Source organism: Actinomadura scrupuli, from assembly GCF_050971785.1.
In the GTDB taxonomy this organism is placed as follows: Bacteria; Actinomycetota; Actinomycetes; order Streptosporangiales; family Streptosporangiaceae; genus Actinomadura_E; species Actinomadura_E scrupuli.
Genome location: NZ_JBPCCU010000002.1, coordinates 907510 through 965180 on the forward strand (window position 1 = coordinate 907510; position 57671 = coordinate 965180).

Consider the following 57671-nt stretch of genomic DNA (forward strand, 5'->3'; position numbering starts at 1 on the left):
GTTGCCGATGACCTGGGCGGCGACCTGGCAGACCGCCTCGGGGATCACCGGGTTGACCTTGCCGGGCATGATCGAGGACCCCGGCTGCAGGTCGGGTAGCCGGATCTCGGCCAGTCCCGCCCGCGGGCCAGACCCCATCCACCGGAGATCATTGGCGATCTTGGTAAGGCTCACCGCGATCGTCCGGAGCGCGCCGCTGGCCTCCACGAGCGCATCCCGGGCGCCCTGGGCCTCGAAGTGGTCGCGCGCCTCCCTGAGCGGCAGCCCGGTGGCGCGGGAGAGCTCCTCGACCACTCGGCCCGCGAAGCCCGGCGGCGTGTTGATACCGGTGCCGACGGCGGTGCCGCCGAGGGGCAGCTCCCCGAGCCGGGGCAGCACGCCCTCCAGCCGCTCGACTCCGAGCCGTACCTGAGCGGCGTAGCCGCCGAACTCCTGGCCCAGGGTGACCGGGGTGGCGTCCATCAGATGGGTGCGCCCGGACTTCACGACCGTCGCGAACTCCGCGGCCTTGCGGCCCAGGGAGTCCGCCAGGTGCCGCAGCGCGGGGATGAGCTCCCGCAGGACGAGCCCGGTGGCCGCGACGTGGATGGAGGAGGGGAAGACGTCGTTGGAGGACTGGGAGGCGTTCACATGGTCGTTGGGGTGCACGTCGCGGCCCAGCCGCTCCTGGGCGAGCGAGGCGATGACCTCGTTGGCGTTCATGTTGGAGGACGTGCCGGAGCCGGTCTGGAAGACGTCGATCGGGAAGTGGTCGTCCCACGCCCCGCCGGCCACCTCCAGGGCCGCCGCCGCGATCGCGTCGCCCAGCTCACCGTCGATCACGTCGAGGTCGGCGTTGACCCGGGCGGCAGCCGCCTTGATGTGGGCCAGCGCCGCGATGTGCGCCCGCTCCAGGCGGCCTCCCGAGATCGGGAAGTTCTGCACGGCACGCTGGGTCTGCGCCCGCCATCTCGCGTCGGCCGGGACCCGGACCTCGCCCATGGAGTCGTGCTCGATCCGGAATTCCTGCTCGCCCATGGACGGTCCCTCTGAGTTCCTCGTGCCTGCGTAGAGGGGCCTGCGCTCCGCCCCTCCCTCACCTTACGAGGGGTTCAGCCGCTCTTGTGGACGGTGTATTCCTGGCGCACGCTGGGCCGGCCGGGGGCCTGCTCCTTGCCGTTGATCCAGACCCGGCAGGACGAGGGATCCTCGAAGACCGCCGTGAGGGTGTCCAGGTCGTACTGCAGTCCCTGCCCCTTGGGCAGCACCCCGTTGTAGAGCACCTGGGCGTTGCCGGGGATGCCGAGGTAGACCTTGCAGTTGTCGCCGGTGGCCTGGACGACCAGCGCGTTGCCGGCCGCGCCGGCGGGCACGGGCCGGGCCGGGGACGACGACGCGGAGGGGGAGCCGCCGGCCTTCTCCTTGGGGGAGTCCTGGGTCATGCCCACGGCCATCGCGCCGGCACCGATGCCGCAGGTCGCGCAGGTGGCGGCGATGAGGGAGAGCGCGACCACCAGCCGCCGGCGCGGGTTGTTCTCCCGCTGGACCCGGCGCTGGGTCCGGGGCCCGGCCACCGCGCGGTCCAGCCGGTCGAGCACCCGGGCGTGGGTCATCCGGCGGAGCGGGTTCTTCTGCAGCAGCCCGTTGATCACCGGTGTCAGCTCCCCGGCCCGCTGCAGCGGCGCCGGGTCCTGGGTGAGCACCGCGGAGAGCGTCGCCATCACGTTGGGGTGGTCGTACGGTGGCCGGCCCTCCACCGCGGTGTAGAGGGTGGCGCCGAGCGACCACAGGTCGGACTGCGGGGTGGCCTTCTCGCCGCGGGCGACCTCGGGGGCGACGTAGGCGGGCGAGCCCATGAAGCTGTCCGACCTCGTGATGCGGGCCGACCGGTCGGTGATGGCCAGGCCGAAGTCGGTGAGCACCACGCGGCCGTTGTCGGACAGGAGCACGTTGCTGGGCTTGATGTCGCGGTGCAGAATGCCGGCGTTGTGCGCGGTGGAGAGCGCGTCGAGCAGCTGACGGGCGATATCGGCGACCTTGGCCGGGGGCAGCGGCCCCTCTTTCGCGATCAGCTGGTCGAGATTGGGAGCCTCGACGAGCTCCATGACGATCCAGGGGCAGCCGTGTTCGACGACGACGTCGTACACGTCGATGATCGAGGGATGACTCAGCTGCGCGGGGGTCCGTGCCTCGCGCAGGGTCCGCCGGTAGAAGACCGCGCGTTCTTCGTCATTGAGGTCCGGCGGCGGCCGCAGTTCTTTGATCGCGACAGTGCGGTCCAGCCGCTCGTCGTGCGCCCGCCAGACCGTGCCCATGGCACCACTGCCCAGCTCTGTAACCAGCCGATAGCGACCTGCTATCAAGACGTCACTCTGCTGGGTCATGGCGCAAAACATACCGGAACGAAGCGGGTCGTTGCCGGGCAGATGCCGCGAACACCGGGGAATTCACTTTAGATCGTTAAGGGGTATCTGATAATCAGCATTAGCCCACGAAAACGGGCTGGTGGTTTCGTGTTTACGTTACTGGCGAGTCACCGCCGGCCGATGCTCAGCAGCGGCCCGGTGGTCTCCGCGAAGAAGTCGTTTCCCTTGTCGTCGACGACGACGAAGGCGGGAAAGTCCTCCACCTCGATCTTCCAGACGGCCTCCATGCCGAGTTCGGCGTACTCCAGCACCTCGACCTTCTTGATGCAGTCCTGGGCGAGCCGGGCCGCGGGGCCGCCGATCGAGCCGAGGTAGAAGCCGCCGTGCCGCCGGCAGGCCGTGGTCACCTGCTGGGAGCGGTTGCCCTTGGCCAGCATGACGTGCGAGCCGCCCGCCGCCTGGAACTGCTCGACGTAGGAGTCCATGCGGCCGGCGGTCGTCGGGCCGAACGAGCCGCTCGCGTACCCCTCCGGCGTCTTGGCCGGACCCGCGTAGTACACGGCGTGGTCGCGCAGGTAACGCGGCATCGGCTCGCCCGCGTCCAGCCGCTCCTTGATCTTCGCGTGGGCGATGTCGCGGGCCACGACCAGCGGCCCGGTCAGGGCCAGCCGGGTCTTCACCGGATACTTCGACAGCTCCGCCCGGATCTCGTCCATCGGCCGGTTCAGGTCGATCCGCACCACGTTGTCGTCCAGGTGCTCGTCGGTGGTCTCCGGCAGGTACTGCGCCGGGTCGGTCTCCAGCCGCTCCAGGAACACGCCCTCGGCCGTGATCTTGGCCAGGGCCTGCCGGTCGGCGCTGCACGAGACCGCGAGCGCCACCGGGCAGGACGCGCCGTGCCGGGGAAGCCGGATCACGCGCACGTCGTGGCAGAAGTACTTCCCGCCGAACTGGGCCCCGATGCCCAGCCGCTGGGTGAGCTCGAAGACCTGCCGCTCCAGCTCGAGGTCGCGGAACCCGTTGCCGAGCGGGCCGCCCTCGGTGGGCAGGGTGTCCAGGTAGTGCGCGGAGGCGTACTTGGCGGTCTTCAGCGCGTACTCGGCGCTGGTCCCGCCGACCACGATCGCCAGATGGTACGGCGGGCAGGCCGCGGTGCCCAGCGAGCGGATCTTCTCCTCCAGGAAGGTCAGCATGCGCTTGGGGTTCAGGACCGCCTTGGTCTCCTGGTAGAGGAACGACTTGTTGGCGCTGCCGCCGCCCTTGGCCATGAACAGGAACTTGTACGCGCCGCCGGGGGTGGCGTACAGCTCGATCTGGGCAGGCAGGTTGGTGCCGGTGTTGCGCTCGTCCCACATGGTGACCGGCGCCATCTGGGAGTAGCGCAGGTTCAGCCGGGTGTAGGCGTCGTACACCCCGCGGGACAGGTGCTCCTCGTCGTGCCCGTCGGTCAGGACGTGCTGGCCGCGCTTGCCCATCACGATCGCGGTGCCGGTGTCCTGGCACATCGGCAGCACGCCGCCCGAGGCGATGCTCGCGTTCTTGAGCAGGTCGAGCGCCACGAACCGGTCGTTGGGGCTGGCCTCGGGGTCGTCGAGGATCCGGCGCAGCTGGGCCAGGTGGGCCGGGCGCAGCAGATGCGAGATGTCGTGGATCGCCGTCTCGGTGAGCAACCGGAGCGCCTCCGGCTCGACCTGCAGGAACGTGCGTCCGCCGGCCTCCAGGGTGCTGACCCCCTCAGAGGTGAGCAGACGGTACTCGGTGTCGTCCTGGCCGAGCGGCAGCAGATCGGTGTAGGCGAACTCGGGCATCACGTTTCCTGTTTCCTCGGCGGCTCTGACCGCCCACCAGGGTACGGCCCTCGCTCGGCCGGCCTCGCGCCGAGCCGGGCCCGGCGCTCCGCCGTCCGGGCTCCGCGGGCCGGGCGGAGCCCGATCACGACTCCGGCCGCCACGAGCACCGCGCCGGCCAGCTCGGCGGGTGCCGGGGCGCCGAGCCCGAGGACGACGGTCGTGACGATGGCGCTGATCGGGATGACGCCCGCGAACAGCCCTGCCCGGTCCGCGCCCAGCCGGCCCAGCGCGTCGTACCAGAGGAAGAACGCGACCACGGTGATGACCACCGCGATGTAGGCCAGCGCCATGGCCTCGGCGGCGGTCGGCAGCCGTACGACTCCGCGCCCGTCGGCGACCAGGCCCGCGACCAGCAGCATCGGCACGGCGAACGCGGCGGCGTGGGCGGAGACGCGGACCGGGCCCAGCCGGGGCAGCAGGGGCACCGCCAGCAGCGAGAAGCCCGCCTCCCCGGCGAGCGCGCCCAGGGCGAGCAGCGACCCGGTGAGACCGCCGCCGCCGAGACCGGTGGCGAGCACGGCGCCGCAGGTCACCACCAGCGCCGCCGCCACGATCCGGGGCGAGGGGCGGCGGCGTTGCTGCAGCGGCCCGGCCAGGGCCAGCACCACCGGGACGGTGGCGATCACCGTGCCGACCGTCGCCGGGCCGGAATGGCGTACCGCCTCGACCAGGAACACGTTGAAACCCGCCAGGCCGGTCGCCGCCAGTGCGACGAGCAGCCCGGCCTCCCGCCGGCTCAGCCCCCGTCCTCCCGGCGGGATCCGCTCGCGGGAACCCGCCCGCCTCCGGCCGATGGCGAACAGGATGGCCGCGGCCACCGCGTAGCGCAGCGCCTGGCCGCCGAAGACCGGATAGGCGCCGATCGTCGCCGACACCGCGGTGAGGCTGCCGACGAGGGACATCGCGGTGCCCGCGCCCACGGCCCCGCGCACGGTCGCGTACGGCGCCCCGCGGCCGGCGTGTGCGCGACGGGCCGGGAGGGCGGGCGGTGCCGGGACGCCGATTCCGGCGGAGGCGTTCATGACATCGAACGCTAGGCAGCCGCCGCTCCGGAACCCAGGGCCAAAGCGGCCCCGGTGACCGGGCCAATGCGCGGCGCGAGGGGCCGGGCGGCCGCCGCACGAGGTGTCACCGTCCGCCACAGCCGCCCCCTGAGACACCGGGAACGGGGATTACCCGAGGTGACAGTGGGTAGTACTCGCGTCCCCGACACTAGGAGGCGACTCGTCCATGAGTCTCGATGAAGCCGCCCGGCAACTACGCTCCACCGTGCACGACGCCCAGGTGGCCTTCGACTGCGTGGGACTGGGGGACCTCGAACGCGCCCACATCCACGTGATCACCGCTCGGGCCGCGGCCGACGCGGCGGAGGCCGCACTGCAGGAGGCGATCAACCGGATGTCCCCGGAAGAGGCCGCCAGCGCGGGCGAAGCGGCCATCGTCGCCACCGAAGGCTCCTGAACCCCGCAACGCTCCCGCGAGACGCCGGCCCGGCGTGATCGTGCCACCGATCGGCGATCGGCGGCACGATCACGCCGTGGTCAGACGACGGGGCGCTCCGCGACCGGGGTGAAGCCGGTCTCCGGCGCACCGGTGACCCGGTCGGGCTGGAAACTGCGGGCCAGCGCGATGATCACCAGGGTCAGCAGCGCCGGCACGACGTAGGAGGTCTGGTAGCTCGACAGCGGCTGCACCAGCAGGACGATGATCGCCCCGAACACGAAGCCGACGTAGTTGAAGATGTTCACCCGTGCCACCGCGATGCCCAGGCCGGAGGGATCGACCTTTCCCGCCGCGGAGAAGGAGACGGGTGCGACCACGCACAGCCCCAGGCCGGTGAGCGCGAAACCGGCGATCGCCGTCCCCGCGTTCGGCGCGATCACCACGAGCACCAGGCCGAGCGCGCCGATCAGCGTGCTGGCCCGGACCACCAGGGTCGCGCCGAACCGCCGTACCGCGAAGTCGGCCCCGACCCGGCTGGCGACCATCGTGACCTGGTAGGCGGCCAGACCCAGCGGGGCCACGTTCTTGCTGTGCAGGTCCTTGTCGAAGAAGAGCGTGCCGAAGTTCGACAGCATGGAGTCGGCGACGTAGAAGCAGGCCATCGCGACGCCGATGAGCAGCACCGGCCGCCAGGGCACGGTCTTGGCGGCCGCCTTCAGCTCGGCGCCGGTGGGCGCGGTGCCCTCGTCCCGCTTGCGGTACAACCTCGGGCCGGTGAGGAGGGAGATCGTGATGCCGATCGCGGCCGGTATCGCGAAGCCCACCAGGACCGACCGCACGAGGTCGTCCGGGAAGAGGTAGGTGTTGGCGACCCAGGCCCAGACCGCCCCGAGCCCGGCGGCCGCGCTCCACACGGCGTGGAATCCGGTCATGATGCTGTGCCCGTACGCGCGCTCGGTCGCGACCGCCTGGGCGTTCATCGTGGCGTCCACCGCCCCGACGAGCAGGCCGAACAGCATCACCAGGACGTACAGCGGCGGATTGCTGTGGCCGGTGAGCCCCACCCCGGCGATCGTCAGGCAGCAGGCGGGCTGGGAGACGCGCAGGACCAGGCCGCTGCCCAGGCGTGACATCAGGGGGGCCGCGATCGCGCTGCCGACCCCGGCGACGATCGGCACGCACAGCACGAGGAGGTTGATCTGGTCGTCGCTCATGTGGTGGACGTCGCGGACCTGGTTGATCCGACTGACCAGGGCGGCGAAGCACAGGCCCTGGACGACGAAGGCGGCGTAGGCCGAGACCCGGGCCTGGCGATCCCGTGTGGTGATGCCGGAGGTCATGGGCATCCCTTCTTGCGCGCCTGCGACGCTCGGCAGGTTCGGATGGGGGGTGACACTAACGTGAAGAATGTTCGCGTCACGGTAGGCATCGGCGCAGGCCGGGTCAAGAGTAGAGCTTCGCCGCTATCGTCTGAATCGTGGAAGAGTCCCGGCGCCCGGCCCACGGTGAGCGGTATGTCCCGACCCGAGATCTACGCGCTTCCGACGCCGACCGGGAACGTGTCATCACGCTACTGGGCGACGCGCTGGGAGACGGCAGGCTCACCCTGACCGAGCACTCCGAACGGATGGAACGCGCGTGCGCCGCCCGCACCCTGGGCGAGCTGACCGGGCTGACCGTCGACCTCACTCCGCCCGAGGCGCAGCCGATCCGGGTCGACTCGGGCTCGCTGCACGCCCTGTTCGGCTCGGTCCGGCGGACCGGCCGGTGGGTGGTGCCGGTCCGGCTGCCGGTGCTGGCGCTGTTCGGCTCGGTCGAGCTGGACCTGCGGGAGGCGATCCTGCAGCGCAAGCACATCGTGATCGAGGCCTCGCTGCTCGCCGGGAGCATCACCCTGCTGGTCCCGGACGGCGTGCACGTCAACGTCACCGGCCGCACGATGCTCGCCACCCGCGACCTGAGGCTCCGGCCCGCACCGGACGGCCCCGTCATCGAGATCAGCGGCAACCTGATCCTCGGCACCATCAAGGCCGCCGCGCCCAAACGCACCTGGCGCCAGCGCGTCAAGGGCCGGATCCGCCGCGGCGAGAACGGCCCCGCCTGAGCAGGCCGCCGGGACCGCCGCCGTGGAGCGGCGGCCCGGTCCGTACGGGTGCGCGGCAGGGTCAGGTGGCCCGGTCGAAGTCGATGGCGCTGTAGGCCCGCAGCTTGCCGAGCTGGTGCTCGCTCTCCACCCGGCGGATCGTGCCGCTGCGGGCGCGCATGACGAGCGAGTGCGTGGAGGCCGTCCCCTTGCGGTAACGCACGCCGTTCACGAGCTCGCCGTCGGTGATGCCGGTCGCGGCGAAGAACACGTCGTCGGAGGTGACCAGGTCGTCGGTGGTCAGCACCCGGGAGAGGTCGTGCCCGGCGTCGATGGCCTTGCGCCGTTCCGCGTCGTCCAGCGGCCACAGCTTCCCCTGGATCACGCCGCCGAGCGCCTTGATCGCACAGGCGGTGATGATGCCCTCGGGCGTACCGCCGATGCCCAGCAGCAGGTCGACGCCGGTGCCCTCCCGGGCGGCCATGATCGCACCGGCCACGTCACCGTCGGTGATGAACTTGATGCGGGCGCCGGCCTCGCGGATCTCCTTGACGATGCCCTCGTGCCGGGGGCGGTCCAGGATGACCACGGTCACGTCCTCGACGGAGGAGCCCTTGGCCCGGGCCACCGCCCGGATGTTGTCGCCGACCGGGCGCTCGATGTCGACGGCGTCGGCGGCCTCCGGCCCGGTGACCAGCTTCTCCATGTAGAACACCGCGGACGGGTCGTACATCGAGCCGCGGGCGCCGACCGCGATGACCGCGATGGCGTTGGGCATGCCCAGGGCGGCCAGCCGGGTGCCGTCGATCGGGTCGACCGCCACGTCGCACTCCGGGCCGCTGCCGTCGCCGACCTGCTCCCCGTTGTAGAGCATCGGCGCCTTGTCCTTCTCGCCCTCCCCGATGACGACCATTCCCGTCATCGAGACGGTGTTGATCAGCTGGCGCATCGCGTTGACCGCGGCTCCGTCGGCGCCGTTCTTGTCACCCCGGCCCACCCAGCGGGCGGCGGCCATGGCGGCGGCCTCGGTGACCCGGACGAGTTCCATGGCGAGGTTGCGATCCGGAGCGTCCTGAGCCGTCGCCAGTGGCGAGGACACGGTGGGTTCGTCAGACATGGCGAGGCGCCCCTTCGTTCGTCAGGTTGGTCGAATTGTCCGTGTGACGCGCCCCGTCTCACAAATTGGACCAGACCATGTGGGCTTGGTGTGGTCCTACCCGGGCACGCAGCCGGAAACCCCGGGCCGGGGCGGCACTGCGGGAAGGGATCGTGATTCTCCGCCATGAGGGCGTAACCTTTGCGTTCATGAGCAGCGACATCGACGAGCCGGTGCGGATCTCCGACCGTGGGGCGGCCACTCGCGGCGCCCTGCTGGCCGCGGCGCGGGATGTTTTCGTGGAGGCGGGCTTCGCGCAGGCCGCGGTGACCGACATCGTCGCCAAGGCCGGTGCCAGCGTCGGCAGCCTGTATCACCATTTCAACGGCAAAGCCGATCTTTACCTCACGCTGTTCGAGGAATTCCAGGTCCGGCAGCAGGAACGCACACGTGACGCGATTCACGCCATCCGCGACGCCGGCCCGGCGGACCCGATGCGGCTCTTCGTCGCCGGGGCCCGCGCCTACCTCGACGGGTGCCTGGCCGAGCGCGACGTGGCCCGGCTGTTCATCTCCGGCGACGGGCCGCCCGGCTTCGACCGCGTCATGCGGCAGCGGCTGAACCGCTGGGCCCGCCGCAACGCCGGGCTGTTCCACACCGCCGACGGCGGCGTGGACGAGGCACTGGTGATCGTGCTCACCGGCGCCATGGCGGGTGCGGTCTCCGAGGTGTCCCTGCGCGACGACGAGGCGGTCTCCCGGCGCCTGGCCGATGAGATCATGGCCATCGTGGGGACGATCAACAATCCGCGCTCCCCGAGCGTGCCGAGCACGGAGCACGTGTGAGCGGCGATCCGCCGGACGTTCCGCAGGACCCGCAGACCTCGCCGCAGCCGCAGCCGCAGCCGCAGCCGGAGCCGCAGCCGCAGCCGGAGCCGCAGCCGCAGGACGCGCAGGACGCCGGTGGGTCCGGTGCGCGGCGATCCGGCCCGGTCGCGCAGGCCTCCCCGGCACCGCAGACCGTGCAGCGGGTCAGCGAAGGGACCTACAAGCGGCTCACCAGCGGCGTCGGCCAGTTCGCGCTGGCCATCGGGGCGTGCCTCCTGCTGGTCGGCGTGATCATGCTGCTGACGCCGCGGGCCGGCAAGGAGACGCTGCCGCAGGTGGACGCGCGGTCGGCGGCGGAGGCCATGCGGCTCACCGCGCCGTACATCTCGTACGCTCCGCAGGGGCTGCCCGCGGGCTGGCGGGCGACCAGTTCCCGGCTGAGCGGCGACAGGGGCGCGGTGGCCTGGCACCTGGGCTTCCTGACCTCCAGCGACGAGTACGCCGCGCTGGAGGAGAGCAACGAGCGGCCGACCGCCACGTTCGTGAAGCGGATGACCAACGTCGACCCGGCCAATCCGAAGAGCCTGGTCGGCACCCGCCAGGTCGCCGGTGCGTCCTGGAACGAGTACCACCGCGCGGACAAGCGGCAGAACTCGCTGGTCCGAGAGCTGCCGACCGTCACGCTCGTGGTGACCGGTACGGCGTCGTACGACGAACTGGCCGTGCTCGCCGCCTCCCTCACGCCGCAGCCCCGGCCGTCCGCCACTCCCTGAGGACCGGGCCCGGGGTCAGAAGGGCGCGTCGGCCTCGGCGGGCTGGTCGGTGCGCTCGGCCATGGCCGCCGCGAGCCGGGCGCGGGCGCCCTCCAGCCACTGCTCGCAGACCTTGGCCAGCTGCTCGCCGCGCTCCCACAGAGCGAGCGACTCCTCCAGGGTCAGCCCGCCCGCCTCGAGCCGCCGCACGACGTCCGCGAGCTCGTCCCTGGCCTGCTCATACGACTGCTGCTGCTCCGCCACGCCTCCACTTTAGGGGCTGCGGCACGCCCGCCGGCCCGGTCCGGCGAGGACCCGTGGCGCGCCCCGCGCGGAGCTCAGGACTCGGGGCGGTCGCCCACGACGGCGGTCAGCCTGCCGTCGGCGAGCCGGATCAGCAGCTCGTCGCCCTTGCCGGCCTCCGCCGCCGACCGCAGGACCGACTCGTCCGGGCGCTGCACGATCGCGTAGCCGCGCTGCAGGGTCGCCGCGGGGGACAGCGCGACCAGCCTGGCGCGGGTGTGCGAGAGCTCGTCGGCGGCGCGGTCCAGCGCCCCGGCCAGGCAGCGGCGGGCACGGTCCCGTAGCGCGAGGACCTGCTCGTCCTTGCGCTCCACCTCCCGCACCGGGTCGGCCAGCGCCGGGCGCGACAGCACCCCGGCCAGCCAGGCCCGCTCCCGCTCGACCCTGCCGGTGACGCACCGCCGGCCGCGGTCGCGCAGCTGCCGCACCAGCTGCAGTTGCTCACGTACGTCCGGTACGACCTTCTTGGCGGCATCGGTGGGGGTCGACGCGCGCAGATCCGCGACCAGATCGAGGAGGGGGGAGTCCTGCTCGTGGCCGATGGCCGACACGACCGGGGTCCGGGCCGCCGCGACCGACCGGACCAGCGTCTCGTCGGAGAACGGCAGCAGGTCCTCCAGCGAACCGCCGCCCCGGGTGATGATGATCACGTCGATGTCGGGGTCGGCGTCGAGCTTGCGCAACGCCTCGACCACCTCGCCGACGGCGTACGAGCCCTGCACGGCGGTGTTCTCCACCTGGAAGGCCACGGCGGGCCAGCGCCGGCGGGCGTTCTCCAGCACGTCGCGCTCGGCGGCCGAGTCGCGCCCGCAGATCAGCCCGATCCGGTGCGGCAGGAACGGCAGGGGGCGCTTGCGCTCGGGCCGGAAGAGCCCTTCGGCGTGCAGCAGCTGCTTGAGGAGCTCCAGCCTGGCCAGCAGCTCGCCGACCCCGACCGGCCTGACCTCGAGCGCGGACAGCGAGAACGAGCCCCGGTTCGCCCAGAAGTCGGGTTTGGCGTGGATGACCACCCGCGCGCCGTCGACCACCGCGGGGCCGTCGAAGACCGCCCGCGGGCCGACGACCCGGACGGACATGTTGGCGACCGGGTCGCGCAGCGTGAGATAGGCGGTGCCGCCGCGCCGGTTGAGCTCGGTGATCTGGCCCTCGACCCAGATCCGGCCCAGCTTGCCGATCCATCCGCCGACCGCCTGCAGCACGGTGCGGACCGGGACGGGTGACTCGGCTGAGGTCTCCATGGCCATTCCGGAAGCGTACGGGCCGGCGGCACCGGACGCGCCGACCGCCCGCCCGGTGCCGCGTGATCAGGTGGATGGACGCCGTGCCCCCGCCCGATCACGCAGGGCTCAGGCGCGTTCCTCCAGTTTGGTGATGCGGTTGGCGAACATGCGGAGGAAGTCGGCGCGGGCGGCGTTGGCCCGCTCGTAGTCGCGCAGGAGGCTCACCTGCTCGATGTTCAGGCTGCGCAGCCTGGCCCGCACCGAGGCGAGGGTGAGCTCGTCGTAGTTCGGCATCGGAAGCGCGTCCGCGGCCACCGGCTCGGACTTGGGCGCCTTGGCGGCCGCCTTGGCCCTGGGCTTGGCCTTGGGCTTCGCGGCGGTGGCCGGCTTCGCCGCGGGCTCGGCGGCCACCGGCTTCGCCGCGGGCTTGGCTGCGGGCTTGGACGCGGGTTTGGCTGCGGGCTTGGCCTCGGGCTTGGCGGTCACCGGCTCCGGCGCGGGCTTCGGGACGGTCTTCGGCGCGGGCCTGGGCGCCGGCTCGGGTACGGCCTCGGGCTCGAGCACGGGCTCCAGCGCGGGCTCGACGACGGCGATCACCACCGGCTCGGACTCCGGCTCCACGACCGGCTCAGGAGCGAGCTCCGTCACCTTGCCTGGGCGCGGCGCGGGCTTGCCCAGGGCGAGCTCCGGCTCGGCGGCGAGGGAGTTGTTGACCTTGCGCGGCGGCCTGGCCACCGGCGTCTCGGCCTCGGGCTCCTCGGCGCCGGTCACCCGCTCGACGACCCGGTCGATGACCTTGACCGCGGCCTGCTCGGCGTCGTTCCGCCAGCGCCCCAGCACCGGGGCCATGCCGGATTCCTTGATCTCCTTGTAGTCCTTGGTGAGACGATCGCTCAGCAGCAGTGCCCGCCCGACCCCGAACATCGCCAGCCGGACCGCGTTGATCGGCAGATCGCGTACTTGCTCGGTCACTGCTTCCTTGACGTCTTTCCGCACCTGGCGTGGCGATCTCGGCATCGTCTGTCAGCTCCCTGTTGTCCTCACAAACGGACGGATGGATGGTCTACCGGGTGTTATGTCTACTGTGCCGCACGGTGCGGCGATGGTCACCTCGGGTTAGCGTAATTCGCCTTCTGAGTGGGGTGGATTGGATCACACGTAGCATTGAGGCATGACCTCCTCCACGACCGGCTCCGCGCACCTCCCAGGAGTGGACGCCCCCCAGGATCCGTCGCGCCCCGCGGTTGAGCGCCGCGTTCTGCTGGCCAAGCCGCGTGGTTACTGCGCGGGCGTCGACCGGGCGGTCCAGGCCGTCGAGATCGCGCTCGACAGGTACGGCGCCCCGATCTACGTCCGCAAGCAGATCGTGCACAACGTCCACGTGGTCAAGACGCTGGAGGAACGCGGGGCGATCTTCGTCGAGGAGACCGAGGAGGTGCCGGAGGGCTCCATCGTGGTGTTCTCCGCGCACGGCGTCGCCCCCGAGGTCCATCAGGAGGCGGCCGGGCGGCGGCTGCGGACGATCGACGCCACCTGCCCGCTGGTGACCAAGGTCCACAAGGAGGCGGTCCGGTTCGCCGCCGACGACTACGACATCCTGCTCATCGGGCACGAGGGCCACGAGGAGGTCGTCGGCACCACCGGTGAGGCGCCCGAGAACATCCACCTGGTCGACGGGCCGGACGACGTGGCGAAGATCAAGGTCCGGGACGAGAGCAAGATCGCGTGGCTGTCCCAGACCACGCTGTCGGTGGACGAGACCATCGCCACCGTCGACAAGCTGCGGGAGCGCTTCCCGCTGCTGATGGACCCGCCGTCGGACGACATCTGCTACGCCACGCAGAACCGGCAGGTGGCGGTCAAGGAGATCGCGGCGGAGGCCGAGCTGGTCATCGTGGTCGGCTCGACGAACTCCTCCAACTCCGTCCGGCTGGTTGAGGTCGCCAAGGAGCACGGCGCTGCGGCCGCGTACCTCGTCGACTACGCCGAGCACATCGACCCGGCCTGGCTGGAGGGCGTCACCACGGTCGGCCTCACCAGCGGCGCCTCGGTGCCCGACGAGCTGGTGCAGGACGTCGTGGCCTTCCTGCGCGACCGGGGCTTCGGCCGGGTCGAGGAGGTCGTGTCGGTGGAGGAGCGGGTGCGCTTCTCCCTTCCGCACGAGCTCCGCAAGGATCTCCGGGCGGGCTGACCGCGCGGGCGGGCGGCACCGGGCCTCGCGCACCCCGCGGCGGCCGGGGTCACGGCCGGGCCGGCGCGGCGGGGGCCGGACGCCGGTGGCGGGCGGCACGCTCACGTGTCCCAGCGGACGGGGTCTTCGTCGGCGTCGCCGTCGGCGGGGGCGGGAGCGCCGGCGGCCAGCCGGGCTCGCAGGTCCCGCAGGTCGCCCATCAGGCCGCGCCAGAACGCGATCGCCAGGACCAGCGCGGTGCCCAGGAAGAGCCAGGGGGCGCCGGAGGCGAGCGTCAGCACCAGGCCCGTGGCGGCGCTCCGCAGGAACGACGCGTCGTCCAGGGCGTACCCGCACTGCGCGACCACGACGGCCGCCAGGAAGACCATCGGCGGGCAGACCGCGAGGGTGAGCAGATCGGCGCGCCGGGTGGCGACGGCCGCCAGCAGGCAGCCGACCACGAACAGCGCACCGGCCAGCAGCCCGGCCCCGACCTTGGGGGCGAGCAGCGCGCCCAGCAGCCCGAAGGTGAAGATCACGACGATGGCGCCGCGTCCGGTGAGACTGATCGGCGACGGGGACCGGCTGGGCTGACGTGGCACTCGGCCCCCCAGGGTCGGCGCAGCGCCCTTCGGCACTGCGCGTGCTCTCGTGGTAGTGCTCACCAGACCCCCTCGGTGTGCTTCTGATCGGGGCCGGCTCGCTGGACGAAACCTACCGGTTCCTGAAGGCCCGGTTCAGCGTCCTCGAGCAGCTCCGCCGCGGACAGCGCCCGAGCGGTCTCCTCGACCGGCCGCGGCCCCTCCAGCGAGGCCTCGACCACACCGAGCTCGTTGAGCTTGCGGGCACTCACCAGCACCCGGCTCTCCAGCGACCCGACCGTGCGGTTGTAGGACCTGATCGCGGCGGACAGGGACTTGCCGAGTTCGTCCACGTGCTGGCCCATCGTGCCGAGTCTGTCGTACAGCTCCCTGCCCAGTTCGAAGACGGCCCGCGCGTTCCGGGACAGCGCCGCCTGCTGCCAGGCGTACGACGCCGTACGGAGCATCGTGATCAGTGTGGTGGGGGTGGCGATGTGCACCCGGCGGCTCATCGCGTACTCCAGCAGCTCCGGGGCGCGCTCCAGCGCGGGCGCCAGGAACGCCTCCCCGGGGATGAAGAGCACGACGAACTCCGGCGACGGGTTGAAGGACTGCCAGTAGGCCTTCGCCGCCAGCCGGTCGACGTGCTCGCGCAGATGACGGGCGTGCGCGTCCATCCGGGCGGGGTTGCCGGTCTCGGCGGCCTCCAGATAGGCCGCCAGCGAGACCTTCGAATCGACGACGATCTGCTTGTCGCCGGCCAGCCGCACCAGCATGTCCGGCCGTACGGTGCCGTTCTCGGTGCTCGCGGAGGCCTGCTCGTCGAAGTCGCAGTGGTGCGACATGCCCGCCAGCTCGACCACCCGGCGCAGTTGCAGCTCGCCCCAGCGCCCGCGGGCCTCGGGCCGCTGCAGGGCCCGTACCAGCGTCTGGGTCTCCCGGCGCAGCTCGTCGGAGCTCTGCCGGACGAACTCGACCTGCCGGGCCAGCATCGCGTGCGACTCGCGGCGTCCGGTCTCGACCTCGCGCAGCTGTTCCTCGACCCTGCCGAGGGTGGCCTGCAGCGGCCCGACGAGGTGCTCGACCGCCTGCTTGCGCCGCTCCAGCTCGCCCGCGGCCTCCGTGCCGGCCGCCTTCAGCCGGGTGTCGGCCAGCTCCAGGAACCGCTGGTTGCTGGCGTCGAGTGCCTTGGCCGACAGCGACTCGAAGTGCTCGGCCATGCGCCCCTCGGCGTAGGCCAGCTTCTCCTCGGCGGCCCTGGCGCGCACGATGAGCCCGGCCTGACGGGTGGTGGCGAGTGCGAACCCGAGCACCAGCCCGACCACGACGCCGACCGCGAGACCGAGCAGCAGCGCGACATCCATGATCCGCATCGTGACACCGTGATCTCGGCGTGTCGGCTCGACGCGCCGGGCGGTGACCAACTCATGTGCGCGCCGGGCGGTGACCAACTCATGTGACTGCGGTCACCGCCGCCGGAACGTTGTCACCGGCCCGGCGAACCCCCACAATCAGGGCACTCCATCGAGCCTTCGAATCCTCTCCGCACCCCACCGCGGAGCCCCCCGAGGAGAGCAGATGACGCCCACCACCCCGGCCGGCCGGCGCGTCGCCGAGGCCATCGCCCTGGAGCCCGGCGGCCCGCCGACGCTGCGCGCCCGCGCCGCCGGCCAGGTCATCCGCGCACTGATCAAGTCCATCTGGGCCTACGGGCCGCCGGGCCGGGCCGGCCTGCTCTTCGTGCGCAGGATGACCGCCGCGGTGCCCGCCTCGCCGGTGCCCCGCGGAGTCGAGATCACCCCGGAGGACTTCGGCGGCTTCACCGGCGAGTGGGTCCGGGCCGGGCGGCCGGACGAGAAGAAGGTCCTGCTCTACCTGCACGGCGGCGGCTACTTCTTCGGCAACCCGGTGATGTACCGCGGGCTGACCTGGCGGATGTCGGCCGCGACCGCACGGCCCGTACTGGCGATCGACTACCGGCTGGCACCCGAGCACACCCCGGCGGACGCGCTCGAGGACGCGGTGACGGCCTACGACGCGCTGCTGGCCAAGGGGTACGACGGCCGGGACATCGTGGTCGCCGGTGACTCGGCGGGCGGCCACCTCGCCCTGGCCCTCCTGCTGGCCCTCAAGGAGACCGGCCGTGCCCTGCCCGGGGCGGCCATCGCGCTGTCGCCGTGGGCGGACCTCACCTGCGGGGCGGACTCGCACACGCTCAACGCGCGGACGGACCACCTGATCCCGGCGGCCCGGCTGGCCTGGGCCGGCTCGTACTACTGCGAGGGGCTGGAGGAGACCGATCCGCTGTTCTCCCCCGTGCGCGGGGACTACTCCGGCCTGCCGCCGCTGCTGCTGATCTCCAGTGGCTCGGAGATCCTCCGCGACGACGCCCGGCGGGTGGCCGACCGGGCCCGGGCGGCCGGGGTACGGGTCGTCCACCAGGAGTGGGAGGGGCTGGTGCACGTCTTCCCGATGTTCGCCGATTTCATCCCGGAGGGTAAGGCGGCCTTCCGGCACATGGCCGGCTTCCTGGCCTCGGCGGGCGTCTGAGACCGCCCGCCGCCCTGAGTACGGGCCCGGGCCGGGATTGGCCGTAGACTCGCCCGACGTGAGCCTGTCCATCGGAATCGTCGGACTGCCCAACGTCGGCAAGTCCACGCTCTTCAACGCCCTGACCAAGAACGACGCGCTTGCCGCGAACTACCCGTTCGCCACCATCGAGCCCAATGTCGGCGTGGTCGGTGTGCCCGATCCGCGCCTGGCGGCCCTGGCGAAGATCTTCGGCTCGGCCAAGATCCTTCCCGCGACGATGGAGTTCGTCGACATCGCCGGGATCGTCAAGGGCGCCTCCGAGGGGCAGGGGCTCGGTAACAAGTTCCTGGCCAACATCCGGGAGACGCAGGCGATCTGCCAGGTCATCCGCGCCTTCGAAGACCCGGACGTGACCCATGTCGACGGCGACGTGGCGCCCTCGCGCGACATCGAGACCATCAACACCGAGCTGATCCTGGCCGACCTCCAGACCATCGAGAAGGCGCTGCCCCGGCTGGACAAGGAGGCGCGCACCAAGAAGGACAAGGACGGGCTGGCGGTCGTCGAGGCCGTCAAGGCGGCCGAGAAGGTGCTCAACGGGGGCACCACGCTCTTCGGCGGCGCCGCCGCGGCGGGCATCGACCTCGACCTGCTGCGCGAGCTGCACCTGCTCACCGCCAAACCGTTCCTGTACGTGTTCAACCTGGACGAGACCGAGCTCGGGGACGAGGCGCTGCGGACCCGGCTGCGCGAACTGGTGGCACCGGCCGAGGCGATCTTCCTGGACGCCAAGATCGAAGCCGAGCTGATCGAGCTGCCGGACGACGAGGCCCTGGAGCTGCTCCAGGGCATGGGGCAGGAGGAGTCGGGCCTGTCGCAGCTCGTCCGTATCGGGTTCGACACCCTCGGCCTGCAGACCTACCTGACGGCGGGCCCCAAGGAGACGCGGGCCTGGACCATCCCCAAGGGCGCGACCGCGCCGGAGGCCGCCGGGGTCATCCACACCGACTTCCAGCGCGGTTTCATCAAGGCCGAGATCGTGTCCTTCGAGGATCTCGTGGCCGAGGGCTCGGTGGCCGCCGCACGCGCGGCGGGCAAGGCGCGCATGGAGGGCAAGGACTACCTGATGCGAGATGGTGACGTCGTCGAGTTCCGATTCAACGTCTGATTCGTACGGTCCACCAGCGAAACGTCACCGTCTGTCGACCATCTCCGTTCCGACGTGAGGTGGATTGCATTGTGGGCAACCGCGTGCCGCAGGTGGGCATCCACCGAAGTCGCTGGAACAATTGACGCGCGTGGTTAGGCTGGGCCTGTAGCAAGGTTGACAAGCCGACACCACAAACGACATGACCGATACGAACAGGCAGAACGCGCCGACCGGGGGCTAGGCGCGAGCGGAGGCGCAATGGCTCGCAGGCCGGCCGTGGAACACGGCCCTCAGACGGCTGCCAGGGATGCGCTCGGTCATGCCCCGGCGGATCCGTGGGATCCGCCGGACAAGGGCGCGCTGGGCCCTCTCGACGGCAAGCGCGGCCGCGGCCGCGGGGGCGGCGGCGGGGGCGGCCGCTGGGGCGGTTCCGGCGGGCGCTGGTGGATCTGGGTCGGCAGGATCGTGCTGTGGGCCTTCATCCTGGTCGTCATCGTGAACGGCATCCGGGCGCCCTTCGAGCGTTTCACCGCCGAGCCCGCGGCCACTCCGGCCGCGGGGCAGAACTCCCCGAAGACGCAGTTCCCCCAGGGCCCCGCCTCGGCGTACGCCCTGCAGTTCGCCGGTATCTATCTCAGCTATGACCAGAAGAATCCGGCCGCTCGCGAGACCCAGCTGAGCTACTTCCTGCCCGACGGCGCCGACCAGCAATTCGGCTGGGACGGCAATGGCCAAATGGCGGTCCAGCAGTTGCAGGTCGCCGGGGTCGATGCCCGCGACGACAACAACGCGATCGTCACCCTGCTCGTCAAGGCCAATGACAGGTGGCTGCAGCTCGCGGTGCCGGTCTACGCCAAGGACGGCGCGATGGTGATCTCCGGGCGGCCCGCCCTGCTGCCCGCGCCGCCCCGCGCGGCCCTCCCGCAGCCCGCCGTCAAGGAGCGCGACACCGACCTCGAGAGCCAGCTGAAGCCCCGGCTCGAAACTTTCTTCAAGGCCTACGCCAGCAGCGACCAGTCGATCCTGGGCCTGCTGTTCTCCGGCGGCCCGATCACCGGGCTCAACGGAGCGGTCAACTTTGCGCAGCTCGGAGACGTTGTCGCGCCGCACGGCGCCGCCGGGGAGCGGACGGTCACCGCGACCGTCAGCTGGCAGATCCCCACGGCCCAGAACAAGGCGGCGGAGGCCAAACTCGAGCAGACCTACCAGCTCACCGTGGTGAAGAAGGATGATGGCAACTGGTACGTGAAGGACATCAGGGGGGCAACCGCATGATCAACCCACTGTTCCAGGAAGGCAGTTAGGCCGATGCTGCACCAAGTCATCGCCTCGATTCCGCACGCGTTGGACACCGGCCCCCTGGCGGAGGGCCATTCCCATTTCGTGCTCGCGGATCAGACTGACCTCAAGACCGGTGATCTCGCCAAGTGGCTGCGTGAGGTCTTCGGTCCGCTGTTTCTGGTCATCGTGTCCATTGTCGCGATCTTCTTTCTGTTCACCAGGGAGATCACGCGCTTCGTCCAGTTCATCGTCTTGGCCATCGGAATCGGAATCGTCTTCTACGTTCCCAATGTGATCGAGACAACGGCCAAGGCGATCGCCAAGGCCCTCGGGGTGAGCATGACCTGACCCGGCGGCTGAGCTGTTCTAAGCCGGAAACGGTAAGGGGAGTGGGGCGTGGATCTACCCACGTATACGAACATATGGCGCATCGAGAAGCGGCTGTACAAGCTGTACGACCTACGGCTGCCGATGCCGTTGCCGCTCGTTCAGATCGGCGTGTTCCTCGGGGTGTTCGTACCGTGGATCGTTCTGCTCAAGGTGATCGGCATTCCGTTCCGGGGCGGCTGGATCCTGCCCCTGTACATCGTGCCGCCGTTCGTCCTGACCTGGATGGCGACCCGTCCGGTCATCGAGGGCAAGCGGCTGACCGAGCTGTTGCTGTCCCAGTCGCGCTACCTGGTCGAGCCCCGCACCTGGTGCCGGCTGACGCCGATCCGCGAGCCGCGCGAGGTCGTGGTGGTCGTCAAGGTCTGGCGGCGGCCCGGCGACGCGGCCTCGTCGGTCGCGGCCGCCGTCCGCTCCGACCGGAAGGCACGGAAGGCGCAGCAGAAGGCGCAGAAGGTCCGGAAGGCCGAGCGCGGTCGTCGTCCCGCGCCGGTCCGGGTCAGCCCGCGGCCCGCGGTCATGCCCGGTGCCGGACAGGGCCCCGCCTACACACCCGCCCCGCAGCCGCTGTCGGCGCAGCTGGCGGCGCTCGACGCGACCACGACCTCGGTGCACCCCGAGCCGCAGGCGCCCGCCGCCCGCTCCGCCGAGCGCGAGCCCGCCCCCGTGCAGGTACGCGCCCAGACGCACCGGTGGCCGCCGCCCGACCCGCGCGACCGTGCTTCCGGACAGCGCGCCGCGGCACCCGGATGGGCCGGGCGGGCCCCGGCGCAGCCGGAGCGCCCGCCCGTCACGCCCAGGCTGGAGCAGCCTGCGGCGTTCGAAGACCGGCCCCCCCGGCCCGGGCCACCGGATCCGCGAGCGCGCGACCTCGTCCGGTGCCCCGGCCGAGCCGATCACCACCCGGGTCACCCCACCGGTGACCCCGCCGCAACCGTCCACGCCGACGAAACGGGAGGAGCCGGTGGAGAACGCCGAGGCGCCGGGCTCGGGCAAGCGGGCCCTCGCCTCGGGAGTACGCCGTCCTGGCGCCCCTGAGGAGTTCTGGAAGGCGATCGCCCCGCCGGAGGGCGGTGCGGCACCGGATCCGGCCTCGCCGGAGCCAGCCCCCTCGGCTCCCGCGCAGCAGAAGCAGCCGCAGTCACAGCCGGTGCAGCCTGTCGCAGAGGGGCAGGAGCCCGCCCGCCGCGCGCCGCGACCGGCTCTTCCGGGGGCCACCGGGCCCGCGGCCGTCACACCCGGCGCCGGTGAGCCGTCCGGGGAAGGTTCCGTGCCCAAGGCGCCGACGACCCGTCCGGACATTCCCCAGGTCCCCGCCTCGACCAGGCCCGACATCCCCATGGTGCCGGGAGCCTTCGGCGCGGGCGGCCGCGGCCCGGCGGCGTCCCCCGGCACCGGGCGGCCCGCCGAACGACCCGTCGCCGGGCGGTCGCCGGCCGGGCAGCCGGCCGGAACGCCTCCCGTGTCCGAGCAGCCCACGCCCGTACCGGAGCCGCGGCGGCCGGCCGCTCAGGCCCCGGCACCTCAGGCCCCGGCTCCCACGGACCGGGCACCCCGGGAGGTCGCGGCCCGCGAAGCAGCGGCCCAGGACCCTGCGGTTCAGGAGGCAGCGGCCCAGCAGGCGGCGGAGGACCCCGCGGTTCGGGAGGCAGCGCCCCGGCCGGCAGCGGCGGGTGCGGATCCCGAGCCTCGGCCGGTGGTGGGCGCCGGGAGCGCGCCGCAGGCCCCCGGGGACGGGCCGCCGCACTGGTCGAAGAGCCTCGCCCGGCCGATGCAGGAGGGGCAGAGCGACGCACTGGTGTGGCCCCCGCCCGGCCACAAGCGCAGGACCAGGCCGGCCAAGCACCGCAAGGTCACCCCGGACACTCCGGCTCCGCGGGCCGTCCCGCCCGAGGTTCCCGCCGCGACCGCCACACCCGCCGGTACGACTCCGGCGACCTCCCCTCAGGCACCGCCTGCCCAGGAGCCCGCGGCTCAGACGCCGCCCGCTCAGGTGCCCGGTCAGGCACCGCCTGCTCAGGTGCCCGCGGCTCAGGTGACTCCCGCAGAGGCGACCCCGGCAGAGGCGACCCCGGCGGACGTGACCCCCGCGGAGACGGCCCCGGCCGAGGCGCAGCCGCCGCAGGGGTCGCCTCCGGCGGTGCCGCCCAGGCCGGTCGGCCGGCCGCTGCCGCCCGTACGGCCCGCCGCCGCATCCGAGCAGGCGCCGGGCGGGAGCAAGGCGCCTCCGGCGAAGGACCGCCGGACCTGGCCGGCGCAGCCGCCCGTACGCGGCATCCCGCCGCGCCCGCAGGGCACCCCGGTCAAGCCACCGCCGCCCCGCGTCGTACCGGAGGCGCCCCGGCCGGAGGTCCGGCCGCAGCAGGCGTCGGCGCCGCGTGCGGTGCCGGCGGCCGAGACGCAGCCGGCAGGCTGGGAGCCGGAGACCCGGTCCGGCCCGGCGTCACCGGTGCGCCCGCGCCCCCGGCCGCTCGTGCCGCCCACCCCGCCGCCTCCGCCGGCCGCGACCATCACGCCCCCGGACCTCGAGCAGGAGGGCACGGTCGGGGGGCTGCGCCGGCTCATCCAGGCCGTCGGCGGCGGGCACAACGAACTGGACGCCGAGTACCAGGAGCGGCTGCAGCGGCCGTTCCAGGGCACCCGGCACATCGTCGTGCTCGGCTGCACGGGCGGGGCGGGCCAGACCGTCACGGCGCTCATGCTGGGCCACACCTTCGCCCAGTACTGCGGTGAGCCGATCGTGGCGATCGACGTCAATCCCGGAGCGGGCGCGCTGGCGCGCCGTACCCGCAGTGAGACGCCGGAGACGCTGACCGGCCTCATCGCCCGCGCCGACCAGGTGCACAGCCTGACCGCCATGCGCCGCTACACCTCGCAGGCCAAGTCCGGGCTGGACGTGATCGCCGCGGGCAAGAACCCGCTGCAGGCGCTGGACGATCGCGACTACGCCCTGGCGATCCGTACCCTCGACCGGTTCTACTCGGTCACCATGCTCGACGCGGCGGCGGCCGTGGTGGCACGGGTGCTGCCGCACGCCGACCAGATCGTGCTCGTCGCCCCGGCCAGCGCGGACGCGCCGCGTGCGGTCGGGATGACGTTCGAGTGGCTCGACGGCCACGGCTACGACGGGCTGCGCTCCCGCGCGGTCACGGTGATCAACGGGGTCAGCCGGCGCAGTATGGACGACGTCGAGCAGGCCGAAGCAGTGGCTCGTGGGCAGTGCCGCGCCCTGGTGCGCATCCCATGGGACGATCACCTCAGCTTGGATCGATCCCCCCGCAACGAGCTCAAGGCGCTTCGTGCGCCGACCCGGCGCGCGTACCTGGCGCTGGCAGGAGTGGTCGCGGGCGGGTTCACCACACTGCCGGAGCGTTACCAGGAGCACGAGCAGGAGGTCGGCCGATGAGTCTGGAACGGGCGGGCGGTGCCCGGACCAAGGAACGTTCGACGAGGGACCAGGACTCCTGCGGACGGCGGCGCGGAGCCGAGCTGAGCGAGGCGAAGTGAGCAGAGCGTCCAAGGCGAGCCGGCTCGCGGTGCGGTACTTCGACGACCGGATCCTGCTCACCGACCAGGCGGCCTGGGCCTACTTCCGGCTGCCGACGGTGTCGTACGAGTTCACCACCGGTGAGGAGCGCGAGGCGCTCGCCACCAACATCACCATCGCCCTCGCCGGTATCCGCATGCAGGACGCCGAGATCCACCTGCGGATCGCGCACCGGACCTATCCGGCGGCGGAGTGGGCGCTCAGCCTGGACCGCAGCTCGGACGGCGGCACCGGCTGGCGGGAGTACCTCGAGGAGATGTACGCCCACGTCTGGGCGAAGGACTTCTGGGCCAAGGAGGTCTACCTCGGCGTACGGCTCGGTAAGCGCGGGATGGGCGCCCAGCTGCCCGGCGGGTCGCTGAGCCAGCTCCTCGGCTTCTACCGGCGCAGCGAACAGGCCCTCGGGCTGGACGACGACGCCATCGACAAGAAGGAGATCGGCCGGTGGACGGAGGCGGCCGAGCGGGTCGGCCGGTCGCTGGGCGGCAGCGCGCTGTACGCCCGGCACGCCTCCTCCGACCAGATCGCCTGGCTGTTCCAGCACGCCGTGACGGGATCGCTGGCCGATCCGCCGCCCTCGGCGGTGCCGCGCCGTACCTGGGGGGCCGGGGAGATCGCGGCCCTGATCGAGGGGGCCATCCACAACGGCCGCTCCAAGCTGCGGATGGAGCAGCCCGGCGGGGCGTCGCACGTCGCCTACCTGTCGTTCGCGCGGTTCCCCGACCTGATGCCCTTCCCGGACGGTGAGCCGTGGCTGCACTACGCCGACGCGCTGCCGTTCCCGGTGGAGATCAGCTCCCGGATGAAGCTGGTGCCGGCCGCGACGGCGTCCCGGGACGTCTCCCGCCGGCTGGCCCACGCCCGGGACATGGACCAGCACATCCGCGAGGCCGGGGCGGAGGCGCCGATCGCGCTGGCCGAGCAGATCGACGCCGCCCGGATGCTGGAGCACGGCATCACCAAGGAGCGGCTGCCGTTCGTGTACGGCTGGAACCGGCTGATCGTCTCCGCGCACACCGAGGAGCTGCTGCTGCAGCGGGTGGACGCGGTGGTCGAGCACTACCGCGACATCGGCATCGACGTGGTCAACTCCACCGGCGACCAGTTCTCGCTGTTCTGCGAGTCCCTGCCGGGAGACCGGCTGCGGCTCAACGCCTACGCGCAGCGGCAGCCTTTGCGCACGATCGCCGGCGGCATGCCGATCGCCACGGTCGGGCTCGGCGACCGGGTGGACGAGTCCGGCGGCGGCTGGATCGGGCCGTACATCGGCGAGACCCTCGGCCGGGCCCGCTCGATCGTGCACTTCGACCCGCTGGTCGCCGCGGCCCGGAACCGGCCGACCGCGGTGGCGATCACCGGTGAACCGGGCGGCGGCAAGACGACGCTGGCACTGCTGCTGCTCTACCAGATGGCCCTGCGCGGGGTGACGATCGCGGCGATCGACCCCAAGGGCGACGCCGAGTCGCTGGTCCAGCTGCTGCAGGCACGCGGACGCCGGGCCAGGATCCTGCCGCTGGGCTCGGCCGCGCCCGGCCTGCTGGACCCCTTCTCCTTCGGCGACGATCTGGCGGCCAAGAAGACGATGGCCACCGAGACGCTCCGGCTGCTGCTCCCGCGGATGTCGGAGGAGCGCGAGTCCGCGATGATCCAGGCGGTCGGCCACGTCGCCAACGCCCCCGAGCCATGCCTGGGCAAGGTCGTGGACCACCTGGAGGCCGCCGCCGACCCCGCGTCGAAGAACCTGGGCGCCGTGCTGCGGTCGATGTCGGAGATGCGGCTGGCCAGGCTCTGCTTCGACCCGTCCGGCGGCGACCGGATCGACACCGCCGGCTGGACCACGGTGTTCACCCTCGGCGGCCTCAGCCTGCCGGACTCGGCGATCTCGCGGGAGGACTACTCCTACGAGCAGCGCCTCTCGGTGGCCCTGATGTACCTGGTCTCGCAGTTCGCCCGGCGGCTGATGCACGGGCTGGACCGGCGGGCTCCCAAGGCCATCTTCCTCGACGAGGCGTGGGCCATCACATCGACACCTGAAGGTGCCAAATTGGTGCCAGAAGTATCGAGAATGGGGCGTTCTCGCAACACTGCGTTGATCTTGGTGTCGCAGAACGCCGGAGACCTGTTGAATGAGCAGGTCACGAACTGCCTGTCGTCGGTCTTCTCGTTCCGTTCCTCGGAGCGCATCGAGGTCGAGCACGTCATGGCGTTGCTGGGGGTCGAGTCGTCGGAGGAGCACATGGCGGTCCTGCGCAACCTCGGCAACGGAGAGTGCATCTTCCGTGACCTGGACGGCAGGGCGGGACGGGTCGGCGTCGACCTGGTCTCGGAGGAACTCCTGCGCTGGCTGGACACCAATCCCACCCGGGCCAGGCCCGGGCCTCTGGCGCAGAATCAGGGAGAACTGTCACAATCGGGGGCTGAGAGCGAGGAGGTCGCTCGATGAGGCTCCCTGGACTTCCTGGTCGACCTTCGGGCTTCCCAGGTTCTCCGGGCTTGCAGCGTGACCCCGCCCAGGGTGTCCGCTTCGAGCCGTCCCGGCCCGCTCGGCGCCGCCGGCTGCGAGGCAGCAAGCGGTCACTGGTCATGGTGCTGGTGATGGGCCTGTTCCTGCTGAGCCCCGTCTCCCCGGCCGGTGCCATTCCGCTCCCGAGCGCCAACGATGCATGCCGCCCTGCCGACAGCCCGGCCCCGGAGGCGTACGGCTCCGGCACCGACGGCATGATCAAGCCCCCGGACTACCCCAGCGACAAGCTGAAGACCACCCGGCCCCAGCAGCTCACCTACTACGACCGCTACGGCACCGCGGGCCAGAACTGGTACGCGGTCGACATGGGCTGCTCGGACGCCATGGCGCTCATGGGCAACTCGGTGGCCAACACGGTGTTCACCCTGGTCCGGGCGATCGACCGGACCACGATCACCGTCTACCAGTCGGCGGCGTCGGAGTCGCTGCTGGGCTGGCTGAAGAAGACCGTCGACGACGTCATCACCGGGATCGGCAAGACGTTCAACGCCAAGTACTGGTCGTGGGTCGTCATCCTCGGCGCGATCTGGATGGCCTGGTGGGGCCTGATCCGCAAACGGGCCAGCAAGGCGACCGAGGGCGCGGTCTGGATGGTCGCCGCGATGGTCGCGCTGATCTGGCTGATCGCCAGACCGGCCGACTTCACCACCCTCGGCACCAAGGTCTCGGAGGCGACCAGCGCCGCGTTCAACGCCGCGCTGCCGCAGAGCGACACCAAGGGCACGACCTGCATCCCCGCTCCGAACGGCCAGAGTCCGCAGAGCGCCCCCCAGCTCGACGCCACCACCCGTAACGCCAACGGGCTCTGGGTCGCCCTGGTCTGCAAGCCCTGGCTGATGGGGGAGTTCGGCACCAACGACCCCAACAGCAAGATCGTCAAGGACAACGCGGACAAGCTGCTGGGCTCCCAGGCCATCGACCTGTCGGAGTCGTACGGCGGCCAGAAGGTCGACCTCGGCAAGAAGAGCGACGACTACAAGAGCGTCACCAAGGACGTCAAGGACAACTACCCCGGTGCCTACCCGGTCTTCCAGGGCAAACAGTGGACCAGCAGGCTGGCGGTCGCGTTCGGCGGCCTGTTCGCCGCGCTGGTCGCGGGCTTGCTGATCATGGTGATCTCGCTGGCCCTGATCGTGGTGAAGATCGCCTTTCTGCTGCTGCTCGTGGCCGGGCCGATCTTCCTGGGCATCGGCATCCATCCGGGCGTCGGCCGGGTCATCGCCATCCGCTGGATGGAACTGCTGCTGTCGATGTTGCTCAAGCAGGCCGCGCTGATAGGTGTGCTGGCGTTGCTGCTGTGGGCGTACGGACTGATCCTCGCCGAGGGCCTGCCCTGGGGCCTGCAGATCATCCTCATCTCGCTCGTCACGTTCGCGGCGTTCGTCTACCGCAAGCCGTTCCAGCACCTGTTCGCCGCGGTGGGCTACTCCGCGGTCGGCTCGCGGGCCAAGAGCGACGAGCATCTGCAGAAGTCGATCACTGAGGTACGGAAGAACACCGCGGCGGTGGCGACCGCCGGGGCCGCCGGGGCCTCCGGCTACCGCATCGCCCGCTGGGCCAAGCGCGACGCCGAGTCCGAGACGGCCGCCGCGGGCGGCACGGGCGGTGCCGGCGGGGTCTCGAGCGGTGTGGCCGGGAGCGACCCCACCGGTGCGATGCTCGGCAAGAACCGTGCCGCCGCGGCGGGTGAGACCGCCTCCGGCGGCTCCCGGTCCCGGGCCGGTGCCCCGCCGCTCAACCTGCCCGCGAAGGCGGGGGGCGCGCCGGCGACACCGTCCGGTGGAAGGGTCTCCGGCAAGCCGCTGACGTCCTCCCGCGGGCCGGGCGGCGCCGCTCCGGGGGGCGGTTCGGGTTCGGGGTCCGGTGGCGGCTCACGCGGCGGTGTGAGCCGGCCTCCCTCGTGGGCCGGTGGCGGTGGCGAGCGCATCACCTCGGGTGGTGGCTCCTCCTCAGGTGGCTCGTCGGGCGGCGCCGGCTCCGGTGGTTCGTCGTCGGGCGGTTCGGGTTCCGGCTCGGGCGGCCGTGGCTGGTTCGGCGGCGGTGGCGGTGGTCCCTCGAACGACGGGGGCGCGTCCTCGACGGGCCGGGGCCGGTCCGGCGGAGGTTCCGGTGCCTCCGGAGGCTCCCGCAAGCCTCCGGCCAAGGGTGCGCCCGCCGACCGTTCCGCCGGGGTGCCCAGGCCGCGGCCCGCCGGTTCGTCCCGTCCCCCGTCCGCCTCCGCACCCGGCGAGAACGCCGGCGCCAGGCAGGGCCCGCCTCCGCTGTGGGGCAAGACCGGGCAGGAGGAGAGCCCGTCGATCCCGTTCTGGTTGCGGCCGGTGGAACGGGATGACTGAGCTGACGGATCGGCAGCGCAAGTTCGCCTTCGCCGGCATCGTCGTCGTCCTCGCCGTGGTGGGCGTCTACCTGACCCTGCCCTCGACCGAGGGCACCGGCGACCAGAAGGCGGCTCCGTCGCCCGCCGTCACCGCGCCGGCCGGCCCGATCACCTCGCCGCCCGGCATCAGTGCCTCGATCTCACCGCAGAACTTCGACATCTACCGGCTGCTGCCGTTCTCGCAGAACGACTTCGCCGCCGCCGCCGACATCGCCCAGCGCTTCACGACCATGTACGGCACGTACCGCTTCGACGAGGACCCCAAGGCCTATGTCGCGCGGCTGCAGGGCCTGGTCACCGACGACCTGCGGACCCAGTTGGAGAAGGCGTCGGCCACTCCGGCGCTGATCGACCAGCGCAGGCAGGACCAGATCGTCGCGCAGGGCAGCGCCTCCATCGACAGCATCCGCACCTTCGAGCCGAACTCCATCATCTTCCTGGTGACCGGCAGGCAGCAGGTCACCAAGGGCGGTGGCGCGGCGACCACCGACAGTGTGCAGTACGCGGTCACGGTCTCGAAGAACGCCGCCTCCTGGCAGGTCTTCGCGATGGAGCCCGCGGACGCGGGACAGGCCGGTGACACGGGATGAACAACCGCCGCGTTCTCGCCGCCGGGGGGCTGGGCTGCGGCTCCGTGCTGTTCCTCTCCCTCCTCGTGGTGCCGATCTTCTTCGGTGCCAGCCAGTTCCTGTTCGGCGGCGGTGGCGGCGGGCTCGGCGGTTGCACGGACACCTCCCAGGCCGGTGCCCAGCCCGCGGTGGCCAACGACGCCAAGGCGATCCCGGCCGACTACCTGGCGCTCTACCAGAAGGCCGGCAAGGACTACGGCATCCCGTGGAACGTGCTGGCGGGGATCGGTCACATGGAGACCGATCACGGACGGTCGACGCAGCCCGGCACTCTCAGCGGGGAGAACTACGCCGGTGCGGGCGGTCCCATGCAGTTCCTCAAGCCGACCTGGGACGCCTTCGCCGTCGACGGCGACAAGAACGGCAAGAAGGACCGATACGACCCGAAGGACGCGATCCCGACCGCCGCGGCGTACCTCAAGCACAACGGCGCACCGACCCGGATGCGTACCGCCATCTTCATGTACAACCACGCCTGGGAGTACGTGAACGGTGTGCTCGCCTGGGCGAAGCGGTACGGCGGCGGGGACTTCACCGTCGTGCAGGCGGACGGTGCGGTCTGCTCCGACAACTCGGCGCTGGGGCCGGTCGCCAACGCGATCGTCGCCAAGGCCGTCGAGTTCGCGATGGCCCAGCGGGGCAAGCCCTACATCTTCGGTGCCGCCGGTCCCGACGCCTTCGACTGCTCCAGCCTGGTGCAGGCCGCCTACCGGGCGGCCGGCATCAACATCCCGCGCACGACCTTCGAGCAGTGGCCCTTCGGCGTCAAGATCCCGAACGGCAAGGAACAGCCGGGCGACCTGGTGTTTTTCAACTCCGGTCCGTTCACCGGGCCCGGCCATCCCGGTCACGTCGGCATGGTCATCGGCAACGGCAAGATGGTCGTGGCCCGCTGCACGCTGTGCAGACCTGCCATCGGCGTTTTCCCCTACCGGCGCCCTGACCTGGTCGGCTTCACCCGGCCACTGGCCCGCCCCGACCTGAGCAAGTTCGCGCAGGGCTAGCGACTGCGCATTCCAGGTTCGCCGGAGATGAGATCACCAACAATTCCTGGCACTCCTCTCACAATTCCAGAGAAGCGCAAAGCGGACAAAGTGGGGCACCGGTCTGGTCGGGCGTGAGTGTGGTGTACCGGGATGGGACACTTTGGTTCTGACTTTTCGGCGTTCGGATGAGAGGAGGCGGTTGTGGCGGGGGTCGTCGTGGGGGCCGCGATCATCGCGGACGGCAGGTTGCTGGCCGCCCAGCGGGCCGAGCCGGCCGCGCTGGCCGGTGGCTGGGAGTTCCCGGGGGGCAAGGTCGATCCGGGGGAGACGGACGAGGAGGCCCTGGTCCGCGAGTGCCACGAGGAACTGGGCGTCACCGTCAAGCTGAACACCCGCATCGGCGGTGACTGGCCATTGGTCATCGGCAGTGTTCTGCGCATCTGGACCGCCGAGGTCGTGGAGGGCGCTCCGCAGGCCCTGGAGCACACCGAACTGCGCTGGCTGGGCCTGGCGGACCTGTACGAGGTCGACTGGCTTCCCGGTGATCTTCCCGTTGTCGGAGCCGTACGGGAGCATCTGTTAGAGCAGCGAGCGAGCGCAGAAAAGGGAAGAAATAGGACTTCGTAACCGGGTGTTGTGCCTTCATAAGCCGCATGGTCGACCGCCTGCGGTGATCCCGGTTGCGCCGGACGCGTAGACTGGGCTCTGCCGTCATCTCTGCGGCGACTCCTGAACCCTGACCCAAGGCGAGCTTGCATGCCCATCTCCACGCGTGACGACCTGCGTAATGTCGCCATCGTCGCCCACGTCGACCATGGCAAGACCACCCTGGTCGACGCCATGCTCTGGCAGTCCGGCGCCTTCCGCGACAACGAGCACGTCGATGACCGCGTCATGGACTCCAACGACCTGGAGCGTGAGAAGGGCATCACGATCCTCGCCAAGAACACCGCGGTCCAGCACGGTGGTCTGACGCTCAACATCATCGACACCCCCGGCCACGCCGACTTCGGTGGCGAGGTCGAGCGGGGCCTGTCCATGGTGGACGGTGTCGTCCTGCTGGTCGACGCCTCGGAGGGACCGCTGCCGCAGACCCGGTTCGTGCTGCGCAAGGCGTTCGCCGCCAAGATGCCGGTCATCCTGGTCGTCAACAAGGTCGACCGGCCCGACGCGCGGATCGACGAGGTCGTCGACGAGACCTACGAGCTGTTCATGGACCTGGACGCGACCGAGGACCAGATCGACTTCCCGATCGTCTATGCCTCCTCGCGGGCCGGCCGGGCCAGCCTCAACAAGCCGGCGAACGGCGAGATGCCCGACAGCGATGACCTCGAGCCGCTGTTCGAGGTGATCAAGGAAACGATCCCCGCGCCGTCCTTCGACCCGGACGCACCGCTCCAGGCGCATGTCACCAACCTGGACGCCTCCAACTTCCTGGGCCGCATCGCGCTGTGCCGGGTGCACAACGGCACGATCAAGAAGGGCCAGCACGTCGCCTGGTGCAAGCACGACGGCACCATCCAGCGCGTCAAGATCACTGAGCTGCTGATGACCGAGGCCCTCGAGCGCAAGCCCGCCGAGCAGGCCGGGCCCGGCGACATCATCGCGATCGCCGGCATCCCGGACATCATGATCGGCGACACGCTCGCCGACGCGGAGGACCCGCGCCCGCTGCCGTTCATCACGGTCGACGAGCCGGCCATCTCGATGCTCCTCGGCACCAACACCGGCCCGCTGGCCGGGCGCGAGAAGGGCACGAAGGTCACCGCCCGGCTGGTCAAGGACCGGCTGGACCGGGAGCTCATCGGTAACGTCTCGATCCGGGTGCTGCCCACCGAGCGTCCCGACCACTGGGAGGTGCAGGGCCGTGGCGAACTGGCACTGGCGATCCTGGTCGAGACGATGCGCCGGGAGGGCTACGAGCTGACGGTCGGCAAGCCCCAGGTGGTCACCAAGGAGATCGACGGCAAGCTCCACGAGCCGGTCGAACGGCTCACCGTGGACTGCCCCGAGGAGTACCTCGGGACGCTCACCCAGCTGATGGCCGTCCGCAAGGGCCGGATGGAGCAGATGACCAACCACGGTACGGGCTGGATCCGGATGGAGTTCCTGGTCCCGGCCCGCGGCCTGATCGGGTTCCGTACCGAGTTCCTCACCGAGACCCGTGGTACGGGCATCGCCCACCAGACCTTCGAGGGCTACGAGCCGTGGTTCGGCGAGCTGCGCACCCGGCCGACCGGTTCCCTGGTCTCCGACCGGACCGGCACCGCGACCGCGTACGCCATGATGAACCTGCAGGAACGCGGGACCATGATGGTCGAGCCGTCCGCCGAGGTGTACGAGGGCATGATCGTCGGCGAGAACTCGCGCGCCGACGACATGGACGTCAACATCACCAAGGAGAAGCAGAAGACCAACGTGCGGTCCTCGACCGCCGAGAGCTTCGAGCGGCTGATCCCGCCGCGCGCGCTCAGCCTGGAGGCCGCGCTGGAGTTCGTGGCCGACGACGAGTGCGTCGAGCTCACCCCGGCCGCCATCCGCCTGCGCAAGGTCGTGCTGGACGCCAAGGAGCGCGAGCGCACCCGCTCCCGTTCCAAGCGCGCCAACTAGCCGGCGACCGCCATCCGGCCCGCGCCGGAACACCGGAAGAGGGACCGTCCCGATGGGGCGGTCCCTCTTCCGTGCGCTGGCGAGCCGGGCTCAGCCGAGCTGGACGGTGCCGGTGACGTCGGCGGCCAGCCGCAACTGGTCGCCGTCGTTCAGCGGCGCCTCCACCCCGGGGGGCAGCCGCTGGCCGTTGACGAAGGTGCCGTTGGTGGAGCGTTCGTCGCGTACCCAGGCGGTACCGGACGGGTCGAGCCAGACCGTGGTGTGCCGTCGCGAGACGTTGTCGTACTGCGTGAAGGTCCCGGCGACCGGAGACTGGCCCACGTCACGGCCGAGCACCAGGTGCTGGCCGACGGAGATCTTCAGCTCGGCGGACGGGAACAGCAGCCGCAGCACGGCCGGGGTGGCCCGTAGCGGGCGCAGGCACACGTTGCACTGGGCCGCCCCCGGATCGGTCAGCACGGCCTCGCAGTGCGGGCACATGAAGGCCGTGCTGTCGACCACCGCGGGCCGCTGGGGCTGCTGGCGCGCCTCCGGCGGGATCAGGGTCTCCTCGCGCCGCGGCGGGGTCTGCGGGGTGACCGGCGGCCGCACGGGTGGCGGCGGATGCGGATGCGCGGAGTCCTGCGGGCGCTGCACCTGGGGTTCGTACGGTGCTCCCTGCGGGCCGCGCGGTCCCGGATTCGGCTCGTACGGCGCCTGCTGAGGCTGCTGCGCGCCGTACGGGTCCGGTGCCGCGTACGGGTCGGGCGCGGGGTACGGGTCGCGGGCCGGCGCCGCGTACGGGTCCGGCGCGGGCTGCTCGTACGGATCCTGCGGGGGCGGCTCAGACGGCTCCGCCGGCCGGGCGGGCGGTACCGGCTGCGCGGCGGGCTGTTGCTGCTGGCCCTGCTGGCGCCGCCGCTCCTCTTCCCTGGTGGGCGGATTGCGGCGCCCCACGCGGGCCAGGTTGGCCCCGCAGGTCAGGCAGATGAGATCGCCGGGCTGGAACGGCGTGTGGCAGGTGGGGCAGTTCATCGCCATGACACTTCCCCCGCGTGCACCCCGGCACGTTCGAGTGCCGAACTCAGCTGATCCATCTCACCCCGGCGCGGTATCCCGATGTAGTACACCCGCCGCCCCTCCGGCCCGTCGTTCACGCTCACCTGCATGCGTCTGTCGTGTTCCGGCGATGCCGCAACGCCGGATCGGATGTCGTACCGCTCATGCCCCAGATCGCTGAGCGGCACGAGGCGCTGGTTGGACGACCCACGCAGTGGTGAGCCGTCGTTGCGCCCGTCGACGTAGGGCCCCGCAACCACAGCGTCGCACAAGTCGAGGATGCCTCGCGACTCGTCGGCCCGCGACAGACGCGAGTAGGAGTATCCCGAGAAGATCAGAATGTCCACCGGCTCGTCGCCCCGCCACTCGTGCACCCCCAGGAGCAGCTCGGTGAGCGCGGCGGGCTGCTGGAACGGCTCACCACCGGAGATCGTGATCCCGTCGACCGGCCCGGACAGCGACCTCAGCCAGCCGAGAACCGCCTCGACCGGAGTCTCCGTCCGCGGGTCCGCCGCCCACGTGTCGCGGGACAGGCAGCCGTCACAGCCGATCGTGCAGCCCTGGGTCCAGATACCGGCCCGGGTCCCCGGTCCCAGCGTGGTGACCGGATAGTGGGCCTTGCTGAGCAGCAGGGACGTCATTGCACGGCCAGTTCGACGATGCTGCCCTCTCGCTGGATGCCCGCCACGGTCACGCGATCGCCCGGGGTGAGCTCGCGGTCGAACAACGCGCGGGCGAGCGGGTTGACGAAGTAGGCCTCCAGTGCCATGCCGATGCCGCGGCCGCCCTTGTCCAGCTCGCCGGTGCACCACTCGCGGAGCGTCTGCAGCACCTCGGACTTCAGGGCCAGGGTCAGCCGGTGCTCGTCGGTGACCCGCCGGCAGATGTTGGCCAGTTGCATGTCGAAGATGGAGTTGGCCGCGTCGGTGCCGATGAAGTTGAAGACCACGATGTTGTCGCCGAACCGGTTGAGCAGTTCGGGCCGGTTGAGCACCGTGGTGAAGTGGTCGGAGATCGCGGCCTTGATCCGGCTCTCGATCTCCTCGTAGGCCATGCCGGGCGCGATGTTCTGTACCCGGCCGGTGGTCCCCGGGCCGCCGTCCAGCCGGGTCATGCCGGCCGGCGACGCCCCGTCCACCAACATGCCGAGGTTCGAGGTGAAGATGAGGATCGACTCGGAGAAGTGCACGGTGTTGCCGCGTCCGTCGGTGAGCCGGCCGTCCTCCAGGATCTGCAGGAACTTGTCGAGAATCCGTGGATGGGCCTTCTCGATCTCGTCGAAGAGGATCACCCGGAAGGGGTCCTCGCGGACCGCGTTGGTGAGTTCCCCGCCCGCCTCGTGTCCCACGTAGCCGGGGGGTGACCCGATCAGCCGGTCGCCCGCGTGCTCGGCGGAGAACTCGCTCATGTCGAAGCGCAGGTACGCCGACTCGTCGCCGAAGACCAGTGAGGTGATCGCCTTGGCCAGCTCGGTCTTGCCGGTGCCGGTCGGCCCGGCGAAGAACAGCACCCCGCGGGGACGGCTGCCGGAGCGGGTGGCCTGGGCACCGGACAGCCCGAGGACGGCGCGCTTGAGGATGTCGAGGGTCTTGGTGACCGCCTGCGGCTGGCCCAGGACCCGCTCGGGCACCCGCTTCTCACCCTCCAGCACCCGCTTGCGCAGATGCCCCCGGCTCCACGGGTTGTCGAGCACACCCAGCTTGTAGGTCCGGACGGCGTCCGGTAGGTCGGCCAGCCCGACGCCGCGCTCCTTGGCCAGCCGGGTCACCTCGATCATGCTCTGCAGGGTCAGCCCGTCGGCCTGCTCGGCGAACGCGCCACAGGCCTCCGCGGCGATCGGGTCGGCCGAGACGTCGGCGACGCCGAAGGCCCTGGCCAGCAGCCGGGCGGTCTCCTGCCGGTCGCCCAGGTGCGGCCGCGGGATGGCGATCTCCCGGATGTTGTCGTTGCCGGTGGCCAGCCAGGCGGGCAGGTCGCCGGGGCGCTCGACCAGCCAGATCACCGGGTTGTAGAGCGGTTTGGGCCGTACGCCCTCGACCCACACCGGCCCGGCGGTCCGGGACAGCTTCTCGCAGAACCGGAAGAAGTCCCGCTCGGCGGGCTCCAGCTCGGTGGCCGAGTGGGCGATCCGGGAGGCGTTGTCCAGGATGAACGCGGCCCGTACGTTCTCGTCCGGCCGGACGACGGCCGTCAGGTGCTTGGCCAGGGCCTCCAGGGACGGCTTCTCACCGGCCTTCAGCTTCCCGACCAGCCGCTCGGCGGCGGCCGCGGCGGCGTCACCGATCTCGTCGTCGGTGTCGGGCAGCACCCGCAGCCCGTCCACCGGGTCGTAGACCAGCAGGCAGGCATAGCCGCTGGACTGCAGCGCCTCCCAGAGCAGGTCGTGCAGCGGCAGCAGCCGTGCGGCGCCGTACTCGTCCGCGGGCAGCAGGAAGGTGTCGTACAGGTTGCCGGACAGGATGTACTGCGAGTGCACCGACAGGGTGGCGTCGAGCTCCCGGACGAACGCCGGCCAGCCGCTCAGCTGTCCGCCCAACGTGGAACCAGTGCTCAATGTCCCCGCTCCTGCCGTAGTTCTCGTTCCTGTGGCTTCGCCCGGGCTCTAGTGTGCCGTGCTTCGGGCGCCACCGGCAGTTGCCGCTCGCCGGGATCGAGGCGCCAGCGCACCTCGGAGTGGATCCCGGAGCCGGCCATCCGGGCCCGGGCCGCCTCGAACGCCGCGCACCACTCCTGTTCGCGCTCGACGTCGATCCGGCGTTCCTCCTCGCTGCGCGGCGGCCGGGTCCGTACCAGGGCGGCCCGGAGCGTCGCGGGTGAGGATGTTCCCGCGGCGCCCTCCGCCGGGGCGTCCGCGTGCTCCACCCGCATCCGGACGGCGTGCTGGGGCCAGCCGTCCCGGGTGAGGGTGACGGTGCCGTCCCGCGCGGTCAGCGTCTCGAAGCCCTCGTCGACCTCGTAGCCGAGCTCACCGAAGGCCGTGGCGATGGAGTCGAGCAGGTAGCGTCGTTCGTCCTCGGCCTGCGCCGCCGCCTCCTCCTCGGCCGCCGCCCTCGCCGCCTCCGCGCGGCGTTCCGCGGTCCGCTGGTTGGCGGCCTGCACCCGGATGCGTACCTCGGTGAGCAGCCCTTCGACCTCCCCGGCGGTGCGCGCCGTCGCCAGTTGCGCGGCCGCCTCGCCGACCCCGCTGATCTCCATCTCCGTCGCGTCGGGCAGCAGCCGCGCCACCACCCTGGCCAGCGTCTCCTGGGCGGACGCGCGCGCCTCGGGACGTTCGGCGGGAAGGGGCACCGTGGCCTGCGTCTCCGGCTTGTCGATGCCCGTGACCAGGCCCGCGGCCGGAAGGTCGAAGACCCGGCCGGCCACCGAGGCGGCGATCTCTTCCGAGATCCGCCGCTCGGCCGTGTCGAGAGTGGCGCCCGCGGCCGCGCACCACTCGGTCAGTTCACCGACGGGCTGGCCGGTCGGCACCAGCGGGTCGGGCAGGGTGATGTCGGCGCCGTGCCGCTCTCGGGCATCGGCGAGCACCGCGATGCGGGCGTTGCGGTCGATGACCTCCAGGAGGGCGCGATGGTATTCGCGGGTCTCCTCGAGGGCCGCCGCCCTGGCCTCGCTTCTCGCCTCCGTCAGCGCGGCGAGGGCCTCCGCCCCGTGCCCCGCTGCCCCGGCGGCGGCTCCGAGCGCCCGGTTCAGGCCCAGGCTGAGCACCACGGCCGCGTCCAGCGCGATGTCGGCCTCCACGCCACTGCTCACAGCATCTCCTTGGCCTCTTGGTGCTCGGCCTGCTCGTGTGCCGACCGCCACCGATGCAGCCGGACGCCGGCGCCGATCGCGTGTGCCACCGGCACCGCGACCAGGACCAGTATCCACAGCAGCCAGATGATGGCGGCCACCGCGGCGAACACCACGAGCAGGAGCAGCACCGGAAGTATCCCGGCGATCATGAGGAAGCCGCAGCCGCGCGTTCCCCGGCGCCGCGCGGTGCCGGACACGGCCTTGGAGGCGCTGGAGAGCCCGCGGCCGCCCGCGCCGAGCAGTCGCGACAGCCAGGCCCACGGGCCGAGCGGGAGGTAGTCCCCGCCCTGCCGCCGGGCGACCGTCACCTCGCACGCGCACTGCACCAGCCAGGCGAGCACCGAGAGCGCCAGCAGGAACCCGACCGGCACGGTCGAGGAGCGCTGGACCCCGCCGACGGAGCTGGTCCCGTCCCCCCGCCCGCCGAAGAGCTGGCCGATCAGCAGGCTTCCGCCGACCCAGATCAGCAGCAGCGGCAGCGACCACAGCACCGCGCGGACGGTGGCCCGGCCGCGCCCCGCCAGCCGCGCCCGCTCCTTCTCCTGCCAGAGCCGCGCCCGGTCCGCCGCCTGCAGTTCCGCCGCGCGCCGCCCGCGCCCGAGGGCCTCGGCCTCCGCCACGGCGTCCGGTACGACCCGTACGACCGCCAGCAACCGCAACGGGTCGTCACCCGCTCCGTCGGCCAGCCAGCCGAACCACGCGACCCCGTCCGGCCCCTGCGGCACGGAGGCGCGGGCGCGGGCGGCGGACTGCGCGAGCGCCGAGGCGGACTCGGCAGGACGGGCGGCCAGCGCGAGCAGGCTCAGCAGCACCACGGGCGGGTCGTCCAGCGGGCTCGGCGCGTCGGGCAGCCGCCCGGCTGTCGCGGGCGGCACGTGGCCGCGCAACCAGCCGCTGAGCTGGTTCCAGGCGGCGACCCGTCCCTGCCAGCGGACGTCGACCTCCTCCAGGTCGGCGCCGCCGTCGAAGCCGGCCAGCACCGGAAGCAGCCGGTGCTCCCAGAGCGCCCGGCCGAGCAGGCAGGCGGTCCGATGGTCCGGATGGCCCGGGTCGGTGCTGAGCGCGGCCAGCCCGGGAAGGTCGGCGGAGGTCATGCGGCGGCCCAGATAGTGCGGCGGCAGGCCCGGGTCCAGCCAGCGGATCAGGTGCAGCAGCTTCACGTCCGGCGGCAACGGCCCGCTCAGGTAGCGGTCGATGAGTTCGATCCGGCCGTCGTCGACGTCGTGGCCGCCGGGCAGCGCGCCGAGCCAGTCCCGCAGCGCGCGCCAGGCCTCGCCGGCCTCGCCGCGGGAGAAGAAGTAGCGGGCTCCGGTGTCCCAGTTCTCGACCAGGGCCCGGGCCAGCTCACCACGGTCGCCGAACCGCCTGCCGTGGAACGGCAGGCCCGGGCCGGTGGCCGGCGCGGCCGGGGCGGTGGGGAGGTCCTCGGCGACCGGGGGGCTGGCGCCGCCGCGCCAGGCGGTGACCTCGTCGGCGCCCCAGCGCCGTCGCGGGTCGCGGGTCAGCAGTCCCTGGCAGAGCAACCGCAACCGGGGGTCGGCGAGGTCGTCGTTGTCGATGGGCCTGGTGGCCAGATGGTCGACGACCGCGGTCTCGCTCATGCCCAGGAACGGCGGCCGCCCGGTGAGCAGCTCCCGCACGATCATGCCGAGCGACCACCAGTCGCGGGCGGGGGAGACCTGGCCGGACAGGGACTCCGGCGCCGCGTAGGCGAGCGTCCGCGAGGAGGAGGCGAACACCACGCTCTGCTCGATGGCCTTGCTGAGCCCGAAGTCGGTGATGACCAGCCGCAGCGGGTTCGCCGCCGCGACCAGCACGTTCTCGAGCTTGAGGTCGCGGTGCACGATCCCGGCCCGGTGGAGACGGTCCAGACCTGCGGCCAGCTGGACGACTATCTCGGTGACCAGGGCCGGGTCGAGGCTCGGGCGGTCCGGCGGGACCAGCGCGCGGAGGTTGCCGGCCGGGTGGTACTCGATGACCTCGTAGTCCCGGTCGTCGGCATGCCCGGTCTCCAGGATCCGCACCACGTGCGGGGACTCGAGGGCGGGCAGCTTCTGCCAGACCTCCCGATCGGCGCCGTAGCCGCGACGGAAGATCTTGACGACGTAGGTGGTGCCGCCGCCGTCCGCCACCAGGAGCAGATCGGACTCCGCACCCTGCACCGGGAGCTCGCCGACCACGCTGAACCGCCGGGCGAGCACTTCCGGCAGCCGGACGAGGGACGCGCCGGGCCGTGGCGGCGGCACCTGGCCGCCGGCGTCGCGGCGCGTCTGGCCCGGGGGCCCCGCCGCCCGGTCGGCGTGCGTGGTCCCGGGGTCCCGCCGGGTCCGCCCCGCGGGGTCTTCGAACTCGGCCACTACTCCCGCCTCAGAGCTTGTCCTTGATGATCCGCAGATACTCGGCGGTCTTGAACCTGACGATGATCGACTCCATGAAGATCCGCACCAGCACTGCCTCGAAGAGCCAGATGAAGGGCGAGCTCAGCATCACCAGTACTCCCAGGAACTGGCCGTTTCGCAGACTGAACACCCAGAGGCCGAGGTACAGGACGACGAAGGCGGATGCGCTGATCATCAGCAACGCGAGTCCGTAAAAGACCTTGATGAGCTTCGTCGTGACCAGATGGTTGAAGTTGAAGTCGAGCAGGGCACCGACGAAGCCCTTTCCTGGCGCCGCGGTCGGTGCGGGGGTGTTGTCCCAGCCCTCGGGCGGGCCGGCCTGCCCTGGTGCCTCCGTTCTCCGGTCCGGCCCGGGATCGCGTGGTGAGCCCTGGGGCGGGCTCTGCGGGGGGCCGCCGAGACGGGGCGGGGGGCCGGGGCGCTGGGCGGGGGGCACTCCCATCGGGTGCTGGCCCGGCGGTGGGCCCTGCAGTGGGGGAGGCCCGTACCCCTCTGGCCGGTAGGGCTGGCCAGGGGCGGGGCCGGGTGGGGTCGTCATCGCCGTACTCCTCGAGCGCACCGGGGACCGCATGAATGCGGGCAACCCTGACCCTACGAAGACTTCCCCGCGATTGTGCCGTGACTCGCCCATGATCTTTCCGAATCCCCAGCCCGGCGTACGGATCCGAGGGCTGTCACGGCTCCGTGCGAGGCGGCCGAAGCCGTTCTGCGGATGCCTCGTCGCGAAGTCGCCGGCCGTCCTTTACCGCCCTCAAATGATTGACCGATCAAGCATGAACCGGGTGTGAACTCCGTGTGAACCGCTCCAAAAACTTCCTGTAGTCGCATGATGGCGCAGGAAGAATGTCTGCTATCAGTAGCCGGTGAAGAATTGTGTGGTTTCCAGAAAAATATCTTGAAACGCGCCAGATCGTATGGTTCCATATCTAGCTGTCATTGATCGTCATCACAACGCGTCATCGGTCACGGTGTGCATCCGGGGGAACGGCGGAGGGCGAGTGCTTTGACACGAATTTGCCGCCTGGTAGTCGCATGACGGTGGTTCTGGTGCTCGGTGAGATACCGAGCATGGTGAACACCGGCTATCCGTCAGCGATCAGGGTCCCGGTCGGCGCGGCCGGTCTGAGCTCCGCCATGCAAATCCTCGAGCAGGCGCGACCGGGCCTGACCGAACATCAAGCGGTGCTGGCGCTCTATCCCGCCTGGCGGCCGGATGGGGCCAAGAGCTCAATTCGATTCGCCCGGTCGATGCTGTCCACCGACCGCATCGTGCCCATTCCGGTCAGACTTCCGCCACTCGCGTTCTCCCTGGTCGCGGACCAATTGGCCTTCCTGGCGCCCTACGTGGGCGCCGGAATGCTGGTGGCCCTCGCCGACCAGCTGTGCAAGGACGTTTTCGCAGGTGCCTGGGTCAACAGCGTCGCCCGGTTGGAGCACGTGAAGACGGGCATGGTCGAGCACCTGTCGTCGTACCTGCCCGGCAGCGGCTTCGTGGTGTCCGCTACACAGCGTTCCGGTATACACCGCATCACCTCCGCCGAACCGATGATGCCCGACCCTTTCCGGCCGCCCGCGCCGATCCAGGTTCTCGCCGCGCATGGGAGCGGAGATCTCGCCTGGTTGCAAAGCAAGTTCGGTCCCGCGCTGGGTGCGGCATCGGTGAGCATCGTCGGTGCCCAGCCTCTTAGTCCGATTTTTTGGGGAACCGAGAAGTACGTCGAGTTCGTCGTATTCAGCGGGCATCCGGAGGCGGTACGAGCCCGTGCCGCTTCCATCCGGTGCACGCCTTGCGGCTGGTGCGGTGAACCGATCGCCTCACCGGTCTGTTCCTTCTGTTGTATGCGGCAGCGAGCGCTTCAGGTCGAAGGTCCTCCACACCAGGACGCTCTGCCCGCGTCCTAGGGTGCGGTGGCCGCACGGATTGCGTCGAGACAGGAGTGAAATGTGAACCCTCGTCAGCGCCGGGGCTTGCTGCTCATGATCGTGGCTGGAATCGGTGCCGTCGCCGTCTTCATCGCCGTCATCGGCTACGTGGGAAATGTCCGTAGCCAGGCCGCCGCCGATGTCGGGGAAATGACGACCGCGCTGAGGGCGAAGGCGAACATTCCCGGTTATCAGCCGATCACCGCTGCGGAACTCGAACAGGTGCAGATCCCCCGGCGCTGGGTCACCACCGCCTTCGTGCGGGATCCGGCCTCGCTCCAGGGCAAGGTGGCGGCGGCTCCCATCCCCACCGGGGCCTACCTGCAGCAGGGCATGCTCATCGACGCTCCCTCCCTCAAGCCGGACCAGCGCGAGATCGCGATCATGATCGACGCTGAGACGGGCGTGGCCGGCAAGGTACAGCCGGGTTCCATCGTCGACGTGTACTCCACGTTCGACGCCGCCGCCACCGGCGGGAACCGGGCGGCCAACGGAGCCTGCGCCCTGCGCATCCTCAACCGGGTGACGGTCATCAACGTCGGAACCCTCACCAGCCGGCCCGACGGCAAGCAGCAGGGCGTCACCAACTCGGTGATACCGGTGACGTTCGCACTCGACCCGACCGAGACGCTGCGGCTCACCTATGCCGAGAGTTTCGCCCACAAGGTGCGGCTGGCGCTGGTCGGTGGCCTCCGGGACAGCCAGCCGCCGGTCAACAAGCTCTGCAAGACCCCCGTGGTGGGCCCGTGAGCATCAAGGTCCTCATCGGCACCGGCGACCTGGAGCTCGCCGCGGCGCTTCGCGCGCAGACCGCCGAACTGCCCGATCTCGAGGTCATCGGGGTGGAGAAGACCTCCCACGACCTGCTCGGCGTCGTCGGTACCGCGCAGGATCTCGATGTTGTGCTCGTGGACGACGCGATCGGCCCGCTGCCCGTACAGGATCTCCTCCGGGAGATCTCGATGCTGCTGCCGCATGGTGCGGCCGTGCTGCTCAGCGGGCGGATCGACGAACAGGTGCTCAACCGGGCGCTGGAGGCCGGCGCCCGCGGTGTGCTGGCGCGCCGTCCGAGCCTGGAGGAACTGCAGACCCGGATCACGACTGCGGCCGAGTGGTCGCGCGGTATGCGCCGCAGGCTCCGCGCCGGGGTGGTCGAGTCCGCTGGGGACCGGCGCGGAAGGATCGTGGCGATCGCCGGCGCCAAGGGCGGGACGGGGGCGACGACCCTGACCGTGCAGCTCGCGCTCGCCGCCGCCGCCCACCGGACGGTCTGCCTGGTCGACATGGACCTGCAGACCGGCGACGTCCCCAGCTATCTCGATCTCGTGCACCGGCGCAGCATCGTCGATCTCGTCGGCGTCGCCGCGGAGATCACCGGCGCGATGCTGGCCGACGCGCTCTTCGTGCACGAAGGCGGGCCGCACGTCCTGCTCGCTCCCGCCGAGGGCGAGCGGGCCGAGGAGGTCACCGCGCTGGCCACCAAGCAGATCCTGGGTGCGCTGCGGTCACGGTACGACGTGGTGATCGTCGACTGCGGGGCCTTCATGACCGAGGGCTCGGTGACCGCGGTCGAGGTCGCCGACCGGGTCGTCCTCACCGTGACGCCGGATCTCCCGAGCCTGCGCGCGGCCAAACGCATGTCGGAACTGTGGGTACGGCTGCACGCGCGCAAGGACGACGACCTCTCGGTCGTACTGGTCAAGCAGAGCCGGCGAAGCGAGGTCCAGCCGGACTTCGCCGGCCGCATCCTGGGCCTGCCGCTGACCAGGACGACCGTGCCGCCGGCGTTCAAGGCACTGGAGAAGGCGATCAACAACGGCACCTTCGCCCGGGTGGAGGACGAGGCCTACCGCCGGTCCATCGCCAGACTGGGCGCGGAACTCGGGATTCTGGCCCCGGAGACCGGGGCGGAGCCGCGTGGCCTGCGCAAGCTCCGCGGGGAGCTCGGATGAGAGGCGACCTTCGCAGCGACGCCGGGCAGGTCGAGTTCTCCGCGATGCTGCCTCTCATCCTGCTGACCGTGCTGACGGTCTGGGAGGCCTTTCTGATCGGCATGTCGATGACGTACGCCGGTCACGCGGCCAACGAGGGAGCGCGCGTCGCCGCCGTCGGCGGCGACTCCGACAAGGTGCGGGCCGAGGCGGTGCGCCGTGTCTCCGGCACGTGGGCGGACGAGCACAACATCTCGGTCCACTACCCCTCTCATCCGTGCGCGGGGCGCACGCCACCCGATCCCAGGCCGTACGACCCGGACTGCGGTTATGTGCGCGTCACCATCAGACCTCCGCTGATCTTCCCGGGGTTCCTGCTGCCGCTGACCGTCTCCGCCCGCTCGCGGGTCATCTACGAGGGGCGCTCATGAAGGACCGGGGTTCCGCCGCCACCGAATACCTGTCGACGATCGGATTGTTCCTCTTCGTGTTGATCGTCTGCATAGAGGCGTACGTGGCCTTCAGCGTCGTGGAGAAGGTCGACGACGCCGCCCGCACCGGGGCCCGGGTGGCCAGCATGTCCGGGGTGCCGGCCGGCAGGTCGGCCGCCGAGAGGGCGATGCCCGGCTGGGTGGTCCAGCCCCGGATCGAGGTCGAGGAGCTCGACGGCGACAGGGTGCGCTGCAAGATCTTCGCCCGGGTGCCGCTGCTGTTCAAGGGCGTGCCGTTCGATGTGGCGGTCACGCGGCAGGTCGAGATGCCGGTGGGAGGCTGACCGATGGGACTCAAGAACCGGCTCGAGAACGACCCGTCCGCGGATCGCAACGTCGGCGCCTCGAACATCTCGCACTGGCGCAGGAGGCTGCTGGAGGAGGTCAACCTCGACGACCTCGCGCAACTGGACCTGGCACAGCGGCGGGCCCGGCTGGAGAAGGTGGTCGGGCACATCCTGACCCGTGAGGGCCCGGTGATGTCCACCCGGGAGCGCACCACGCTCATCGGCCGGATCGTCGACGAGGCGCTGGGGCTGGGGGTGCTCGAGCCGCTGCTCGCCGATCCCGCGGTCACAGAGATCATGGTGAACGGCCCGGAGGACGTCTACGTGGAGCGGGCCGGCCTGGTCAGCCGGATCGAGGTCGGATTCGCCAGCGAGGCCCAGCTGTACCAGACCATCGACCGCATCGTCGCCCAGGTGAACCGGCGGGTGGACGAGTCGAGCCCCATGGTGGACGCCCGGCTGCCCACCGGGGAACGGGTCAACGTCATCGTCCCGCCGCTGTCGCTGGTCGGCCCGGTGCTCACCATCCGGCGGTTTCCCCGTGCCTTCCGGGTCGACGAGCTGGTCGACGGGGGGTCGCTCGACGATCAGACCGCCGTGCTGCTCGCCGGCTTCGTCCGGGCCCGGTTCAACATCGTGATCACCGGCGGCACCGGCACCGGCAAGACGACCTTCCTCAATGCCCTGTCGGCGTTCGTGCCGGGTCATGAGCGCATCATCACCATCGAGGACTCCGCGGAGCTCCAGCTCCAGCAGGAGCACATCGTCCGGCTGGAGTCCCGGCCGGCCAACATCGAGGGCAAGGGCGCCGTCTCGATCCGCGAGCTCGTCCGCAACGCGCTGAGGATGCGTCCCGACCGCATCATCGTCGGCGAGGTCCGCGGCGCGGAGACCCTCGACATGCTGCAGGCCATGAACACCGGTCACGACGGCTCCCTGGTGACCGTGCACGCCAACTCGGCCGAGGACGCGATCTACCGGCTGGAGACGCTGGCCTCGATGAGCGATGTGAAGATCCCGTACGAGGCCGTACAGAACCAGATCAACAACGCCGTCGACGCGATCATCCACCTCGATCGTGGACCGGACGGCTCTCGCCGGGTGGCGGAGATCTCCGTGCTGGTCTCCGGACGCAGGGAGTCGGTGCGGCTCGCCAGGATCGTGCACTTCGAGCGGGAGCCCGCCGGCCCCGACCTGGCGGTCCGGGGCAGGTTCCGGCACCACCCCCTGCCCAGGACCGTGGCGAAGCGGTTGATGCACGCGGGCGAGGCGGTGCCGCCGGTGTTCGGAATCGAGGACACATGACGTTTCCGATCATCCTCCTGCTGCTCGCCGCCGTGCTCTGCGTCGCGACCTGGGGGGCCTGGGAGTTCGGCCGTGGGCTCGACCTGCGGCGGGAGGTGGCCGCACGTGGCGCGAGGGGCTTCACCGACCGGCGGCTGGCCACCGCGCTGGACCGCTGGGACGCCCGGCTCCGCCGGACGACCCCGGGCCGCCGGGTCGCGCGCCGGATCGCCGCTTCGGGCGTACGGGTCAGGCTCTCCACGTTCGTGCTGGGGCTGGCGGTGACCGCGCTGGCCATCATGGTGGTGCTCAGCCAGATGCTCTCGTTGCTGCTGGGCGTCGTGGTGGCCCTCGGGGTGGGCGGCGCGGCCTTCATGTACCTGCGCACCCAGGAGGACCGGCGCCGGGAGGAGTTCATCGGCCAGCTGCCGGAGCTGGCCCGGATCCTGTCCAACGCCTCGGCGGCGGGGCTGGCCATCCGCACCGCGATCGAGATGGCGGCGGACGAGGTCGACGAGCCGGCCCGCACGGAACTGTCGCGCACCGCCGAGGCGCTGCGTCTCGGGCAGCCGTTCGAGGAGGCCATGAACGATCTGCGGGACCGGCTGCCGTCCAGGGAACTGGCCGTGCTCGTCAGCACCCTCGTGGTCTCCTCGCGGGCGGGCGGCTCGCTGATCACCGCCCTGCGCAACATCTCCACCACTCTGGAGACGCGGAAGGAGACCCGCCGGGAGGTCAAGACCATCCTCGGGCAGTCGCTGGCCGTCGGCTGGGCCATCGCCGGCATGGGAGCCCTGCTGCTGGTCGGTATCTACATCGCCAGCCCGGACACGATGCACCGGATGACCGGTTCGCTGCTGGGGCAGGCCCTGCTGATCATCGCTGTCGGGCTGTTCACGGCCGCCCTGCTGATCATCCGCCGAATCACCAGGATCGATGTCTGATGCCACTGATCTTCGCGTTCGCCGCCGCGGCCTGCCTGGCCGTGTTCGTCTGGGGGTTCCACCTGCGCACGGCGGACCGGGAACTGCCGCGAGGACTCGGCGTCACCGTGGCCAAGGCCAAACGGCAGGGCTTCGGCCCGTTGGGCGGGCTGGTGGAGGCGCTGGGCGCCCCCTTCGGCCCGGCCCTGCTCAGGCTCATCTCGCCGGCGGCCCGGGGCAAGGTACGCCGCCGTATCGAACGGGCGGGCCGCCCGGGCGGGATGAGGCTGGAGGACTACGCCAGGAACCGCGCGGGCAACATGGTGCTCTACGGCGGTGCCGGAGTCCTCGGGCTGCTCATCGGGCATCCGTTCATCGCGCTGCTGCTCGTGGCGGTAGGGCTCTTCCAGACCGACATCGTGCTCTGGAACGTGTCCCGGGAGCGACAGGCCGAGATCCAGAAGGCACTGCCGGACTTCCTCGACGTCCTCGCCGTGACGGTCTCGGCCGGCCTGGGCTTCCGGCAGGCGCTCGCCCGGGTCGCGGAGAGCATGCCCGGTGCGCTGTCGGCCGAGATGCAGATGACGCTGCGGCAGATGGAGCTGGGCCGTTCGCTCCGGGAGGCGTTCCAGGAACTGCGCCAGCGCAACGACAGCGAGTCGCTGTCCGGCTTCGTCACCGCGGTGCTGCAGGCCGAGGAGCTCGGCGCGCCGCTGGCGCAGGCGCTCACCGAGATCGGCGTCGACATGCGCAGGGAGGCGTCGCAGCACGCCCGGCGGCGCGCCCAGCGTGTCGACCCGCAGGTCACCATGATCACCACCTTTCTCATGGTCCCCGGCATGATGCTGTTGCTGGTCGGGATGCTCTGGTTCGGGAGTGCCGGATCGGCGGTGACCCGTGTCTTCCACTGAGCGGCCGGCGACGAGCGCGCGGCTGGGCGCGACATTCCGGCTGCTGTTGAAGTTCCGGATCGTCCTGGCCGGGATGTCGCTCGTGTGGGGGATGAGCGACCGGCTGACCGTGGCGGCCGTGATCATCGTGATCGGGGTCGGGCTGCTGTCCTGGCTGATCCTGATCGGCTGGGAGCAGATCGCGCCGTGGCTGATGCGTTTTCCGGTGCTTCTCGGATTCGATGGCTTCGTCTGCTATGCCCCCATGCAAGTCGGGGGAGTCCTCGGCCCCTTCTTCCTGGTCACCGTGGTGACGTCGGCGGGGGCGGGGCTGCTGCACCGCTGGTCCGGCGTGCTGCTGGTCTGCGGATCACAGATGGTGCTGTACTACGCGGCCGCGGCGGCCGGGCACACGGACATCAACTTCCAGACCGCGGTGGCCATGCCGGCCTTCTACCCGATCGCCGCTCTCATGGGGATGGCGCTGCGCCGGCTCTTCGACGACTACGCCGCGCTCGACGACGCGCACCGCCGGGCCGAGGTCCTGAACGCGGCCGCCGAGGAACGGAACCGGCTGGCCCGTGAGATGCACGACTCGCTGGCCAAGACCCTCCGCGGCATAGCGATGGCCGTGACGGCCCTGCCGGTCTGGGTGGAGAAGTCGCCGGAACGGGCCGGCCTGGAGTCCGCGCGGATCGCCGCCGCCATCGAGATCGCCTCCCGGGAGGCGCGCGAACTCATCACCGGCCTGCGGGACGGCGCGATCCGGCAACCGCTGGGGACGAGCATCGTCCAGATCGCGCGTTCCGTGGAGCGGTCGGCGGACATCATCGCGGACGCGCACGTCGACATGACCGTCGAACTGCCGTTGCTGGCGAGGTACGAGCTGTCGGCCATCCTCGGCGAGGCGCTGGAGAACGTCGTCCGGCACGCGCACGCGACCCGGGTGAAGATACGGCTCGCCACGGAGGGCTCGTCGGCCGTGCTGACGATCCGGGACGACGGTGCGGGCTTCGAGGCGGAGGCCGATCCGGAGTTCGACGAAATGGTCCGTGCGGGGCACTACGGATTGATCGGCATGCGTGAGCGAGCGGTACGCGTGGGCGGGACGCTGACCGTCAGCTCCCGGCCGGGAGAGGGGACCACCCTCACGGTCGTCGTCCCACTGGAGACCTCGGCGGACCAGGACACACGACTGACAGGGATCAGATGAGCGGAATCCGGGTGATCGTGGCCGATGACAATCCGGTCGTGCGTTCCGGCCTGGTGGCCATCCTGGAGGCCAGCGGCGAGGTCGAGGTCCTCGGCGAGGTGGGCGACGGGCGCAGCGCCATCGAGCTCGCCGAGCGCGCGCGGCCGGACGTGGTGCTGCTCGACGTGCGCATGCCCCTTGTCGACGGTGTGACGGCGGCCGAGTCGCTGAGCAAGCTCAGCCGGGTGCTGATGCTCACCTACACCGACGACGCGGACGTGATCCGCTCGGCGGTGCGCAACGGGGCGGCGGGATATCTGGTCCACGGCACCTTCACCGGTGCAGAACTGCTGGCGGCAGTCCGGGACATCGCCCGTGGCACCGGCAATCCGCTGTCGGCCGTGGCGGTCTCGGCGCTGATGGAGGCGGTCCAGGCTCCGTCGGAGGTGCGCCGGGGCCCGGCGGCGCCCGGGCAGGTGCGGTTCCGGCTGTCGGCCAGAGAGGCCGAGGTCATGGACCTGATCTCGCAGGGGCGGTCCAACCGGGAGATCGCCACGGTGCTCTTCGTCTCCGAGAAGACCGTGAAGAACCACGTGAACCGCATCTTCGCGAAACTCCTGGTCGCCAACAGAGCCGCCGCCATCGCGCTCTGGCTGGGTACGGCGGTCGAGGGCCCATGACGATCCTGGGCCCACCGAATGGGACTGCACTGGGCCTGTGGGCCCTGGGTGCCGGCTTTTCCCCTCCGTAGTGTCGTTATCAACAAGCGGAGCCGCCGATTAAATGGGAGAGCGGAAATGGCACCGATTCGTACATCCTACGCCTGGCTGGGTGCTCGCTGGACCCTGGCAAAGGACCGCGACTGGCGAGACCGCGGCGAGGGCCCGGTGTCCTACCTGGCGGTTCTCATCCTGATCTCGCTGATCGCGGTCGCGATCTTCGCCACCGGTATTGACACCGCCATCGCCAACGCCATTAAGGCGGCCGTGAAGAAGGTCACAGACGGAAAAACGGCCTGATTTGGTCCAAAATCAGGGTATACACGGCCATGGAGAACCGGACTGCCGGTTCTCCATGGCCGTGTTCTGTCGAGGAGGCTGAATTGACGCGCGTCAGCAGCGGCACGAAGCGCCTACTGGTGCTCGCCGTCCTGGGTTTTGTGGTCGCGGCCTGCGGCGGCTCGCCCACCAAACCGCCGGCCGGCAGTTCCGCCCCTCGGCCGGCTTCGGCTTCGGCCCGGCCGCCCGGGCAGGGCGTCCTGCAGTCACAGGTCGTGCTGCAGACCGGGGTGCGCGTGGATCTGCTCGCGCTGGACCAGGTCTCCGATCGTGTGATCGTCGCCCGGCTGCGCGCGGTCGGCCAGAGCGATCAGCCGTTCTATTTCGAGAACACGCTGAACGAATTGAACAGATTCGGCGCCGAGGGGGTGACGGATCCCAACGCCGTTTCGGCGATCACACTCTTCGACGGGGAGAAACTGCGCCGCTACTGGCCGCTGGTGGGGACCGACGGCAGATGCCTGTGCACCCGGAGTTTCGGGCGGTTGCAGGTGCCGGTCCGCGGTTCGCTGGACTTCGTCGCGGCCTTCCCGGCCCCGTCGCCCCGCATGACTTCACTGGATCTGTTGTTCCCCAATGCTCCGCCATTCCTTGATGTGCCGGTTCGTCAGGGCGGCGACGCGAAGATCTCCGTGGGAGAGGACACTCCGGCGCCGATCGACACGACGGTGGCCCCGACGAAACGCAGCCCGGTTCTCCCGGTCTATGCCACGTCGGACAGCCCTGGTAGCAGCCAGAGTGACGACGGCTCGGATCTGAGCATCCGGCTCTCGGCCGATGTCCTGTTCGCGCTCAACAAGGCGGTGTTGAACCCCACCGCCCAGGACATCCTGCGCGATGTCGCCGCGAAGATCGATCGGTCGACGGCCGGCACGGTACGTGTGGACGGCTACACCGACAACTCGGGCAATGACGGGATCAACAATCCGCTGTCGGAGCGGCGGGCCCAGAGCGTGCAGGCGGCCCTGCAGAAACTGGTGACCCGGTCGGGAGTCACCTATCAGCCGAAGGGGCATGGCTCGGCGAATCCGGTGGCCTCCAACGACACCGAGGAAGGGCGGCGGCTCAACCGGCGGGTCACCGTGACCTTCACCAGCCCGAAGGACAAGCCCGCGGCGGCCGGTTCGGCCACCCCGGCTCCGTCCGGGCCCGCGACCACCACCGTCCGCGCGTCGAGCAGGCCACCGAAGTACGGGGGCGCCTGGCCGGCCGATCCGGCCAAGCTCTCCGCGACCGTCTCCGGCCTGCGCCGGGACTCGCACGGGAACGCGGTGGTGACCGTGACGGTGCGCAATGACGATCCGGCGGTGCTCAACATGGCCGCCATGCTCACGACCAGTGATGGGCCGCATCACGGCGATGACACCAGCGGTGTGCTGGTCACCTCGGGCAAGGTACGGTACCGCCCGCTCTACGACTCGGCACTGCACTACCTGGGCCCCGCCTTCGACATGCTGGAGGACAAGTACACCGATCTCGGCATGGGCAGACAGCTGACGGTGACGGCGATGTACAGGCTTCCGGCCGCGGTGACCGCCGTGACGGTCGAGGTACCCGGCTTCCAGCCCGCGCCGAACGTACCGGTGAAGTGACGCCCGGCCCCGCCGCTCAGCAGCCGGGGGCGTACCAGGTCACCCAGCGCGGCTGAGCGGCGTCGGCGGGGCCGCCCGGGGCGAACCGCCAATCCGCGGGGTGCCCCGGCCAGGTGTCCTCGGCGGAGGTGCCGGCCGGCCATGACACGATCGCGGCGCACACCCCCGGGCCCGGCAGCCCCCGCCTTGGGTCGAAGCGGCCGATACGGGTCCACCAGACATGGAAGGCCAGCCGGGCGTAGATCCGGTCGATGGCCGGGTAGCCCCTCGCCGCCGGGGGAGTGTAGGCGGCGCCGGGGACCGTCTGGGCGACGGCCACTCCGCCGCGCGGGCTCGCGGGCCGTGCGACGGGTTCCGCTCCCGGCCTGGCCAGCCCGAGGACGATCAGTGTCAGCGCGGACAGATTGACGATCAGAATCGCGCCGAAGAGCAGCGGCCCCTTCCAGCGGGCCAGCACCGCAAGACCCGCCAGCAGTGCGCAGGTGGTCAGTGAGGTGGTGACCACGTGAAGCTGGTTCCAGCTCCCGCCGAGCAGCCCGACCTCGGGGAAGTCCCAGGCGACGAACGTGTAGGTGCGCAGCCGGGACCCGCCGTGGACGGCGACCCACAGCCCGGTGCCGGCCATCAGCAGGGCGCCGGCGGCGACCAGGCGCGCGGCGGCCCTGCTCCGGATGACCACGACCAGGCCGATCAGTGCGTAGACGAGCGCGACGCAGGACAGGTAGCGGCTGTAGGCGAAGTTGCCGACGCGGTGCTCGTCCGGCAACGCGGCCGAGGCCGCGTACGCGATGCCCAGGGTGACCACCAGCAGCGCACCGGCCATCACCCGATCGGCCTGCCGGGTACGCCGCCGGAACACGGTCAGCCCGACCGCCACCAGACCGGGTGCGCCCAGACCCCAGGTGGCGGCCACCATCGCCCAGATCTGCCCGGCACCGCCCGACAGGGACCAGGCCTGGCCGTGCACCGTGGTGAGCCGGTCCCACAGCAGGTCCCCGAGATCGAGCGCGCCATGGGGGTAGAGCGCGGCGGCGAGCCGGGCGTTGAGCAGGACCGCTCCCGCACCGCCCGCCGCGGTGACACCGAGGGCCACCGCGGCCGTCCCCCGGGCGGCGCCCCTGATCAGGTACGCGCAGACCACGAGTCCGTGGACGAGCAGGATCACCGCGCCTCGGGAATGGGCCGCGTAGGCGAAGCAGGCCAGGAGACTCGCCAGGACACCGGCCTTCGGCCCGGCATGGCCGACGAACCGGTCCAGGGCCAGCAGCCAGCCCAGCACGACCGCCGGGAGAACCGCGTCGGACTGGGCGGTCACTCCGTAGAGGGTGCACGCGGGCAGCAGCGCCACCGCCCAGGCCAGCGGCAGGGCGGGCATGGGCGCCAGCCGGAGCCTTCTGAGCAGGAGGTAGCCGAGGGGGAAGACCGCGGCGCCGACCAGGGCGTTGATCCCCAGCACCAGCCGGTAGACCACGCCGGGATCGTGGCTGACCAGGAAGGCCGGTGCCACCAGAAGCGAGTAACCCCCCGGGTAGAGGGTGTAGCCGGACAGATCCGTCCCGGGACCGCCGGCGAGCCAGCGCGCGCCGATCAGGTAGCCGCTCTCGTCCGGCAGGAACGAGGGCGCGGCCTGCCCCCAGGACAGCCAGAGCCGGAGGGCGGCCTGGGCCGCCCAGCCGGCCGCCAGGAGCCAGGGGAGTCCTGCCACGAGGTGGTTCCGCCCCGCCCGCCGGGTTTCGAGCCGGTCGGAGACCATCGGCTGGGACACTCCGGGTACCTCACCGTCGGGGTCGGGGGACAGGTCACCGTGCGGCGGGGCAGGACGGGTTGTACCAGGTCACCCACCGCGACCGCTTCTGCGGCGTGCCCCCGGGACGGAACCGCCAGCCGGGTGGGTGCTCCGGCCAGGTGTCGGCGGCACGGAGCCCTTTCGGCCAGAACACGATGGCGGCGCACAGGCTCGGGTCCCGCACTCCGCGGCCCGGGTCGAAGCGCTCCAGCCGGGTCCAGTGGACCAGGTAGGCCACGCGTGCGTAGATCAGTTCCGGGACGGGATACACGGGATCCATCGGCGGGTGCTCGACACCTGGAATCGGGCGCTCGAGGGCCGCTCGCCCCGCGGGAACCCCGGGCTGCGGAGGCGGGGGAGTCTGCTGGGTGAGGGCGACGACGATGAAGGTCAGCGCACAGAGGTTCAGCACCAGCAGGGCGGAGAAGAGCTTGACGACCCCCCAGCGGCGCAGCAGGACGAACGTCAGCAGCAGGACGCAGACCACCACGGACGTGACGAGCAGCCGGAGCCGGTCGTAGCCGCCGCCACCGAGCAACCCGATCTCGGGGAAGTCCCAGCCCAGGTAGAGATGGGTGCGCAGCCGTGGCCCGGCGTAGCCGAGGACCCACAGCCCCGCCCCGCAGAACACCAGGAAGGTGGCCGCGATCTCCCGGGTCGGCGAACGGTGCCGGACCAGCGCCGCGAGTCCGATGAGCGTGTACACCAGCGCGAAGCAGGAGAGGTAGCGGGCGTAGGCGAAGTTGGCGACTCGGTGCTCGTCGGGCAGCGCGGCCGAGGTGAGGTAGGCGACGCTGGCCGTGGCCGCCAGCAGCGCCCCCGCCATGATCCGGTCCTCCCGGGGGGCGTGCGGCCGGCACATCACCCTGGCGGTCACCACCAGTCCCAGCCCGCCGATCCCCCAGGTGGTGGCGATCATGGCCCAGAGCTGCCCCACCCCGCCCGACAGTGCCCAGGCCTGGCCGCTGAGGCTCGTCGCCCGGTCCAGCACGTTGGAGCCCAGATCGCGTGTCCCGTACGGGTAGAGCGCGTGGGACAACCGGTCGTTGAGGAAGGTCGCGGCCACGAACCCCGCCGCGGTCACGCCCAGCCCGACGAGAGGTCCGCGGCGGGCCCTGCCGCGGACCAGGTACGCGACCAGCACGCTGCAGTGGAGGGCGACGATCACGGTGCCACGGGTGTGCGTGGCGTGGGCGAAGCAGGCCACCAGGCTCGCCGTCACCACCGCACCCGTGCCGCCCCGCCGGACGAAACGGTCCAGGGCCAGCAGCCAGCCGAGCACCAGCACGGGGAACACCGCGTCGGCCATGGCCACCACGCCGAACAACGTGGTCGCCGGGAGCAGCGCGGCGGCCCAGCCGAGCGTGTAGCCGTGCAGCCGGGACAGCCCCAGCCTGCGGAGCAGGAGGTAGCCCAGCGGGAAGATCAGCGCGCCGGCCAGGGAGTTGATGCCGATGGCCAGCCGGTAGACCACCCCGGGATCGCTGCTGACCAGATATGCGGGAGCCAGCAGCAGGGAATAGCCGCCCTGGTAGAAGGTGAAGCCGGACAGATCCGTACCCGGCCCACCGGTCAGCCAGCGCGCACCGATCAGGTAGCCCGCCTCGTCGGGGTTCACGATGGGCGCGCCGTGTCCTGCGGCGAACGCCAGGCGTACGCACACCTGGGCGGCCCAGCCGGCCAGCAGTATCCACGGGAAGTACGTCCTCACCGGGCGGGCCGGGAGGGCCCCCTCCGACAGCGGCGAGGCGAGCGTGGCCGACTGCGTCATGGAGTCAACCGTAGATCGCCGGCAGCGGGGTGTATTGGGCCTCCGGTCAGGTGCCCCGTTGGGCCCCCGGACCTATGCCCCCGCCGGTGCGGTTAGGGAAGCAACCGGTGCCAGTACCCTGCCAGCAGCGCCGTGCAGACGGCTCCGAAGAACAGCAGGAACGCGGCCTTCGGCCAGATGTCGCGCCGCGCGAAGCCGAGGCGCCCGCGCTCCGGGCGCGCCGGGTCGTACAACACCTTGACCAGGGCACCCGCGGCCGTCCGGGCGCGGCCACCCTCGGTCAGGGTCGCCTCCCGTCCGTCCGGCAGCCGATAGCGGACGGTCAGCCGGTAGGTGTCCCGGGTGCCGGGCTCGGTGTTCTTCTCGCCCTCGCAGGCGGTCACCACCCCGTCGGCCGGCACGGCGCGGGCGAGGAAGCGCAGGTGGCGGATCGCCCAGATCGGGGTGCCGGCGAGCGTTCCCGGTCCGCCCAGGACCAGCAGGACGAGGATCACGATCTCCATCTAGGCCCGCCTCCGGACGCGCCGGCCGAACAGTGCCGCGCCCCCCGTCGCGCCGAGCGCGACCGGGAGGCTGTACAGGATCGCACCGGCCCACTGGCCCGCGGCGAGCGCGGGCAGGACGACCAGGGCCATCACGGCCAGCGGGCCGACCGGCGCGAGCGGTATCCGCCGGGACGCCAGCCGGCGTGCCGCCACGACCCCGGCGAGCGCGCTCGCCGCCAGCAGGGCGGCCACCACCGTGGCTCCCGCGGTCCAGGTGAAACCCCCGCTCGTCACGCTGTCCGGGGAGTTCGCGAGCAGGACCGCCGTCGCCGCGGTGAGCATGATGACGGTGGCCAGCATGATCAGGCCGCTCTCCACGATCGCGCGAACCGGCCGGTGCGCCCCGTTCACGCCGTCGGCCCGTACGCCGTCGCCGGCCGGTTCAGCTGTGGCAGTCGGTCCACGGAACCCATCCTTTGCCGTCCTCCCAGATCTCGGCCCGCGCCAGCTGGTCGTCCTCACCCTCCAGTTTCAGCTCGGCCAGCGAGTCCCCCCGCTTACCCGAGGCCTGCCCGGTGAACTTGAGGTTGCCGACGTCCGAGTCGTAGGAGAGCCGGGTCCTGGTCCCCTTCTGGTCGACCAGGGTGTTGAGCGTGTCACCGGCCGGGGTGCCCCAGGCCACCACGCCGCCCAGCGGCGAGACCGCCCAGGCCGCGGCGCTCAGCAGGAAGAAGTTCTTCGCGGCCTCCGCGCTCGCCGGGTCGGTGACATCCAGGCTGCTCTGCTCGATGGTGCGCTCACCCCCCAGCGGGACCTGGATGTTCACTACGCCCTTCAGGGTCTTGTCCTTCCTGGTCACCTCGTCGGCGGCCCTGCCGTACCAGTTGCCCTGCATGTCCACGATCCGGGTGTACCTGGTGAGGTCGCCGTGCTCGTCGGTGGTGAGCTGGTAGACGACGCTGATCTTCCCTTTCCAGGTCAGGCCGATGTCGGGCCAGTTGGCCTTGAGCGACTCCCGGGCCTTGTAGGGCAGCCGGAACGTCGCACCGTACTTCTTCGCCAGCTCCCTCTCGAGGTAGTCGATCGCGTCGTCGACCTTGCCGTTGAAACGTCTCCGTGCCGCCGGGGGGATCAGGACGCCGAGGTCGATGACGGCCGACGGCTCGAGTTCGGCGGAGTCGCGCATCGTGAACGTGGTGTCGCCCTGGTCGTTGCGCCTGATCCCCATGAGGTGCCAGCCACGGCCGCCGACCGAGAACCCCAGCCTGCCGTCGAACAGGCTGGCCTTGCCGCTGAACCCGCCGGTGGGACCGGCCTCCAGCGACCATTCCTTGCGAGGTGGAAGGGGGTCTCCCTCGATGAATTCCTTGACCTTGCCCCCGAGGCCGAAGGGAAGGTTCTCGGCGACGTTCACCAGCGGGCCCGTGACCGAATTGCCGTGGGCGGCGATGTTCGCCAGTTGCCGAGCGCGGTGTTCCGCGTACTTCAGCGGGAAACCGTTGGCGTCCTTCTCGTTGTCGAAGGCATAGGTCTCGCCGGCGCTCACGTTGAGGCCGTACCAGGCCCCGCCCCCGACCGGACTCGAGCCGCCGGCCTGGGAGGGGCCCGCAGGGGAGTCGGTGCCCGACTGCCCGCCCGGCAGGCTGGGGGTCGCGATCGCGCCCTCACCCCATCCGTAGACCGTGACCTCCCACCGATCGGGCCGGCCGGGGGTCACGATCCGGCGCTTCTGGAAGCCGAGCCGGATTCCACCGCGAAGGTCTACGTAGCGCACGGGAAAGGTGACGATGAGCTCGCCGTAGTGCGTCCCGATGTCGGCGTAGCAGGGGTTCTGCGGGCGGGCGACCTGGGGCTGCTGAGGACAGAGGGCTGCCAGGCCTCCGGCGCGCAGGATCCTGCACACCGCCGCCTTGGTCCCGGAGGCGATGTCGTCGCCGATCCCGGACACCACGATGCTCCCGGAGATCATCGCGATCAGGAGCAGGACCGCGACGTACTCGACCGACCCGGCGCCGCGGTCGGCACCGGCGCGGCGTCGCCGGGACACCATCCTGATCAAGGGAGTCACGCCTTGAACACAACCAGGGCACGTGCGATCCCCCCATAGGTCTTCGGGCCCAACGAGAGGCCCAAATA

General features: G+C 71.2%; 51 protein-coding genes (1 of these 51 running past the window's edge). 29 read left to right on the top strand and 22 right to left on the bottom strand.

Going from position 1 to position 57671, the window contains the following annotated elements:
• The 4 genes from ACRYCC_RS11895 to ACRYCC_RS11910 all read right to left on the bottom strand — a co-directional run.
• Positions 1-1017, bottom strand: the 5' portion of a protein-coding gene (locus ACRYCC_RS11895; protein WP_433811216.1) for a class II fumarate hydratase. 378 nt of this gene lie to the left of the window's left edge; only the first 1017 of its 1395 coding nucleotides appear in the window; it begins with the start codon at positions 1015-1017; the stop codon falls past the left edge of the window.
• 74 nt (positions 1018-1091) lie between these two features.
• Positions 1092-2363 (bottom strand): serine/threonine-protein kinase, encoded by a 1272-nt coding sequence (locus ACRYCC_RS11900; protein ID WP_433811217.1) that lies wholly within the window; start codon positions 2361-2363, stop codon positions 1092-1094.
• Positions 2364-2512: 149 nt separating this feature from the next.
• Complete coding sequence (locus ACRYCC_RS11905; protein ID WP_433811219.1) at positions 2513-4153, bottom strand: fumarate hydratase; 1641 nt, start codon at positions 4151-4153, stop codon at positions 2513-2515.
• Positions 4153-5217, bottom strand: a complete 1065-nt coding sequence (locus ACRYCC_RS11910) for a DMT family transporter (RefSeq protein ID WP_433811221.1) — start codon at positions 5215-5217, stop codon at positions 4153-4155. The genes ACRYCC_RS11905 and ACRYCC_RS11910 overlap by 1 nt, the downstream gene beginning before the upstream one ends.
• A gap of 208 nt (positions 5218-5425) precedes the next feature.
• Here ACRYCC_RS11910 and ACRYCC_RS11915 point away from each other — a divergent pair, with 208 nt between their 5' ends.
• Positions 5426-5656: a hypothetical protein gene (locus ACRYCC_RS11915; RefSeq protein WP_433811223.1), complete on the top strand. Its 231-nt coding sequence runs from the start codon at positions 5426-5428 to the stop codon at positions 5654-5656.
• An 80-nt stretch (positions 5657-5736) separates the two neighbouring features.
• Here the strand turns inward: ACRYCC_RS11915 and ACRYCC_RS11920 are convergent, their stop codons facing one another.
• The gene (locus tag ACRYCC_RS11920; RefSeq protein ID WP_433811225.1) at positions 5737-6978 is read right to left on the bottom strand and encodes an MFS transporter; all 1242 of its coding nucleotides are present in this window, start codon (positions 6976-6978) and stop codon (positions 5737-5739) included.
• 137 nt (positions 6979-7115) lie between these two features.
• Between ACRYCC_RS11920 and ACRYCC_RS11925 the strand changes: the two genes are divergently transcribed.
• Positions 7116-7742: a DUF1707 SHOCT-like domain-containing protein gene (locus ACRYCC_RS11925; protein WP_433811227.1), complete on the top strand. Its 627-nt coding sequence runs from the start codon at positions 7116-7118 to the stop codon at positions 7740-7742.
• Positions 7743-7803: 61 nt separating this feature from the next.
• Here the strand turns inward: ACRYCC_RS11925 and glpX are convergent, their stop codons facing one another.
• Complete coding sequence (gene glpX, locus ACRYCC_RS11930) at positions 7804-8838, bottom strand: class II fructose-bisphosphatase (RefSeq protein WP_433811229.1); 1035 nt, start codon at positions 8836-8838, stop codon at positions 7804-7806.
• A 188-nt stretch (positions 8839-9026) separates the two neighbouring features.
• Between glpX and ACRYCC_RS11935 the strand changes: the two genes are divergently transcribed.
• Positions 9027-9662 (top strand): TetR/AcrR family transcriptional regulator, encoded by a 636-nt coding sequence (locus tag ACRYCC_RS11935; RefSeq protein WP_433811231.1) that lies wholly within the window; start codon positions 9027-9029, stop codon positions 9660-9662.
• On the top strand, positions 9659-10417 hold the full coding sequence (locus ACRYCC_RS11940) for a DUF4245 domain-containing protein (RefSeq protein ID WP_433811233.1): 759 nt from the start codon (positions 9659-9661) through the stop codon (positions 10415-10417). The genes ACRYCC_RS11935 and ACRYCC_RS11940 overlap by 4 nt, the downstream gene beginning before the upstream one ends.
• 15 nt (positions 10418-10432) lie before the next feature.
• On the opposite strand, the gene ACRYCC_RS11945 is transcribed toward ACRYCC_RS11940, so the two are convergent.
• The 3 genes from ACRYCC_RS11945 to ACRYCC_RS11955 form a co-directional block, all read right to left on the bottom strand.
• The gene (locus ACRYCC_RS11945) at positions 10433-10660 is read right to left on the bottom strand and encodes an exodeoxyribonuclease VII small subunit (protein ID WP_433811234.1); all 228 of its coding nucleotides are present in this window, start codon (positions 10658-10660) and stop codon (positions 10433-10435) included.
• A 74-nt stretch (positions 10661-10734) separates the two neighbouring features.
• Entirely contained in the window at positions 10735-11943 is a 1209-nt protein-coding gene (gene xseA, locus ACRYCC_RS11950; RefSeq protein WP_433811235.1) for an exodeoxyribonuclease VII large subunit, read from the bottom strand.
• A 102-nt stretch (positions 11944-12045) separates the two neighbouring features.
• A complete protein-coding gene (locus ACRYCC_RS11955) occupies positions 12046-12891 on the bottom strand; it encodes a DUF8129 domain-containing protein (protein WP_433811237.1) in 846 nt (281 codons plus the stop codon).
• Between the two features lie 199 nt (positions 12892-13090).
• On the opposite strand from ACRYCC_RS11955, the gene ACRYCC_RS11960 reads away from it, so the two are divergent.
• Complete coding sequence (locus ACRYCC_RS11960; RefSeq protein WP_433811238.1) at positions 13091-14110, top strand: 4-hydroxy-3-methylbut-2-enyl diphosphate reductase; 1020 nt, start codon at positions 13091-13093, stop codon at positions 14108-14110.
• Positions 14111-14211: 101 nt separating this feature from the next.
• Here ACRYCC_RS11960 and ACRYCC_RS11965 read toward each other — a convergent pair whose 3' ends face one another.
• Both ACRYCC_RS11965 and ACRYCC_RS11970 read right to left on the bottom strand, forming a co-directional pair.
• Positions 14212-14691 carry a DUF6542 domain-containing protein gene (locus ACRYCC_RS11965; RefSeq protein ID WP_433811240.1) on the bottom strand — a complete coding sequence of 160 codons (480 nt, stop codon included), beginning with the start codon at positions 14689-14691 and terminating at the stop codon, positions 14212-14214.
• Positions 14692-14750: 59 nt separating this feature from the next.
• Entirely contained in the window at positions 14751-16034 is a 1284-nt protein-coding gene (locus ACRYCC_RS11970; RefSeq protein ID WP_433812156.1) for a DNA recombination protein RmuC, read from the bottom strand.
• A 214-nt stretch (positions 16035-16248) separates the two neighbouring features.
• On the opposite strand from ACRYCC_RS11970, the gene ACRYCC_RS11975 reads away from it, so the two are divergent.
• From ACRYCC_RS11975 to typA, 12 genes are all read left to right on the top strand, one after another.
• Entirely contained in the window at positions 16249-17220 is a 972-nt protein-coding gene (locus ACRYCC_RS11975; protein ID WP_433811242.1) for an alpha/beta hydrolase fold domain-containing protein, read from the top strand.
• 58 nt (positions 17221-17278) lie between these two features.
• Positions 17279-18370: a redox-regulated ATPase YchF gene (gene ychF / locus ACRYCC_RS11980; protein WP_433811244.1), complete on the top strand. Its 1092-nt coding sequence runs from the start codon at positions 17279-17281 to the stop codon at positions 18368-18370.
• Positions 18371-18610: 240 nt separating this feature from the next.
• Complete coding sequence (locus tag ACRYCC_RS11985; protein ID WP_433811246.1) at positions 18611-19627, top strand: conjugal transfer protein; 1017 nt, start codon at positions 18611-18613, stop codon at positions 19625-19627.
• A 33-nt stretch (positions 19628-19660) separates the two neighbouring features.
• Positions 19661-19981 carry a hypothetical protein gene (locus ACRYCC_RS11990; RefSeq protein WP_433811248.1) on the top strand — a complete coding sequence of 107 codons (321 nt, stop codon included), beginning with the start codon at positions 19661-19663 and terminating at the stop codon, positions 19979-19981.
• 48 nt (positions 19982-20029) lie between these two features.
• Positions 20030-21058 (top strand): conjugal transfer protein, encoded by a 1029-nt coding sequence (locus ACRYCC_RS11995; RefSeq protein WP_433811249.1) that lies wholly within the window; start codon positions 20030-20032, stop codon positions 21056-21058.
• Complete coding sequence (locus tag ACRYCC_RS12000; RefSeq protein WP_433811251.1) at positions 20985-23426, top strand: MinD/ParA family ATP-binding protein; 2442 nt, start codon at positions 20985-20987, stop codon at positions 23424-23426. The genes ACRYCC_RS11995 and ACRYCC_RS12000 overlap by 74 nt, the downstream gene beginning before the upstream one ends.
• 97 nt (positions 23427-23523) lie before the next feature.
• The gene (locus tag ACRYCC_RS12005) at positions 23524-26010 is read left to right on the top strand and encodes an ATP-binding protein (protein WP_433811253.1); all 2487 of its coding nucleotides are present in this window, start codon (positions 23524-23526) and stop codon (positions 26008-26010) included.
• A gap of 50 nt (positions 26011-26060) precedes the next feature.
• Positions 26061-28427, top strand: coding sequence for a type IV secretion system protein (locus ACRYCC_RS12010; protein ID WP_433811254.1), 2367 nt, complete (start codon positions 26061-26063; stop codon positions 28425-28427).
• Positions 28420-29058 carry a hypothetical protein gene (locus tag ACRYCC_RS12015; RefSeq protein ID WP_433811256.1) on the top strand — a complete coding sequence of 213 codons (639 nt, stop codon included), beginning with the start codon at positions 28420-28422 and terminating at the stop codon, positions 29056-29058. Before ACRYCC_RS12010 ends, ACRYCC_RS12015 begins: the two co-directional genes overlap by 8 nt.
• On the top strand, positions 29055-30101 hold the full coding sequence (locus ACRYCC_RS12020; RefSeq protein WP_433811258.1) for a C40 family peptidase: 1047 nt from the start codon (positions 29055-29057) through the stop codon (positions 30099-30101). The genes ACRYCC_RS12015 and ACRYCC_RS12020 overlap by 4 nt, the downstream gene beginning before the upstream one ends.
• 183 nt (positions 30102-30284) lie before the next feature.
• Complete coding sequence (locus ACRYCC_RS12025; RefSeq protein ID WP_433811259.1) at positions 30285-30710, top strand: (deoxy)nucleoside triphosphate pyrophosphohydrolase; 426 nt, start codon at positions 30285-30287, stop codon at positions 30708-30710.
• A 129-nt stretch (positions 30711-30839) separates the two neighbouring features.
• Positions 30840-32693 carry a translational GTPase TypA gene (gene typA, locus ACRYCC_RS12030; protein ID WP_433811261.1) on the top strand — a complete coding sequence of 618 codons (1854 nt, stop codon included), beginning with the start codon at positions 30840-30842 and terminating at the stop codon, positions 32691-32693.
• 90 nt (positions 32694-32783) lie between these two features.
• On the opposite strand, the gene ACRYCC_RS12035 is transcribed toward typA, so the two are convergent.
• Genes ACRYCC_RS12035 through ACRYCC_RS12060 form a run of 6 tightly spaced genes read right to left on the bottom strand, consistent with a single transcriptional unit; the run spans position 32784 to position 40460 of the window.
• Positions 32784-33713 (bottom strand): FHA domain-containing protein, encoded by a 930-nt coding sequence (locus ACRYCC_RS12035; RefSeq protein WP_433811262.1) that lies wholly within the window; start codon positions 33711-33713, stop codon positions 32784-32786.
• A complete protein-coding gene (locus tag ACRYCC_RS12040) occupies positions 33704-34372 on the bottom strand; it encodes a 4Fe-4S single cluster domain-containing protein (protein ID WP_433811264.1) in 669 nt (222 codons plus the stop codon). The genes ACRYCC_RS12035 and ACRYCC_RS12040 overlap by 10 nt, the downstream gene beginning before the upstream one ends.
• Entirely contained in the window at positions 34369-36285 is a 1917-nt protein-coding gene (locus ACRYCC_RS12045; protein ID WP_433811265.1) for an AAA family ATPase, read from the bottom strand. The genes ACRYCC_RS12040 and ACRYCC_RS12045 overlap by 4 nt, the downstream gene beginning before the upstream one ends.
• A complete protein-coding gene (locus ACRYCC_RS12050; protein ID WP_433811267.1) occupies positions 36282-37481 on the bottom strand; it encodes a response regulator receiver protein in 1200 nt (399 codons plus the stop codon). Before ACRYCC_RS12050 ends, ACRYCC_RS12045 begins: the two co-directional genes overlap by 4 nt.
• A complete protein-coding gene (locus ACRYCC_RS12055) occupies positions 37478-39880 on the bottom strand; it encodes a protein kinase domain-containing protein (protein WP_433811269.1) in 2403 nt (800 codons plus the stop codon). Before ACRYCC_RS12055 ends, ACRYCC_RS12050 begins: the two co-directional genes overlap by 4 nt.
• Before the next feature lie 10 nt (positions 39881-39890).
• Positions 39891-40460 (bottom strand): DUF4282 domain-containing protein, encoded by a 570-nt coding sequence (locus tag ACRYCC_RS12060; protein ID WP_433811271.1) that lies wholly within the window; start codon positions 40458-40460, stop codon positions 39891-39893.
• A 494-nt stretch (positions 40461-40954) separates the two neighbouring features.
• On the opposite strand from ACRYCC_RS12060, the gene ACRYCC_RS12065 reads away from it, so the two are divergent.
• The 12 genes from ACRYCC_RS12065 to ACRYCC_RS12120 all read left to right on the top strand — a co-directional run bounded on the left by ACRYCC_RS12065 (position 40955) and on the right by ACRYCC_RS12120 (position 51493).
• The gene (locus ACRYCC_RS12065; RefSeq protein WP_433811273.1) at positions 40955-41824 is read left to right on the top strand and encodes a hypothetical protein; all 870 of its coding nucleotides are present in this window, start codon (positions 40955-40957) and stop codon (positions 41822-41824) included.
• Between the two features lie 42 nt (positions 41825-41866).
• The gene (gene cpaB, locus ACRYCC_RS12070) at positions 41867-42595 is read left to right on the top strand and encodes a Flp pilus assembly protein CpaB (RefSeq protein ID WP_433811274.1); all 729 of its coding nucleotides are present in this window, start codon (positions 41867-41869) and stop codon (positions 42593-42595) included.
• Positions 42592-43797 carry a CpaE/TadZ family protein gene (locus ACRYCC_RS12075; protein ID WP_433811276.1) on the top strand — a complete coding sequence of 402 codons (1206 nt, stop codon included), beginning with the start codon at positions 42592-42594 and terminating at the stop codon, positions 43795-43797. The genes cpaB and ACRYCC_RS12075 overlap by 4 nt, the downstream gene beginning before the upstream one ends.
• On the top strand, positions 43794-44207 hold the full coding sequence (locus ACRYCC_RS12080) for a TadE/TadG family type IV pilus assembly protein (protein ID WP_433811278.1): 414 nt from the start codon (positions 43794-43796) through the stop codon (positions 44205-44207). The genes ACRYCC_RS12075 and ACRYCC_RS12080 overlap by 4 nt, the downstream gene beginning before the upstream one ends.
• Positions 44204-44551 (top strand): TadE/TadG family type IV pilus assembly protein, encoded by a 348-nt coding sequence (locus ACRYCC_RS12085; RefSeq protein WP_433811280.1) that lies wholly within the window; start codon positions 44204-44206, stop codon positions 44549-44551. Before ACRYCC_RS12080 ends, ACRYCC_RS12085 begins: the two co-directional genes overlap by 4 nt.
• A 3-nt stretch (positions 44552-44554) precedes the next feature.
• Positions 44555-45859 (top strand): TadA family conjugal transfer-associated ATPase, encoded by a 1305-nt coding sequence (locus tag ACRYCC_RS12090; protein WP_433811282.1) that lies wholly within the window; start codon positions 44555-44557, stop codon positions 45857-45859.
• The gene (locus ACRYCC_RS12095; protein ID WP_433811284.1) at positions 45856-46782 is read left to right on the top strand and encodes a type II secretion system F family protein; all 927 of its coding nucleotides are present in this window, start codon (positions 45856-45858) and stop codon (positions 46780-46782) included. The genes ACRYCC_RS12090 and ACRYCC_RS12095 overlap by 4 nt, the downstream gene beginning before the upstream one ends.
• On the top strand, positions 46782-47672 hold the full coding sequence (locus tag ACRYCC_RS12100; RefSeq protein WP_433811285.1) for a type II secretion system F family protein: 891 nt from the start codon (positions 46782-46784) through the stop codon (positions 47670-47672). Before ACRYCC_RS12095 ends, ACRYCC_RS12100 begins: the two co-directional genes overlap by 1 nt.
• The gene (locus tag ACRYCC_RS12105) at positions 47659-48864 is read left to right on the top strand and encodes a sensor histidine kinase (protein ID WP_433811287.1); all 1206 of its coding nucleotides are present in this window, start codon (positions 47659-47661) and stop codon (positions 48862-48864) included. The genes ACRYCC_RS12100 and ACRYCC_RS12105 overlap by 14 nt, the downstream gene beginning before the upstream one ends.
• Positions 48861-49523, top strand: a complete 663-nt coding sequence (locus ACRYCC_RS12110; RefSeq protein ID WP_433811288.1) for a response regulator transcription factor — start codon at positions 48861-48863, stop codon at positions 49521-49523. The genes ACRYCC_RS12105 and ACRYCC_RS12110 overlap by 4 nt, the downstream gene beginning before the upstream one ends.
• Positions 49524-49640: 117 nt before the next feature.
• Positions 49641-49862: a hypothetical protein gene (locus ACRYCC_RS12115; RefSeq protein ID WP_433811290.1), complete on the top strand. Its 222-nt coding sequence runs from the start codon at positions 49641-49643 to the stop codon at positions 49860-49862.
• An 83-nt stretch (positions 49863-49945) separates the two neighbouring features.
• Positions 49946-51493, top strand: coding sequence for an OmpA family protein (locus ACRYCC_RS12120; protein ID WP_433811292.1), 1548 nt, complete (start codon positions 49946-49948; stop codon positions 51491-51493).
• A gap of 16 nt (positions 51494-51509) precedes the next feature.
• On the opposite strand, the gene ACRYCC_RS12125 is transcribed toward ACRYCC_RS12120, so the two are convergent.
• The 5 genes from ACRYCC_RS12125 to ACRYCC_RS12145 all read right to left on the bottom strand — a co-directional run bounded on the left by ACRYCC_RS12125 (position 51510) and on the right by ACRYCC_RS12145 (position 57585).
• Positions 51510-53258 carry a hypothetical protein gene (locus ACRYCC_RS12125; protein WP_433811294.1) on the bottom strand — a complete coding sequence of 583 codons (1749 nt, stop codon included), beginning with the start codon at positions 53256-53258 and terminating at the stop codon, positions 51510-51512.
• A 34-nt stretch (positions 53259-53292) separates the two neighbouring features.
• Complete coding sequence (locus tag ACRYCC_RS12130) at positions 53293-55050, bottom strand: hypothetical protein (RefSeq protein ID WP_433811296.1); 1758 nt, start codon at positions 55048-55050, stop codon at positions 53293-53295.
• Between the two features lie 92 nt (positions 55051-55142).
• On the bottom strand, positions 55143-55553 hold the full coding sequence (locus ACRYCC_RS12135) for a DUF3592 domain-containing protein (protein WP_433811298.1): 411 nt from the start codon (positions 55551-55553) through the stop codon (positions 55143-55145).
• On the bottom strand, positions 55554-55946 hold the full coding sequence (locus ACRYCC_RS12140; protein WP_433811300.1) for a hypothetical protein: 393 nt from the start codon (positions 55944-55946) through the stop codon (positions 55554-55556).
• Between the two features lie 31 nt (positions 55947-55977).
• A complete protein-coding gene (locus tag ACRYCC_RS12145; RefSeq protein ID WP_433811302.1) occupies positions 55978-57585 on the bottom strand; it encodes a hypothetical protein in 1608 nt (535 codons plus the stop codon).
• Between the last annotated feature and the right edge of the window lie 86 nt (positions 57586-57671).

Bases quoted from the DNA above. Each gene is read 5' to 3' on its own strand.
- ACRYCC_RS11900 (WP_433811217.1), bottom strand. From the start codon at position 2,363: ATGACCCAGCAGAGTGACGTCTTGATAGCAGGTCGCTATCGGCTGGTT.
- ACRYCC_RS11905 (WP_433811219.1), bottom strand. From the start codon at position 4,153: ATGCCCGAGTTCGCCTACACCGATCTGCTGCCGCTCGGCCAGGACGAC.
- ACRYCC_RS11910 (WP_433811221.1), bottom strand. From the start codon at position 5,217: ATGAACGCCTCCGCCGGAATCGGCGTCCCGGCACCGCCCGCCCTCCCG.
- ACRYCC_RS11915 (WP_433811223.1), top strand. From the start codon at position 5,426: ATGAGTCTCGATGAAGCCGCCCGGCAACTACGCTCCACCGTGCACGAC.
- ACRYCC_RS11920 (WP_433811225.1), bottom strand. From the start codon at position 6,978: ATGACCTCCGGCATCACCACACGGGATCGCCAGGCCCGGGTCTCGGCC.
- glpX (WP_433811229.1), bottom strand. From the start codon at position 8,838: ATGTCTGACGAACCCACCGTGTCCTCGCCACTGGCGACGGCTCAGGAC.
- ACRYCC_RS11935 (WP_433811231.1), top strand. From the start codon at position 9,027: ATGAGCAGCGACATCGACGAGCCGGTGCGGATCTCCGACCGTGGGGCG.
- xseA (WP_433811235.1), bottom strand. From the start codon at position 11,943: ATGGCCATGGAGACCTCAGCCGAGTCACCCGTCCCGGTCCGCACCGTG.
- ACRYCC_RS11960 (WP_433811238.1), top strand. From the start codon at position 13,091: ATGACCTCCTCCACGACCGGCTCCGCGCACCTCCCAGGAGTGGACGCC.
- ACRYCC_RS11970 (WP_433812156.1), bottom strand. From the start codon at position 16,034: ATGGATGTCGCGCTGCTGCTCGGTCTCGCGGTCGGCGTCGTGGTCGGG.
- ACRYCC_RS11975 (WP_433811242.1), top strand. From the start codon at position 16,249: ATGACGCCCACCACCCCGGCCGGCCGGCGCGTCGCCGAGGCCATCGCC.
- ACRYCC_RS11985 (WP_433811246.1), top strand. From the start codon at position 18,611: ATGGCTCGCAGGCCGGCCGTGGAACACGGCCCTCAGACGGCTGCCAGG.
- ACRYCC_RS11990 (WP_433811248.1), top strand. From the start codon at position 19,661: ATGCTGCACCAAGTCATCGCCTCGATTCCGCACGCGTTGGACACCGGC.
- ACRYCC_RS12015 (WP_433811256.1), top strand. From the start codon at position 28,420: ATGACTGAGCTGACGGATCGGCAGCGCAAGTTCGCCTTCGCCGGCATC.
- ACRYCC_RS12020 (WP_433811258.1), top strand. From the start codon at position 29,055: ATGAACAACCGCCGCGTTCTCGCCGCCGGGGGGCTGGGCTGCGGCTCC.
- typA (WP_433811261.1), top strand. From the start codon at position 30,840: ATGCCCATCTCCACGCGTGACGACCTGCGTAATGTCGCCATCGTCGCC.
- ACRYCC_RS12035 (WP_433811262.1), bottom strand. From the start codon at position 33,713: ATGGCGATGAACTGCCCCACCTGCCACACGCCGTTCCAGCCCGGCGAT.
- ACRYCC_RS12040 (WP_433811264.1), bottom strand. From the start codon at position 34,372: ATGACGTCCCTGCTGCTCAGCAAGGCCCACTATCCGGTCACCACGCTG.
- ACRYCC_RS12060 (WP_433811271.1), bottom strand. From the start codon at position 40,460: ATGACGACCCCACCCGGCCCCGCCCCTGGCCAGCCCTACCGGCCAGAG.
- ACRYCC_RS12065 (WP_433811273.1), top strand. From the start codon at position 40,955: ATGACGGTGGTTCTGGTGCTCGGTGAGATACCGAGCATGGTGAACACC.
- ACRYCC_RS12080 (WP_433811278.1), top strand. From the start codon at position 43,794: ATGAGAGGCGACCTTCGCAGCGACGCCGGGCAGGTCGAGTTCTCCGCG.
- ACRYCC_RS12085 (WP_433811280.1), top strand. From the start codon at position 44,204: ATGAAGGACCGGGGTTCCGCCGCCACCGAATACCTGTCGACGATCGGA.
- ACRYCC_RS12090 (WP_433811282.1), top strand. From the start codon at position 44,555: ATGGGACTCAAGAACCGGCTCGAGAACGACCCGTCCGCGGATCGCAAC.
- ACRYCC_RS12095 (WP_433811284.1), top strand. From the start codon at position 45,856: ATGACGTTTCCGATCATCCTCCTGCTGCTCGCCGCCGTGCTCTGCGTC.
- ACRYCC_RS12100 (WP_433811285.1), top strand. From the start codon at position 46,782: ATGCCACTGATCTTCGCGTTCGCCGCCGCGGCCTGCCTGGCCGTGTTC.
- ACRYCC_RS12110 (WP_433811288.1), top strand. From the start codon at position 48,861: ATGAGCGGAATCCGGGTGATCGTGGCCGATGACAATCCGGTCGTGCGT.
- ACRYCC_RS12115 (WP_433811290.1), top strand. From the start codon at position 49,641: ATGGCACCGATTCGTACATCCTACGCCTGGCTGGGTGCTCGCTGGACC.
- ACRYCC_RS12130 (WP_433811296.1), bottom strand. From the start codon at position 55,050: ATGACGCAGTCGGCCACGCTCGCCTCGCCGCTGTCGGAGGGGGCCCTC.
- ACRYCC_RS12135 (WP_433811298.1), bottom strand. From the start codon at position 55,553: ATGGAGATCGTGATCCTCGTCCTGCTGGTCCTGGGCGGACCGGGAACG.
- ACRYCC_RS12145 (WP_433811302.1), bottom strand. From the start codon at position 57,585: ATGGTGTCCCGGCGACGCCGCGCCGGTGCCGACCGCGGCGCCGGGTCG.